The organism is Ancylomarina longa, from assembly GCF_003996985.1.
GTDB lineage: Bacteria > Bacteroidota > Bacteroidia > Bacteroidales > Marinifilaceae > Ancylomarina_A > Ancylomarina_A longa.
In genome coordinates, this window is record NZ_RJJX01000001.1 from 115,344 (window position 1) to 173,014 (window position 57,671).

45 protein-coding genes (2 of these 45 cut by a window edge) are annotated in these 57,671 nt (G+C 33.2%); 10 read left to right on the top strand and 35 right to left on the bottom strand.

Annotated elements, in window-relative coordinates; translation table 11 throughout:
- Positions 1 to 792, bottom strand: the 5' portion of a protein-coding gene (gene hemA / locus DLK05_RS00460; RefSeq protein WP_127342002.1) for a glutamyl-tRNA reductase. Its footprint begins 462 nt before the window's first position; 792 of the gene's 1,254 nt are visible here — the first part of the coding sequence; the start codon lies at positions 790 to 792; its stop codon lies beyond the left edge, outside the window.
- Positions 793 to 1,079: 287 nt separating this feature from the next.
- On the opposite strand from hemA, the gene DLK05_RS00465 reads away from it, so the two are divergent.
- On the top strand, positions 1,080 to 1,919 hold the full coding sequence (locus tag DLK05_RS00465; protein WP_127342003.1) for a Rossmann-fold NAD(P)-binding domain-containing protein: 840 nt from the start codon (positions 1,080 to 1,082) through the stop codon (positions 1,917 to 1,919).
- A gap of 352 nt (positions 1,920 to 2,271) precedes the next feature.
- The gene (locus DLK05_RS00470) at positions 2,272 to 2,547 is read left to right on the top strand and encodes a hypothetical protein (protein WP_127342004.1); all 276 of its coding nucleotides are present in this window, start codon (positions 2,272 to 2,274) and stop codon (positions 2,545 to 2,547) included.
- 1 nt (position 2,548) lies between these two features.
- On the opposite strand, the gene DLK05_RS00475 is transcribed toward DLK05_RS00470, so the two are convergent.
- The 5 genes from DLK05_RS00475 to DLK05_RS00495 all read right to left on the bottom strand — a co-directional run bounded on the left by DLK05_RS00475 (position 2,549) and on the right by DLK05_RS00495 (position 10,666).
- Complete coding sequence (locus tag DLK05_RS00475; protein WP_127342005.1) at positions 2,549 to 3,052, bottom strand: hypothetical protein; 504 nt, start codon at positions 3,050 to 3,052, stop codon at positions 2,549 to 2,551.
- An 8-nt stretch (positions 3,053 to 3,060) separates the two neighbouring features.
- On the bottom strand, positions 3,061 to 4,767 hold the full coding sequence (locus DLK05_RS00480; protein ID WP_127342006.1) for a histidinol-phosphatase HisJ family protein: 1,707 nt from the start codon (positions 4,765 to 4,767) through the stop codon (positions 3,061 to 3,063).
- Between the two features lie 152 nt (positions 4,768 to 4,919).
- Positions 4,920 to 6,179: a TolC family protein gene (locus DLK05_RS00485; RefSeq protein ID WP_127342007.1), complete on the bottom strand. Its 1,260-nt coding sequence runs from the start codon at positions 6,177 to 6,179 to the stop codon at positions 4,920 to 4,922.
- Positions 6,180 to 6,190: 11 nt separating this feature from the next.
- A complete protein-coding gene (locus DLK05_RS00490; protein WP_127342008.1) occupies positions 6,191 to 9,331 on the bottom strand; it encodes an efflux RND transporter permease subunit in 3,141 nt (1,046 codons plus the stop codon).
- A 222-nt stretch (positions 9,332 to 9,553) separates the two neighbouring features.
- Positions 9,554 to 10,666: an efflux RND transporter periplasmic adaptor subunit gene (locus DLK05_RS00495; protein WP_127342009.1), complete on the bottom strand. Its 1,113-nt coding sequence runs from the start codon at positions 10,664 to 10,666 to the stop codon at positions 9,554 to 9,556.
- 224 nt (positions 10,667 to 10,890) lie between these two features.
- Here DLK05_RS00495 and DLK05_RS00500 point away from each other — a divergent pair, with 224 nt between their 5' ends.
- Together DLK05_RS00500 and DLK05_RS00505 are read left to right on the top strand one after the other, a co-directional pair.
- Positions 10,891 to 11,946 (top strand): sensor histidine kinase, encoded by a 1,056-nt coding sequence (locus DLK05_RS00500; protein WP_127342010.1) that lies wholly within the window; start codon positions 10,891 to 10,893, stop codon positions 11,944 to 11,946.
- A complete protein-coding gene (locus DLK05_RS00505) occupies positions 11,943 to 12,671 on the top strand; it encodes a LytR/AlgR family response regulator transcription factor (protein WP_209319627.1) in 729 nt (242 codons plus the stop codon). The genes DLK05_RS00500 and DLK05_RS00505 overlap by 4 nt, the downstream gene beginning before the upstream one ends.
- Positions 12,672 to 12,748: 77 nt before the next feature.
- On the opposite strand, the gene DLK05_RS00510 is transcribed toward DLK05_RS00505, so the two are convergent.
- From DLK05_RS00510 to DLK05_RS00585, 16 genes are all read right to left on the bottom strand, one after another.
- Complete coding sequence (locus DLK05_RS00510; protein WP_127342011.1) at positions 12,749 to 14,593, bottom strand: hypothetical protein; 1,845 nt, start codon at positions 14,591 to 14,593, stop codon at positions 12,749 to 12,751.
- A 785-nt stretch (positions 14,594 to 15,378) separates the two neighbouring features.
- Positions 15,379 to 15,840 carry a 3-oxoacyl-ACP synthase gene (locus tag DLK05_RS00515; RefSeq protein WP_127342012.1) on the bottom strand — a complete coding sequence of 154 codons (462 nt, stop codon included), beginning with the start codon at positions 15,838 to 15,840 and terminating at the stop codon, positions 15,379 to 15,381.
- Positions 15,841 to 16,027: 187 nt separating this feature from the next.
- Entirely contained in the window at positions 16,028 to 18,436 is a 2,409-nt protein-coding gene (locus DLK05_RS00520) for a GumC family protein (protein WP_127342013.1), read from the bottom strand.
- A gap of 98 nt (positions 18,437 to 18,534) precedes the next feature.
- The gene (locus tag DLK05_RS00525; RefSeq protein ID WP_127342014.1) at positions 18,535 to 19,665 is read right to left on the bottom strand and encodes a sugar transferase; all 1,131 of its coding nucleotides are present in this window, start codon (positions 19,663 to 19,665) and stop codon (positions 18,535 to 18,537) included.
- Positions 19,666 to 19,904: 239 nt separating this feature from the next.
- Positions 19,905 to 20,735 carry a hypothetical protein gene (locus DLK05_RS00530; protein WP_127342015.1) on the bottom strand — a complete coding sequence of 277 codons (831 nt, stop codon included), beginning with the start codon at positions 20,733 to 20,735 and terminating at the stop codon, positions 19,905 to 19,907.
- A gap of 55 nt (positions 20,736 to 20,790) precedes the next feature.
- Entirely contained in the window at positions 20,791 to 21,849 is a 1,059-nt protein-coding gene (locus DLK05_RS00535) for a lipid II:glycine glycyltransferase FemX (protein ID WP_127342016.1), read from the bottom strand.
- Positions 21,839 to 22,939, bottom strand: coding sequence for a glycosyltransferase family 4 protein (locus tag DLK05_RS00540; RefSeq protein WP_127342017.1), 1,101 nt, complete (start codon positions 22,937 to 22,939; stop codon positions 21,839 to 21,841). Before DLK05_RS00540 ends, DLK05_RS00535 begins: the two co-directional genes overlap by 11 nt.
- A 26-nt stretch (positions 22,940 to 22,965) precedes the next feature.
- Positions 22,966 to 24,120, bottom strand: a complete 1,155-nt coding sequence (locus DLK05_RS00545; RefSeq protein WP_127342018.1) for a glycosyltransferase family 4 protein — start codon at positions 24,118 to 24,120, stop codon at positions 22,966 to 22,968.
- A 35-nt stretch (positions 24,121 to 24,155) separates the two neighbouring features.
- On the bottom strand, positions 24,156 to 25,373 hold the full coding sequence (locus DLK05_RS00550) for a hypothetical protein (RefSeq protein ID WP_127342019.1): 1,218 nt from the start codon (positions 25,371 to 25,373) through the stop codon (positions 24,156 to 24,158).
- Between the two features lie 55 nt (positions 25,374 to 25,428).
- Positions 25,429 to 26,511, bottom strand: a complete 1,083-nt coding sequence (locus DLK05_RS00555; RefSeq protein WP_127342020.1) for a glycosyltransferase family protein — start codon at positions 26,509 to 26,511, stop codon at positions 25,429 to 25,431.
- Between the two features lie 80 nt (positions 26,512 to 26,591).
- Positions 26,592 to 27,347, bottom strand: coding sequence for a glycosyltransferase family 4 protein (locus DLK05_RS00560; protein ID WP_209319628.1), 756 nt, complete (start codon positions 27,345 to 27,347; stop codon positions 26,592 to 26,594).
- Between the two features lie 361 nt (positions 27,348 to 27,708).
- Positions 27,709 to 29,157, bottom strand: coding sequence for a lipopolysaccharide biosynthesis protein (locus DLK05_RS00565; RefSeq protein ID WP_127342022.1), 1,449 nt, complete (start codon positions 29,155 to 29,157; stop codon positions 27,709 to 27,711).
- Between the two features lie 66 nt (positions 29,158 to 29,223).
- Positions 29,224 to 30,486 (bottom strand): nucleotide sugar dehydrogenase, encoded by a 1,263-nt coding sequence (locus DLK05_RS00570; protein WP_127342023.1) that lies wholly within the window; start codon positions 30,484 to 30,486, stop codon positions 29,224 to 29,226.
- A 61-nt stretch (positions 30,487 to 30,547) separates the two neighbouring features.
- Complete coding sequence (locus tag DLK05_RS00575; protein ID WP_127342024.1) at positions 30,548 to 31,657, bottom strand: Gfo/Idh/MocA family protein; 1,110 nt, start codon at positions 31,655 to 31,657, stop codon at positions 30,548 to 30,550.
- Positions 31,658 to 31,675: 18 nt separating this feature from the next.
- A complete protein-coding gene (locus tag DLK05_RS00580; protein WP_127342025.1) occupies positions 31,676 to 32,251 on the bottom strand; it encodes an acyltransferase in 576 nt (191 codons plus the stop codon).
- A complete protein-coding gene (locus DLK05_RS00585) occupies positions 32,248 to 33,399 on the bottom strand; it encodes a DegT/DnrJ/EryC1/StrS family aminotransferase (protein ID WP_235831934.1) in 1,152 nt (383 codons plus the stop codon). The genes DLK05_RS00580 and DLK05_RS00585 overlap by 4 nt, the downstream gene beginning before the upstream one ends.
- 779 nt (positions 33,400 to 34,178) lie before the next feature.
- On the opposite strand from DLK05_RS00585, the gene DLK05_RS00590 reads away from it, so the two are divergent.
- Positions 34,179 to 35,078 carry a beta-1,6-N-acetylglucosaminyltransferase gene (locus DLK05_RS00590; protein ID WP_127342027.1) on the top strand — a complete coding sequence of 300 codons (900 nt, stop codon included), beginning with the start codon at positions 34,179 to 34,181 and terminating at the stop codon, positions 35,076 to 35,078.
- Positions 35,079 to 35,210: 132 nt separating this feature from the next.
- Here the strand turns inward: DLK05_RS00590 and DLK05_RS00595 are convergent, their stop codons facing one another.
- A complete protein-coding gene (locus DLK05_RS00595) occupies positions 35,211 to 36,347 on the bottom strand; it encodes a right-handed parallel beta-helix repeat-containing protein (RefSeq protein WP_209319629.1) in 1,137 nt (378 codons plus the stop codon).
- A gap of 720 nt (positions 36,348 to 37,067) precedes the next feature.
- Here DLK05_RS00595 and DLK05_RS00600 point away from each other — a divergent pair.
- From DLK05_RS00600 to DLK05_RS00615, 4 genes are all read left to right on the top strand, one after another.
- Positions 37,068 to 38,168 (top strand): helix-turn-helix domain-containing protein, encoded by a 1,101-nt coding sequence (locus tag DLK05_RS00600; RefSeq protein ID WP_127342029.1) that lies wholly within the window; start codon positions 37,068 to 37,070, stop codon positions 38,166 to 38,168.
- 457 nt (positions 38,169 to 38,625) lie between these two features.
- Positions 38,626 to 40,041, top strand: coding sequence for a reductive dehalogenase (locus tag DLK05_RS00605; protein ID WP_127342328.1), 1,416 nt, complete (start codon positions 38,626 to 38,628; stop codon positions 40,039 to 40,041).
- Between the two features lie 18 nt (positions 40,042 to 40,059).
- Positions 40,060 to 40,341, top strand: a complete 282-nt coding sequence (locus DLK05_RS00610; protein ID WP_127342030.1) for a VcrB family reductive dehalogenase putative membrane anchor — start codon at positions 40,060 to 40,062, stop codon at positions 40,339 to 40,341.
- Between the two features lie 3 nt (positions 40,342 to 40,344).
- Positions 40,345 to 41,499, top strand: a complete 1,155-nt coding sequence (locus DLK05_RS00615; RefSeq protein WP_127342031.1) for an FMN-binding protein — start codon at positions 40,345 to 40,347, stop codon at positions 41,497 to 41,499.
- Between the two features lie 205 nt (positions 41,500 to 41,704).
- Here the strand turns inward: DLK05_RS00615 and DLK05_RS00620 are convergent, their stop codons facing one another.
- The 12 genes from DLK05_RS00620 to DLK05_RS00675 all read right to left on the bottom strand — a co-directional run bounded on the left by DLK05_RS00620 (position 41,705) and on the right by DLK05_RS00675 (position 57,037).
- Entirely contained in the window at positions 41,705 to 42,535 is an 831-nt protein-coding gene (locus DLK05_RS00620) for an SEC-C metal-binding domain-containing protein (protein ID WP_127342032.1), read from the bottom strand.
- 494 nt (positions 42,536 to 43,029) lie between these two features.
- Complete coding sequence (locus DLK05_RS00625) at positions 43,030 to 43,314, bottom strand: YgaP family membrane protein (RefSeq protein WP_317126928.1); 285 nt, start codon at positions 43,312 to 43,314, stop codon at positions 43,030 to 43,032.
- Positions 43,232 to 43,549 (bottom strand): hypothetical protein, encoded by a 318-nt coding sequence (locus tag DLK05_RS00630; RefSeq protein WP_127342034.1) that lies wholly within the window; start codon positions 43,547 to 43,549, stop codon positions 43,232 to 43,234. Before DLK05_RS00630 ends, DLK05_RS00625 begins: the two co-directional genes overlap by 83 nt.
- 10 nt (positions 43,550 to 43,559) lie before the next feature.
- Complete coding sequence (locus DLK05_RS00635; RefSeq protein ID WP_127342035.1) at positions 43,560 to 46,760, bottom strand: efflux RND transporter permease subunit; 3,201 nt, start codon at positions 46,758 to 46,760, stop codon at positions 43,560 to 43,562.
- 10 nt (positions 46,761 to 46,770) lie between these two features.
- Positions 46,771 to 47,856, bottom strand: coding sequence for an efflux RND transporter periplasmic adaptor subunit (locus DLK05_RS00640; RefSeq protein WP_127342036.1), 1,086 nt, complete (start codon positions 47,854 to 47,856; stop codon positions 46,771 to 46,773).
- A gap of 20 nt (positions 47,857 to 47,876) precedes the next feature.
- Complete coding sequence (locus DLK05_RS00645; RefSeq protein WP_127342037.1) at positions 47,877 to 49,211, bottom strand: TolC family protein; 1,335 nt, start codon at positions 49,209 to 49,211, stop codon at positions 47,877 to 47,879.
- Positions 49,212 to 49,444: 233 nt separating this feature from the next.
- Positions 49,445 to 50,683 (bottom strand): competence/damage-inducible protein A, encoded by a 1,239-nt coding sequence (locus DLK05_RS00650; protein WP_127342038.1) that lies wholly within the window; start codon positions 50,681 to 50,683, stop codon positions 49,445 to 49,447.
- 81 nt (positions 50,684 to 50,764) lie between these two features.
- On the bottom strand, positions 50,765 to 52,006 hold the full coding sequence (locus tag DLK05_RS00655; RefSeq protein WP_127342039.1) for a M48 family metallopeptidase: 1,242 nt from the start codon (positions 52,004 to 52,006) through the stop codon (positions 50,765 to 50,767).
- A gap of 62 nt (positions 52,007 to 52,068) precedes the next feature.
- Positions 52,069 to 53,142, bottom strand: coding sequence for a DUF6340 family protein (locus DLK05_RS00660; protein WP_127342040.1), 1,074 nt, complete (start codon positions 53,140 to 53,142; stop codon positions 52,069 to 52,071).
- 17 nt (positions 53,143 to 53,159) lie between these two features.
- Positions 53,160 to 55,250, bottom strand: a complete 2,091-nt coding sequence (locus DLK05_RS00665) for a hypothetical protein (protein WP_127342041.1) — start codon at positions 55,248 to 55,250, stop codon at positions 53,160 to 53,162.
- Positions 55,251 to 55,360: 110 nt separating this feature from the next.
- The gene (locus DLK05_RS00670; RefSeq protein ID WP_209319630.1) at positions 55,361 to 55,765 is read right to left on the bottom strand and encodes a YciI family protein; all 405 of its coding nucleotides are present in this window, start codon (positions 55,763 to 55,765) and stop codon (positions 55,361 to 55,363) included.
- Positions 55,766 to 56,254: 489 nt separating this feature from the next.
- Positions 56,255 to 57,037 (bottom strand): hypothetical protein, encoded by a 783-nt coding sequence (locus DLK05_RS00675; RefSeq protein ID WP_127342043.1) that lies wholly within the window; start codon positions 57,035 to 57,037, stop codon positions 56,255 to 56,257.
- A gap of 426 nt (positions 57,038 to 57,463) precedes the next feature.
- Here DLK05_RS00675 and DLK05_RS00680 point away from each other — a divergent pair, with 426 nt between their 5' ends.
- A protein-coding gene (locus DLK05_RS00680) for an aspartate kinase (protein WP_127342044.1) crosses the window boundary here: on the top strand, positions 57,464 to 57,671 show its beginning. It continues 452 nt past the right edge of the window; 208 of the gene's 660 nt are visible here — the first part of the coding sequence; it begins with the start codon at positions 57,464 to 57,466; its stop codon lies beyond the right edge, outside the window.

Sequence of the window (57,671 nt, forward strand, 5' to 3'; positions counted from 1 at the left end):
TAGAAGTAAAGTCGGTTTAGAAGCACCTGTAGCTACAATAATTACTTCGGCCTCTTTCACTTCAGCTTCAAGTTTCGCTTCAGGTTGATAAGTCACATTATACTTATTCGCAAGAGATTCAGCTTTCTCGATTGTTCTGTTTATTAAAGTTAGAGAACGATTGTTCATGTGCTTTAATAAATTACCGCAAGTATCTTTACCTATATCACCAGTACCATAAAGTACAAACTTACAGGTTTCAAGAGTACTAACTTTATCTTTTATATATTGAACAGCAGCATGAGAAACAGAAGCAGCTCCCTTACTTATTTCAGTATCATTTTTTATCTTTTTACTCGCCTGAAAAACAAACGAGAACAGGCGATTTAGAAAGGAATTCATCATTCCATACTTTTCAGATAGCTGACAAGCATTTTTAACTTGTCCTACAATCTGAAAATCACCTATAATTTGAGAATCTAATCCAGCAGTTACCTTATATAAATGATTGATACAATCTTTCCCATAAAGTTTATATCCATTATTGTTGAAATCGTCCCGATCTCCCTTGCAATATTTCAAGAGAAGACTGGTAATTACATCAATATTTGTAGAATGCCCGTAAATTTCAGTTCTATTACAGGTCGATAACACAACCATTCCTGGAATTTCATTCTCTTTAGCCTCTCTTAATAAACTTTCCTGATCGTCTGAAGTAATGGAAAACTTCCCCCTCACATCGAGTGCTGATTTTCTATAACTAATTCCTAAAACGAAGAATTTTTGTAAATTTTCTCGAATTTGTAATGTCATAAAAACGATTTTTTTTTATTGATTTATCGCAAATGATATTAACATCATTAACGTTAACCGGTTTCAAATATAAAGGTAATAATTCAAAAAACCTTGAATTTGCAACATCTATAAAGAATATTACTAAGCACTTTAATTATTATGCTAAGACACAATACCCTAAAAGGATTTTAATATCTTTATTACCTAATTAATTAAAGGCTAATTCATAATTTTAACGAGTTCAATATATTTATTCATTTAAAATTAAGATAGAATTGAATACCGACATTTTTAGATGTAAACACATGAATAAAACGTATTTTAAACGAGAAAACAGCATAAGTATTCTAGGATGCGGTTGGTTGGGACTCCCATTGGCAAGATATTTACTAAAAAAATCGATGGCAATAAAAGGTTCCACTACCAATAGTAAAAAATTAAATGAATTGAAACGGTTTGGAATTGAGCCTTATCAAATATCTTTTGACCCCAATATTAATAAGAACTTCAATCAGGAATTTTTTCATTCTGATATTCTAATTGTAAATTTTCCACCGCAACGTAGACAAGATATTGAAAGTTTTCACCCTTTGCAGTTTAAGTCTCTCCTATCACAGATTAGGAAGAGTACTATCCGTAAAGTGATTTTTATAAGCTCTACTTCTGTCTATGCTAATACAAATGGATTAGTTTATGAAAGCAATAAAATAAATCCAGAAAAAGGTAGTGGCAAAGCTTTACGATTGGTTGAAAGCATGCTTCTTCAGGAGAAAGGGTTTAAAACGAGCATTATTCGATTTGGCGGTTTGATTGGTTATGACAGAAAACCAGGGAGATTCTTTACAGGAAAAAAAGATTTAAAAAACGGAGAAGCTCCGGTAAACCTAATCCATTTAGACGATTGCATTGGAGTAATTAGTCATATTATAGAGAATGAATTATGGGGAGAGATTTATAATGCTTGTTGTCCGGAGCACCCTAACCGTAAAGATTTTTATGAGGCAGCGGCAAAAATTCATCATTTTCAAATCCCTGAATTTAATTCGGGTAAAAGCAATTATAAAATAATTAGTTCAAAGAAATTAATAGAAGAAACACATTATAATTTCCAATTTGAATCTCCGATTGATGCCTTAAAATTTTAATTGTGTAACACTACTTTAGATAACAATCACTTAACTGCTATACAACAACCTTTTACCCTTCTGACAAAACACTAATATTAGCAACAAAAATGACATGCGAACAACATGACTTCATTCAGTTTTCCATCCTATTCGCATCTGGATTTGTTAATAAATCGAGGAAGTAATCATTTTTAAAAAATGTAGGTAGGCTACAATACCCAGGCTGTAAGTTTTTTTCAAATATTTTAGAACAGTAAATATTTGTTTATATTAAAAAAAAACAAAATCATCCTCTATTTTCAGCCCATAATCAATTAATTATAAACTTTTTAAGATTTTTAAGTATTTTGGTAACTAAAATTGCTGAAATATGGTTTATCTACTCGTAAAGCAAACAATTCGAGACTATTATTCCTGGAAGAATGCATTTGATAAGTTTCATGTATATCGAAGAATTGGAGGAGAATTGTCCTGTGAAATTTATCAGACACAAGAAGAAGAAAATCAACTAATCATTCTTTCCGAATGGAGCTGTATTGAAGATGCTAAAGAATTTTTAGAATCTCAAGCTTTTGAAATGATCAAAAAGTTGGAAGAGGAAGAACCTGCTATTATTCAATTCATGCCAGCAAGGGCTGTAAGCTAGATCATAGCAGATTATCAACCCATACCGTTAATTCTGCATTGATATTAGATATTAATTGAGATATAGTTAACCAAAATTGTGACTGGAAGCTATCTTCAAAAACCAATTCTGCTAATTCTTCCAGATTTCCTTTTATTTGCCAAATATCTCTATCCCCTTTATTTAATCCTTGCAATATTTCTATTATCTGAATCTCATTTAAATTAAAATCTTTATTTTCAATTGGTTCTAATCTAATAGGAAAGTCTGGAAATATTTTTTCTATCTCTACTCCAACAAGATTAATGTATGAGTTTAATATATCTATGATAACATTTAAATTATCAGTGGATTGATCATCTTTCAAATCATCTAATTCACCTATAGTATCCTGATAAAATGAGGACATTAATATTAGATATTCCTCAATTTTTTCCAGCTGAAGTTCTTTTACTCCTGGTTGAATTTTATAGAATTCAATAATATTCTGGTTTATGCCAGCTCTATCTTCAATTAATCCACTCAAAATGTATCCTATTCTATTTCGTTCAATAATAAATGACTCGTTTCAAAAAACTGCATTCCCAATTGGGTCAAAATGTTATGAGCCAGAGAAGCATTTCCTTCAATTCCCAAAATAGCATATCCTTTTTGTCCGCGATGTCCTAACCTTAAATCCAGGATATTTATATTTTGTGATGCTAAGGCAGAAAGTAATATAAGCAAGACTCCAGAAGAATTATTGTGCACCGACAAAATCATATGTTGACTTACGGCAATTGGTAAATTCACTCCGTCCACTTCCAGTACATATTTTTTTCCTTTTCTCAATTCAGGTATATCCAGATTATCACCTACCCGGATCTCGATAAAACTATCTCCTCCAGTACCTTTCACAAATTCTACAGCCTCTTTAATTGCATGAATATCACCTGTAAGAGTTAGGAAGGCAGTTGCTGTTCCATCCCTATTTGAGTTTAGGTAAGCTGTTTCCACATTTATTTCTTCAGAAGCCAGCGCATTAAAAATCATAGATAAAACACCAGGTTCATCCTTATGATGTGAAAATAGTCCTTTCACTTTATTGCGAGAGGAGCTTGGTAAAGTATCGCTAATTGTAACAGATTTATTCCCCTTTCTTATGCGAATGGCTTCAAAATCCCCTAAAGTAGTAGAATTTTTGTGATGCTCCAGAAAGGTTCGATAAGATCCACCAAACGAAAATTTAGGAATTCGTCTTTGTTTACGGTCTTCAAATCGTAAATTAAGCAATTCAATTCCCAAATTAAGAACTTTGTATTTCTCCTCCTTAAAACCATTATTGCGCAATGGTCTTTTTTCCGGAATACACTTCGAATAACTCAAATAATGCTGGTATCCTGCTTCATGAGCATATTTAATTCCCCTTTCGTGATGATTACCCAAATTTTGAATAGTGTGGGTATCAGTACCTAGAGAAATAGGAATATCTAATTGTTTTGCTCGCATCAATATCGATATATCTGGATAGATTCCACAGCCTTTATTAATTCCCGCAAGATTTACATCTAAAGTGAGATTAAATTCACTAATCATTTCCAATAAAAAACGCATCCGTCTGGCAAGAAAATGATCAGAATTGTCCAGATCTAATAATGGTTGAGGAATAGGAACAAATAATTTTGGCAAATCTAAATGTCCTACAACCTGAATAATTTCCCACGAAGAATCGACCATTTCTATCAATTCCTCTATGTAACCAGCCCAGTAATTTTCTGCACCACCTCTAATTTTCATCAATTGTTCTGCCTCTTCCAACGAACCATCATAAGGGATTCCTTCTCTGGAAAAATGTAAGGAACCTATGACGAAATCGGCATTTTGGGCCTGGAAAATTTTAGAGCGATTCCATTGCATCCCTAAGTCCGGACCGAGCCATTCTAACTCAATACCATATCGAATACTAATTTGATTTCCATACTTCGATTTTAAACTAGCCATTTGTTTGGGATAGTTAAAATAAGCATGATTTCCACGAATAAACTTCACTCCCAGTCTCCTTTCCGCAGCATATCTGTATCGGGTTAATCTTGGAGTATGAATAATGAATGAAATATTTGGATAGCCTCTTTCAATGGCTAATTCTGTAATTTTTTCCAGTTCGTCAACACCGTGTTTTACATGATCACTACCCGTTCCTGCGTGAATTCCGTGAGTTTCCCAAATAAAATAATCTGGGTTTAGAGTTTTGTTCTGTGGCATTTTTGGTTAATAAGTTTATTAAGACCGTAAATTTAAGGATTTATCAGAATCTGAAAGGATTATCATTAAAAAACCCGCCTTACGATATACGAAAGACGGGCAACCAAAGCACCCACTACAATAACTCTGGTTTCCAAACAAAATTTATGATACTAATTATTAAATGGCTCTAGGAGGCTACCACTCAATTTGAGCATTTTAATTTCTGATAATTTAGCATTATATCTGGCAGCAGCCTTATTATTTTTAGCTTCCATCCAATTTAATTGAGCATCCCGAAAAGTAGTAGCAGAAACTTGCCCCAACTGATAATACGCTTTAGTCTGATCGAAATTAAGGCGTGCTGCGTCCAATGCATCTTCCTCTAAATGAAGTGTTCTAAGATTATATTGATAATCCGTATATGCATTCAGCAGATCCTTTTCCAATTCCAGTAGTTTGTTTTCATATTCAAATGCGGCATTTTGCTTTTCAATTTTGGCATTGACAATATTTCGTTTCTTTTGTTTACCATCAAAAATGGTAAAACTCATATTCAAACCTCCAGTTAATTGCGTGTGCGAATTTGTCCCCATTACTTTCTGATCGGCATAAGAATATGCCGAATTAAAACTAAGTGATGGCAATTGTGCTGATTTGGATTGCCGTAAAACAAACTCATTCTCCTTTAATTCACTTTCCTTTATTAGATATTCAGCATTTTCTTTTAAAGCTTGGCTCTTTAATTTCTCTAAATCCAACAATCTAAAATCGCTTTTATCCGGAATAACTTGAATTTCTGTATCAGCCTTTCTACCCAGTAGAATATTCATTTCCCTGACGGTTTCCTGATAAATTTGTTCGGTCTGTAGATAGTTACTACTGTCTCGATTAAAATCCACCTTGGCATTTAAAACCTCTAATTTATTGATATTACCAAATTCATATTTAGACTGATTTCTATTCAATCGATCTCTTGAAATCTCCATATTTTCTATGGCTACAGATAAATCATCATAGGATTTACTCAATTGATAAAATTCAGATACTACATTTGTTATTATATTTTCAATGCTAAAACGAGCATTTAGTTCTCCTTGTTCTTTTCTAAGATTCAATATTTTGTAATTATATCTTGCCTTTAATCCATTAAATAAGTTGTAGGACACATTTACCGAAGCCGAAGAAGATACCTCGTTGGTACTATGTTCCGAATAATTAGAAGCCCCATTGGCAGATAAAATTGGCAATAAGCCTGCATTTCCTTTTGTTGCATTATTATCAGCAATCTCGGCCTGGTTTTTTGCAATCTTTACATTTAAATTATTCTCTAAAGCAATCGCTATTGACGACTCCAATGTCAGCCCTTGTTGAGCTCTCAATTGAGAAGTTCCACAAAGCAAAATCATTGCAATTATAATTCTATATTTCATTGTACTACCTTCTAATTGTTAATTGTCTGATTTAATTCTCGGATTGCAGGTTCCACTACCTCTCTGCCAGGCATAACACCACTTGTTATCCATTTCATTTTTCTTCGTGCAGAATTCACAACAATGATTAAGACTGGCAATACAATCAGGTTTAGAAAAGTAGCGACCGCTAGTCCGTAAGCCATAGATATTGCTAATGGGATAACCATTCTTGCTTCGGTTTGATTCGAAACAATAATAGGTGCAATTCCTACAATTGTTGTTAATGATGTTAGCACAATTGGTCGAAAACGAGAGGTTGCCGTTTCGTATAAAGCAGACATAAACTCCATTCCCTTGTGCAAATTTTCATTAAAAGTGCTTATTAATAGAATAGAATCATTCACCATTACTCCCATTAAAGCAACCATACCCAAATAGGATGGCATATCTAATGCAACACCATGTATCCAGTGCCCCCAACCAACACCAATAAACCCGAATGGAATTAAAATAAAAATCAGGAAGGTTTGCAGGAAAGATCGAAACGTAAATATTACGATGGAAAACAAAAGAATCAGAATTACTGGTGCGATAACAACTGCTGACTTTTTTGCCTTAGCAAATTCTTCTGCATGTCCACCATATCGAAATCTCAACCCAGGATACTTTGCTTCTAAATCAGGAAGAATATGATTGTCTATTTCATCATTAATTTCAGTCATATTTACCGATTCGCTGGCAGCATCTGCCTCTACAGTTATTTCACGTTGTCCGGCGAGGTGATTGATCTGAACCAGATTACGCTCATAACTAATTTCTGCAATATCCTTTAAAAAGTATTCCCCTCCATCACTTGTTCGAATTCTCATTTTCTCTAGATTCCCAATAGAAGATCGCTCCTCCTTATCATAGCGAACCCAGACTCTCACTTCATCAATTCCTCGCTGAAGTCTTTGAACTTCTTTTCCATAAAATGCAGAACGCACCTGACTACTTACCTCATTTAATGTCAATCCCAACTTATAAGCCTGATCTTTCAAACGTAATCTAATCTCTCGCATGCCTAATCTATCATTATCCAAAACATTGATTAAACCTTCCATTTTAGATAATTTGCTTTTAAATTCTTTCTTTGCTGCATACAAATCGTCCAGATTACTGCTTTGCAGAGAAACTGACACTGACTTTCCAAATCTACTTTGCTGCACATAGTTGAGCCTTTCCGCTTGTGGAATATCCCCTACTTTATCCTTTAATAGCTTTCCAAATTCAGCTGAAACAAAATCCCTATTCCTGCTATTTGTAAAATAAATAGTTAAAGATCCTACGTTTGTTGCAGTTAAATTGAGTGCCGTATTGGTAATGACAGGTTTTCCATTTAAACTCCTTTTCTGAAGTTCCTTTCCTAGATCTTCAGCTGCATCTTCTATTTTATTCAGATAAAACATCGTTGCATTTTCCGGAGTACCAGCGGGCATTTCTAAACTAACATCTATGTAATCGTTGTTATCAACCGAGCTATCTCCTGTTCTGATAATTCCGCCAATTAGCGCCCCTATTGTGATAAAAAGCAGGCCTAAGGTAAAACCGATAGTAACTAACTTATTATTCAAGCAAAATCGTAATAAGGGCTCATAGGTCCATTTTCTTAATTTTAAAATTGCTGTGGTAGATAATTTTTCAAATTTTGATTCCTTTTTATCTCTTATTAAAGCCTTAGAATGAACCACATGAGCCGGCAAAATAAGGAAGGCTTCGATTAAGGAAAATAGAAGTGCAAAAATCACTACAAATGCGAGTTCTCTGAAAAATTCTCCTATTATACCATCAATAAAAAAGAAAGCTACAAAAGCAATCATGGTGGTTAAAACTGCTGAAAATACAGCTGGCATTACTTCTAAAGTTCCATCAATACCTGATTGCAATGCTGACTTTCCATTTTCAAAATGTTGGTAAATATTTTCGCAAATCACAATTCCATCATCAACGAGAATCCCAATCACTAATATCATCCCAAAAAGTGAAATTTTATTTAAAGTTATACCGTACATTCCTGCTACCATAAACATTCCCAAAAAAGAAACTGGGATTCCTAGTGCTACCCAAAACGATAGTCGATGATTTAGAAAAAGGGAAAGAAATAATAAGACTAAAAGAAACCCGATAATACCATTGTTTGCCAATATATCCTGCATAACACTAATCTGAACCGAATTATCGAATAATAAATCCAATTTTACAGTTTGGTGGCTGGCATTAAAAGTCTTTAAATAAGCTTTAATCGTTTCTGATATTTGTAAGATATCTTCTCTCGACGTTTGGGTAATGGCTATCTTTATAGCTGGGTTTCCGTTAATATAGGTGCGATTTGGATCTTCCGACCATTTATCTTTGATGCTAGCCAAATCCGATAGGAGTACTGTCCCTCCATTTTTAGAAGAACGAACTACAATATCTTTAAATCCATCAGCATTATATTGTTTCTCTTTTACCCGAATCCGAAGTTCTTCATCTTCTCCTTTTATCGATCCTCCTGTTTGCTCTATATTTGCTGACTTTACTGCTGCATATATCTCATCAATACTAATTTTATAAGCTTTTAGAGCATCTTCATTAACACCAATTTCAATTTCTTCATCCGGGAAACCGCTTAGGTCGACTTTAGAAATACCACCAATAGCCCGAAGATCATTTTCAATCTCTCTACCATAATTTTTCAGATCTTTCAGATCAACATCACCACTCAATGCCATGGATACTGCTAAAACAGTGAATTCTCTCTTTTTCACGCTAATATTTTCCACACCAACAGGAAAGGAACTAATTCCATCTACAGCATTTTTCACATCTTGCAAAGCCATATTGGAATCATACCCGGTCTCCAGATCCACTGTTACCGTACAAAAATTTTCATCCGAAGTGGAAGTTACTTTTTCAATACCACTTATTCCTTTCAGGTTATCCTCTATTTTAAGCACAACCCCCTTTTCCACTTCTTCCGGTGAAGCACCTGGATAAGCTACCGTTACGATGAGTTTACCAGGATCAATTTGAGGCATCACCGATGAATTAAGGGAATACAAACCAAATAACCCCAGTATTACAAATACTCCTGCCAGTAAATTACCTGCAAATGGATATTTTAAAAAATAACTTATAATTGATTTCATATGCTAATATTTGAATATCGTTGCCACATGAAAGTCGTCGTAATAAGCATCTATTTATAATTAGATAAGCTTAGTGATGGCTTTCATATGATGTTACTTCTTTGCTGTTAATTCAGGAAAATGATTGGCAAACCAGCTTCTGTTAGAGGCTCGTTTATTTTCTCCTATTATCATCTCCCTTTTAAAATAACAACCTGTTTTAATTGATTCCGAAATATTTAACTACTTGTCAAAGACAGCAGAAACATTAATACCCTGATGAATACCAGATGCTTTTAAAGCAAGTAAATCGCCATCCTTCAATCCTTCAACAACCACTGTATTTTCCTTTCGCTGAATCACCTTAACTTTTTGTATTTGAACAACATCTTTTACAACGAGGTAAACACAATCAGATTTCACTAATAATTTTCGGGGGATCTCAACGCCATAAGCCTGACTGTTTAAATGAATATTTGCATTTAAGTACATCCCATCCTTAAGACCTTGCCCGGAAACAGTAATATATACATTAACCATCTGTGTCTTTTCATCAATTTTACTGCTAATGCGTCGCACTACTCCGTTCCATTTTCCACTTATATTCTGAGAAACAACATCTACTTTATTGCCAACAGCGACACCATTCAAATCATTCAAATCCACTCCCACTAACAAATCGTAAAGCTTCGTGCTTACAAATTCACCTAATTTTTGACCGGAACGAACCAGGGTTCCAGGTTTGATATCCGATTCTATCACTTCACCGGTAAAAGGAGCTATTAGCCTGTATTTTTCTAATTCTTTCTCCTGACTTTTTATATTGTAATAGTTGGTATAAATATTTTTACCTGCCAAAAAATATTTTTCTTTTTCATTTTTAGGTTGTGGTAAGGGAGCAAGCTCTTTTTCTATGTCGAAATTGCTCAAGTATTTTTCCCAGGCAGTATAACTTTCAGGATAGTCGAATTTCAGATCAGGCAGTACGCTTGCAATGGCATTCATAAAACTGCTGCGATTGGAATATACTTCTGCTTTATATTTGTCGTTTTTCACCAATAATAGTGTACTTCCTTTCTCAAATCTTACTCCTTCTAAAAATGACTTATTAGCTGCTTTTAAAATACCAGTCACTTCGCTATATACATCCACTTTTTTCTGCGCTTCGAGATTACCAACTGCTGTTAGTTGAAGATTTATTGTCTTGTTTTTTAAAATCTGCACGGGGACTTTAATGATCCTTGATATGCTTTCTTTTTCCTTTGGTGGCTCCTTCATGCTAATCAAAACAGATGTAATAATTACACTTAGCAGGATTACCAATAGACCAAGGAGGATACTTTTTCTTTTCATCATGACAACAATAATTTTTAAAATCTCCACAATAATAGGCTGTCCAGAAACGAAAAGTAAATTATATCGATATATGCCAGTTGACTATCTGTAAAGCATAGCATTTAGTAGCTGTATCCTATTAAATTGAAATAGAGACTTGTTTACAGACGGTTTTCCCTTGTTCATCGATAAATGATGGATCGGATTACTTATTTTTGTTCTTTAGCCAAATAAAATATGCAGATATGAATTTCAAAGAAAAACTCTACAATTTTTTTACGATTAGATGGGTGCAACACCTCTCCTTTTGGTCGGTATTCCTTTTACTGGAACTAGGTCGGTTTATTGATATGGACCCAAAGAGATTTGCCAACGAATTGTTCTTTGAAGGAATTCAAATCGGTGCTGTTATACTATTGGTTTATTTTAACTTGCGGGTATTGATACCGAAATATTGGAATACAGGTAACTATCTCAAATACATATTTCAAATTATTAAATGGGAAGCAATTACCATCAGCATCTTAAGTATTATTCTTTACAATTTTCCTGAGATAGAATTCAGAAAATTCGCCATGCAAAGTCCATGGAAGATGGTTATAATGAATTCTTTTAGAACGAACATATTTATCTTATCCAGTTCCTTATTCCACTTTGTAAAAGAATGGATAAAACTAAAAGATGAGAATCTGAAATTTACCGAAAAGGCTCAAGAACAGCTGGAAGCTGAATTAAACGTACTCAAAGCACAGGTTAATCCACACTTTCTTTTTAACACCCTCAATAACATTTATTCCATGAGCTTGTACGATTCGGCAAAAACCCCGGATATGATTCTTAAATTGAGCCAGCTAATTAGTTATATGCTGTATGAATGTAAAGATGAAGAAGTAAGCCTGGAAAAAGAAATACAATTCATCAAAAATTATATTGAACTGGAATCGGTACGAGTAGAAGATGTGGCGCAAATAAACTTGCAGATTGATGGTGAAAATCAGGAATATCAAATTCCTCCCTTGCTTTTTATTCCCTTAATTGAAAACGCCTTTAAACACGGCATTAATTCCGTGCACGATTCATCTGAAATAAACATTCAAATCAGTATTTCTGATTCCTCCATTAATTTGGATATTGAAAATCCTTACGAACAAATGAAGGAAGTAGAAGCAGCAACAAATCATAAGGGATTGGGTATTCAGAATGTTAAGAAACGATTGGAATTGCTTTATCCCAAACGGCATATTTTCACTACATCCATAGACAATAATTTGTATAAAACACATTTAAGCTTATCACTATGACCATCAGATGTATTATTGTAGATGACGAAATACATGCCCGGAAGGTCTTGGAAAAATACATTCAGGATATTCCACATTTAGAATTGGTTCACTCCTGTAAAAATGCACTGGAAGCGATGGATGTTTTAAGAAATAAGCAAGTAGATGCTATGTTCTTAGATATTAACATGCCTAAACTTACCGGACTAAGCTTTCTGGAAAGTCTGTCACATCCTCCTTTGGTAGTTATCACCACAGCCTATCGCGAATATGCATTAGATGCTTTTGAGTTAGATGTGATTGATTATTTGCATAAACCCATTCCCTTCCCCCGGTTTGTTAAAGCTATTGCAAAAGTGATAGAAAAACTGAGTTTCCAGGATAGATCTACAAATAAAATAGTGGAAAGTACAGTCTCAAAAACAGAGAATTTTATTTTTGTAAAAGCGGATAAAAAAACTATCAAACTAAATTTTGAAGACATTATATATATCGAAGGACTGGGCGATTACATTAAAATACATACCAAAACAAAGACTATCGTAAGTAAACTAACCATTAAAAAACTGGAAGATTTACTACCTACAAATCAATTTCCACGGGTGCATAAATCCTACATCGTTTCACTACAACTTATCGAATCTATTGAGGGGAATCAAATTGAAATTGATCAACAAAAAATCCCCATCGGGCAAAGCTACCGACAAGGTTTTATGGAGATTATTAACTCCCATCTTAAAAAATAATTTCACTATCAGACTTTGAACACACAATAAGCAGACTTTTCATAACTCACTTGAGTTTAATTTTGAGTTAATTCAATTTAATTGCTATAAATTCGTTCCATAAAACTTATAAAACCAAAAAGACTTCTTCTTGCTGACCTGTAAATTGGTTTCACCAAATCAATGACAGGAGTAAGAGTAATCATCTTCTTTTTAATCTTGATTGTATTAACACGTTTTGATAAGCTAATTAAATCTTGCGCAAGTTTTTTGTAACATTGCCGTTTATATCTATTAATGCCATATGTAACATGATCCTTTGAGTTAACATACTTTCGAATATCAACTAGGTAACAATTAGGAGTTTGCTCTATAAATTGATCCAAGGCCACATTCATTTCTTTACTTCTTTTCACTTCATAACTTTCCCAATCCGCAGTGAATTCAACTTCTGATCCATTCATAAAAATAATTGGAATATGTGATGGAATCCCACTTCGAATTTGGGAAAGATTTTTTTTAAAATCCTCACTCGAGATTTTGCCTTTGTGTATAAATTCCTCAGAAAAGAATCGTAGAAATTCCGAATTCATACCTTCACAATTCCTCTCTTCGTATTTTTTTTTGATTTTAGACCATTCTTTTTGATTTGTGAGATTATCGTTGTTTCCTCCAAAAGGAATTTTTATACCAAGTTTTTTGTGTTCATAAACTTCCTGCGTAAAATCCATTACGAGACTGTAAACAAAAACGTCATATGCTTCTGAAAAAGCTCTAGAACGATAAGTTTTCTTATCTATAAATGGTAGATTTTCAATCAAATAATCAATATGGTTTTTTGGCATTTTAATGCTATCAATTAGCATTTGGGTATGCTCTTTATTTATAACAAAATTATTCTTCCCATTATAGTTAGATTCTTTAATTACTGTGCATTTATAGTCACTCAAATAATAAAGCATTTGGAATAGATCACACTCCCCTTTAAACAAAATTTTACAATCTGATTTTTCATGCTTATCTTCCGATAGATCTGATTTTAAATTGGATTTATCAAAAACAGAAATCCAATCCGGTTTTGTCGAATTTAATGTAATAGCTATATCCGGTACAATGTCAATTTCGGGGAAATTCAATCTGGCATAAATAAATTGCTCAATCCCCAGATTAATGATTCTACAAGAAAAAACAAAATGTTCTAACCGATTCTTCGATAGATCCACGGCATAGAATCCTACAATTCCATAATCGCCATATTTATCGGCAACCTTTATTAATTTTTTATCCAAGTTAGGATTTTCAATTAAGCCTACAATCTGAGTTTTATCCAGTCGTTTCTTAGTATAATTCAGCTGATTGGTTCTGTTTATGATTTCGTGAAGCCTTTCAATATGAGGTTTCAAATCTTGAATGTATTGAATTTTAATATTGGATGCTTTAAGAAATTCTGCATTATCGTGCATCTCAACTTTGTCAACAAACTTTTTTTCCAAAATTTTATAATGCTTCAATCTGTTATGAGAAAAATCATCTTTACCCTTAAAAGCTGAATGATTTTTTATCCTATCTATAAATGAAGGCAATTCTGAATGCAATCCATTATTATAAAATTTAGCCTCTTCCAAATTCATATGATTATCATCCAAAAATAGGACATTAACCGGTCTTAGCTGACACTTTTCAATTACGCTTTGAACCAATTTCCCCTTACTCTCCCATGCAATTGTGGGGAATACAAAATAATCCCATACCCCTATTTCCTGAAGTTTAATTTTAGCCTCTTCATAATTGTTTTTGGATACGATACTATTCATTATCCCCCTGTCTGTCAACCACTTCACCAACTCAACATTCTCAGGTACACCACAGACTCCTTCTTCGGAAAGAGTTCCTTTCCAAAAAGTTTCATCAAGATCCCATATTACCAATTTAATACTTTCCATTATAAATGATTTGAAAAGCGAAATACCTTCTATAAAGACAAAGGAGAATATATACTTTCGATTATCCGAGTATAACATTCGTCACACACAACGTTACATATTGTTATCTAATAATTTACAAAAAAAATCTGTATCAATCAAACCCACCCCCCTACACCTTTCATTCATAATACATACACAGACAATCACTTAACTTTCCTATCGATCTAACATTCAATTCCCACACTATATCTATAATTATTTTTGTATAATTTAATAAAATCAATTTGAAAGAAATTTCAGCCTGCTAATTCAATGATGAATTGTATTTTATTCCTGATAAAAGAATAGTTTTAGAAAACAAGAATCAAAATTCAATTAGAATTAGACTTTTGTGCTTATAAGGAATCTGTCCTCAACTTAATATTTAATCAGACAAAAAGGTCTTTTTATGTACATCCAAGGATATAGTATAAACCAAAAACTCCTATTTTACTATCCTTTGGAAAAATCAATTTTTTTCAAAAAAAAAATCGAATGAAAATTCATATTTTTTCATGTATTATACGGCAACACCAATTTGTTCAGTATTTGCGGTCTCAACGAACAAATATTTCATCAATATCAATTTATCTATCTTTTAAAGCATTCTCCTTTTCAATCAGTATTGCCATTCCAGAAGCAGTATATTTTCAACAAATCTTCGGACAAAAAAAATCCCAATCGGACAAATCTTCCGACAAGGATTTATAGTTAATACACATTAAAGGAATAGAAGTAAATAGCCGAATGCATCAATTAATGACTTACACAATTGCAATTATTTTATATTCCTGTCCATTAAAATTTACCAATTCATCTACTCTTTTCCCAATAAATTTCCGGATTATTGGCGATGATAGTGAAAGTAAATAATAGTCTTGTCCGGAAAAGGAGATTTTACCCAATGCAATTGAAACAAAAATCCGAAGTTTATCTGTAATCACCAAGGCTCCCAATTCCACCTTATCATGCAAAACACTTGGATCTATATAAGATACTAATTGCTGTAATTTTATATTCACTCCCAATTGTTTTGCCGTCTTCTCCTGCTCCAGATGTATCATTGCACGACCAGTTTCGTGTTTATCTCCGGCACTACTTTTTGCTTCACTTCCAGCAGAGTCTCTTAATTCATTCAAATTATTTTGGCTACACTCTATCTTGTTACCAACAAGTTTGAGTACTTCATGATAAAGTTTTGCTTTCATATTGAGATACAATTCCATATTGTTGGATAAATTTGGGCTAATTTAATTAATAAACCGTTTTGCTCTCAAATATATCTCAATAAAATTTATTCGAATTTTGGTTTACTAAAGATAAAAATAGCAATCGGGATTCCTACTCAAGTAGAAGTCCCGATTCTATACTAAATAACACAAATAATCTTACACCTGTAATACTAGTCAATACTTATTTTATCATTACTCCATTGGCTATATAATCATCTTGATAATATCCTTTCCGGTATCCTATTCTTTCAAAGTCAAACTCGTTAAATTTGAAATCATTCAATACTAAGGAAACATTTTTCAATGTTCCCTTATCTGCCAATTTATTAATATAGCTAACCTGCCCTTTTCTGCTAAACCGATGCCTCAAGACAATTAAATTTATATCAGCATATTTCCCTGTCAATAATCCATCCGTCACCACCGAAATTGGCGCACTATCCATAATTACAAAATTATAGCGTCGCTTCAGGGTATCAATGAATTTATTGAACTTACCGTTTGATAATAACTCGGCAGGATTTACAGATATGGGACCAGCAGGAATAAAACTCAAATTATCAATTTGAGTTGGACAAACAATATCATTAAAATTCTCTTCTTCATTCAAATAATTACTTAGTCCGCTATTACCGTCGCATCCAAACATTTTACTCAACTTGGGTTTTCTCATGTCTGTTTCGACCAAAAGTACTTTTCTGTGGTTAAGCGCCAAAATTGCCGCAAGATTTGCACTTATGAATGATTTACCCTCTCCCGGCATAACAGATTGTACAGATATGATCATCTGTTGATTCTCTACTGACAAATTTTCCAAATCGGTCCTAAGACTCCGAAATGATTCTGTTATTGCTGAACGAGGCCGATTACAAACCAAAACCTCTTTACGATTCTTATTGTGGGCAATCACGCCTAAAACAGGAAGAGAAGTCTCTTTTTCCAGCTCATAAATGCTACCAATTGTATTGTTGAAATAATCTCTTGTTTTTATAAAAATAAAAGGCAAAGAAATTCCAATAAGGAATCCAATTATAAGATTTATAATGATTTTTGGTCCTACTTGTCTGGTTGATATTAAGCTTGCCCTATCTAAAATTTGTGAATTAGACACATTTGAAGCAATGGTGATTTCAGCCTCAGCCCTCTTTTTAAGAAGAAAAGTATATAAATCATTATTCAGATCGTATCTTCTTTTGAAATTAATAAATTTTTGCTCCATTCCGGGCAATTTAACCAATTGACTTTTTACATCACTCATACGTCTTGTGATGCTATTTAAATCTTTTTCTGTATTAACTAATAAATTTTTAAGGTTTTCTTCTAAACTATGTTTTGTATGTCTGATTTCCTTTTCTAATACTAACATATTCGGATCATTTTGCTTTACACTATATGATAAAATCTCCTTCTTATTGTAAAGTTCTCCCAATTTCAAGACCAGGTTGTTCAAAACCGGATCGGTAATATCTACGACAGATGGTGATAAAGTAGATTTATTTCCAAAATCTTTCCCAAAGTCTTGCTGAAGATTACTTTCCACTTTAGAGAAATGAGAATTATTATTTAGATATGAAAATAAATTCCTTATGTGATTTAACTTCCTTTCGGACAAAGAATATTCCTCTTCGAGCCTTTTTAAATCCGCTATTGCCAAATCGGCTTCCCTTGCAAGATTTAAACTTTGATTTTTAGATTGAAAATCACTGAAAAGATGGCCTGACTGCTTAAGTGAGTCGACAACACCTTCCAGCTGCATATCGATAAAACGGACAGTATTTTCAGAAATTCTGTTCTTCTCAGACAAACAGAACTCGATGTATTGCCTACTCAATTCATTTAAAAAATCTATAACTCTTTGTGCATTTGCTCCTTTAAGTGTTAGAGCTATTAAATTGCCTTTTAAATCTTCATGGGTAACCTCTAGTTTATTTACATATTGTAAACCAATACTTTCGAAGTCATGAAAAACAAAAAAATACTCCTCTCCAATGGGGACTATTACGTTCGGATTTTTCTCTAGCACAAAACTAAAGAATTCATTTTCGAAAGGAACTCCCAACTTTCCCTTTGATTCAAAATCAGACACTTCTTGATTCTCAAAAGATAAATTATCTATTCTCACCACATATTCTTCATCTGATATCATTCTTATATAAAGAGGTATCTCTTTAGGATTTACGTACATACCAGTTTCGTAAACCAAGAAAGGTTCCTGATCATACATATCCATATCAAAGAACAGCATCTTCTGAAACCACGATGTTTCCCACTTTAATTTACCAATTACCTGTTTTGCTAATGAAGAAGATTTTAAAACACCTATATGATCCTGAATGTTAATTCCTCTACCACCTTCATCCTCAAAAAACTCCTTACCCCGTAAAGATTTGGACTCATTTTGAACCAATATAGTACTCTTTGCTTGGTATGTGGGTGGTGAATAATAACTGTAAGCAAAACCAACAGCCAACCCAAGAATTCCAAATAGTAAGAACCAATACCAATTAGACACTAACTTATATTGAAAGGCTTTGATTTGCTTTTTTTCTTCTCTCACCAAATTTTCGAGAAATTCATTTGAACTTGTCATACGATAAAATTCTTTAAAGTAATGAATTCACTGCATGTTGCATATCAAAAGAGAAATAGACAAACTGTCATTCAAAAATGATAAAACAGTGTTTATAACTATGTGCTACAGATTCTTTTAAATAGAATATTTTTAAAAGCGGTAATAAAATATTTAATATCAGTACGTAATGGATTTTTAAGATAGGATTCAATATATTTTTTTTCTGATTTTTGAATTTCTTCCAGAGTCTCAGGCAGATCTACATAAAAAGGAGGTATTATTCCTGGTTTTACCTCCATTCTTAACTTCTGCAAATCAGACTCATATAAGCTAAGATATTGACGACTAATAGGACGAACACCAACTAATTTCATTTCTCCTCTAAGAAGATTTACAAAATTTGGAATTTCATCAATCCAAAATTTTCTTAGAATTCTACCTATTGGTGTAATTCTGCTATCATTACAGATTTTTCCACCTTTTGTTAAATGATTTTTTTTAATGAATTCTTCTTGCAAATATTCTGAAAAAGGAACCATGGTTCTAAGTTTGTAAACCAATATCTCCTTACCTCCTTTTCCGATTCTTTTCATTTTGAAAAGGAAGCCATAGGAAGAATATTTATCGAAAAAAGGAGCTTTTTGTTTTTTTGCTACCAAATAGATATACTTACCTGATTCATACTCATTCACGACACCATAACCACAAGCATATAATCGCCCAATCATTTCTAATTTCCGAATAGATCTATCTTTTCCTTTAGTAAGTAGAAAATAAAGATTACGAGTCAAGCTTAATTTCGGAAATACCCGATGAAAGATAAAGTGTGTAAAGTAAACGAAGTGATTAACAGGAAAAGGATTAGTTTTAAGTATCTTTTCTTCTATTTTATACTGTGGAGTAAAGCGACAAATAAGGATTCCATTATTAGTCAACTTGTTGCTGACAGCTTCAAAAAATTCATTGATACTGATCAAGTTATTGATTGGCTCAAGACTTATCACTAATTGATATTCCTTGCCTGATAATCGTTTTATATCCTCTGCACTCTTCGAACTGACAAATACATGTCTTGAGTTATAACGGCTAAAATACCTACTAATGAACTCGAATCCATTCTTTCCCAGTCGATTAGTAAGATCTGAAAAATCATTAAGAAAAATGACAAAACCAGGCAGTCTCTTAAATGGAATTTCGCTCCCCCTTGCCTTTTTCAACCTCTCAATTACTTCATGTTCTTTCTTCATCACAAGACATTTTATTCACCATAAGAACAATGCAACACAATATTTAACATAACAACTTTAACGATACTGTTGATTCTTTGAAAATCTACCTCTTCACCATTGATTTCCTTTTCTTGCCATAAATATCAATGAATATTAGTCGAATAAGCACAAGCTTATGAAGTATTTTCAATAGTAAGTTATTCAGTCTATTATGTGAAAAATTAATATTGAACCAAGTTTAATAATATTTAATAAAGCTAAGCAATAAGCCAATTTAGGTCTCTGAAATGAATCAATAACTTCTTAACAGGATTTTTAATATTTTGCAAAATTAATTCCTTACACCAAATTGAATTTAATTGATTCCAACGTTGCGGATGAAAAGTCATCATAATTTTGGATGGTAACAAATCATTATCTATAGCATTAATAATATCAAATGAAGTTTTAAAAACCATGCCATTTTTTTCCCAAATCATTTGCTGTCCATTAATCTTGTCTCTTACACTCACATTAAAACCATCCCATCGTCTACCGGTATCCGTTAAATATAAAACCTCATTAAAATCAATATCGATATAGGACTCCCCTATAATTCCAAAATCTGTGTAATCAAATTTCTTCCACAAATCCTTGTTATTGAATTTAGAAATTGGACTCCCGTGCATACAAATGGTTTCTATTGGTGCTAGTTCACGGAGCCGTTTCAGTTGAGTTTGAAAATCCAAGATACCCATGTCTAGAAGATGATTTTTATTCTTTACAGATCTAAAACCTTTGGCTACAGTATCTAAATTTTCATAATGATAACCAATTTCGTGCCCCATACCGGCGATTTCTTTGATAATATCTTCATTCATACTGGTTTCAACTGTCCTAAAATAGTAGCTTCCCATAATTTCAAATGATTTCTGAATGGAAGCTAGAATTAAGGCATTTTCAGGCATTCTGTCAACATCATTACGCAATAAAATTACTTTCTCTTTTGGTTTGGTAAGATATTCTGAGAATGTCTGAAATTCGTATCCTTTCGTCTTAAAACAGAGAAGTATTTTTTTGTATATATCTAACGTAAAATCAAACTGCAAAACAAAATTTTAAATTTGTGATAACTTGAATCAGAGACTTTAAGAAAAATAATTCCTAAGCTTTAAACCTCTGCCATAAATAGAAAGCTCTCTTTGCAATATGAAATAGAATAGGGTGATGAACTTTTTCAAATCGACCGGGATTAGTCACCTCGCCGCCAAATTTCATCTTGTAGCTTCTAACACTATAAGGAATATTAGGATTCCCAGCACCTGCAAAATCAAAAACAGTATAGCCGTTATTTTTTCCCCAAAGAATTAATTCCCAATTAATCAAATCATTGGCACATCTATTGTTATACTTCTGATAAGAACCAGCATAAAATACATACAATGTTTTTTTAAAAGTCAAAACAAATCTGGTGGCTATTATTCTCCCTTCTGCGATGACTGAAAAAGTTAATAGATTGACCTGATCAGACAATTTTTCACGTAAATTCTCAAAGAATTCTATTTTAGGATACGGAAGTTTAATTCTATGATAAACTTCTTTTAAAATATTATATGCTTCTGCTAAATCAGATTTTTGACTGTCCTGTCTAAACTCAAGATATTCTCTATATGCCTTTCTAATTCGATTCCTCTTTTTTTTGTTTATATTTTGCCAGAGATTTTTCTCAGGTTTCGTGAGGTCAATTAATACATTCAAATGATCGATAAATCGGAAACCGTATTTTTGAAATACCATCCTATTAATAGATGAATCAGTCCAATTTCTAATCTGTGAATACAAAATCCTATTCTTTACAATGCTATTATATTTCTGTAATATTAAATTTAAAACACCCTCATCATCTTCAGCTATCAGCGGTCCTCCTCTTATAATAGACCTTTTAGCAAAATTTCCGACAACTCCTTTTGCTTCCTTTTGAATAACTGCAAGCATTATTCCTTTAATTCTATGATCTTGTAGCACGGCAATAAGAATAGGTTTAAACCCTTCCGTTCCATTGAACACTTCATACATTTCAGGGGTTTGGAAAATATTTCCTTGTGGATGATGGTAAACAAAATTACTCCAAAGTTTTCTTTCTAAACAGGAAGAATTGAGCACAATCTCAAGATCCGTACTCCTGCCAACGTGTTTTGTATGTATAGCAGTATTATTTGCCATTTATAAATTTTTCGAATACGCATTTATATTCTTCTGCAATTTTCGACCATAGATAACTAGTTTGTAATCGCTGATAAGCATTCATCGCAAAAACTTTCATTTTTCCAGGATGTTCAGAAGCATATCTAATCTTTTCAGAAAGATCCTTCACATTATTCACCTTGAAAAATAGCACCTCTTCATCTCCGAAAACATCCCTGTTCTCAGGAATATCAGAACAAATTATCGGAACCTTTAAAGCTGCCACTTCTAATAACATCATAGACATGGATTCATTTACGGAAGGAAAGACAAAGAATTTACTACTAAAAATGATTTCGAAAAGTTTTCTCTTGTCTTTAATTAAACCAATAAAACGTACACCTCCCACTTTCTCTTTCAATCGTAACAGCTCTTTTTTATAAATTAAATTTTGTTTTAAATCTCCCATTATAACCGCATTTTCTCTTCTCTCTAGTAAATCCAAAGCTTCTAAAAATGTATGACAACCTTTATCCGGTAACATTCTACCTGCTGCAAAAGAGATATAATCCTTCTTTTCTGTTTCTATTTTGATATTTGTATTAACTCCGTTGGGAATGTATTTTAATTTCTCTTTCGGTAACAATTTACCGACAATCCGTTGATCTTTAAGAGAAACTGTTGTTATAAAATTAGCATGCTTAAGAAAATAACGATCTTCAAACTCAAATAAGAATTTATATCGTACCCATTTCGACGTAAGTACCATTCCGTGAGTTGTTACTATTATAGGATAGCGCAATTTGAGAAGAGGAATTACAAAGCTGGCATCGCGATGGTGTAAGTGAATCAGATCATATTTACGAAATAAAAGGGCATCTAAAGCTGATCGTAAATAATAAAAAATAGCATTGATCTTTTCAAAAGGTAATTTTCTAAACACTATTTGAAAACTATTTCTAAAATAGCCAGATTTTAAATTGGTGTGAGAACTAACGGCATAAATCGTAAAATCAAACTCATTTGCGAGATTGGCAATAATGTTTTCTCCTACTGCAGCAGCACCTCCATAAGCCGGAAGTCCCTTTAAGCCAATCACACCGATTTTGGATTTATCAACCTCCTTCATATGATAACAACTTTTAATAAAAAAAATTAATTTTTGAGTATTTCTTTGTAAAATTCTATAGTTTGAGCAGCCACATTACGCGGATGGAACTTTTTCAGGGCCTCTTCTCTAGCATTCGTCGCAAAATCCGAATAAGAAACATCACCTTTACAAAATCTCAATAAGTAGTTTCCCAACTCAATTGAGTTATTTGTCCGAAATACAAAACCTGATTCTTCATGAGTAATCATTTCTGTAACACCTCCAACATCTGTTGCAATTACAGGACGACCGGCAGCCATTGCTTCTGCTATACTAACCGGTAATGATTCTTGTAGCGAAGGCAAAACAAAAAGATCGGCCTCCCCATATAATTCAAGTACTTCAGATTGACTTTTCCACCCTAAAATCCTTATATCATCCTGTAAGTTATTGTCCGTGATAAATTGTAATATCTTATTTTTATAGGCTTCGTCTTTAAAACCACCTATCACATCAAGTTTTAATCCGTTTATCTGTCCTTTAATTCTTTGCATTTCTTTTAAAAGACATAGGAGGTTTTTTCGTGGATTAATAACTCCAACATAAACTATTCTCTTACCAAAAGTGCGATGGATTTTCAAGTCAAAGAATACTGGATTAACAGGATTGTAAATTAGTTTACCTTTATACTGGTCATTCCCTTTTAATTCTTCTAAAAATCTTCGATTGTAATTTGAGATGAATGTGTAATTTCTAAACTTTGGAAAATAATAGCGTTCAACCAATTTTTTAAATCCAAATTTCAACTTGTCAAATTTGGTATTTTGATAATTGATTTCCTCAGCCATTATGCCATGTTGAGTAATCACCAAATTTCTCTTGCAGAGTCCTCTTAAACAAAACAAAATAGGAGATGCCCCCTGCACATGCACAATATCGGCTTTAAACTCTAATATAATTTTCTGAATTGCTTTTCTAGCATCAAAAAGATAATAAAACAGAATTCCTCCTACTGGTCTTTTCTTTCGCAAATATTGAATCTTAATATTATGGGCATATTTCACAGTACTTTCATGATCTGATTTTCCAAGAGAAAGAATAAGAAAACTTATCTCCGGGAATAATTCAAAACCTTTCATTAGATTTATTATAACAGCATCTACACCACTTTTCACAAAATCAAGATTCTGAGGAAGAGAACTTATTATTAAAACTTTCATCCTAATATAATTTTCTTTTAGATTTTCCTGGAATTTTAAAAATGGACAAGTTTTGAGAAATAGTTCGTATTGTATTTTTGATCAAGTAAGATAAGGCCTAGTAAGACAAAATAAAGTCCTTTAAGGTATTCATATCTTAAGAAAACATTCGAATAAATTATGGTGTCGATAAAAAATACAATGGTGAGAACCAAAAATGATAAATAGACCGGATTACTTTTGTATTTTTTTAAAACAAGGGAGAACAACCTAATGTAAAAGAACATATAGATAAGTGTTCCTAATACTCCAACTTGCAGAAGCAACCAGATCAAAGCCATTCTACCACCATACCTCACTCCATATTCATTTTTCATTGTTCCCTCTCGGGCATTATATTTTGACTCTATTAACTTGCCTGCCCCATCGCCAAATAGCATTTCTTCCTTGTTTTCTTTCAAAGTATAATTGATGAAATATATCAAACCGTCTTTTCTTCTCATTTGATACTTATCATTTGAACCTGAATTAGTGTAATTGTCTACATAGCTTACGATATAATTCAAATCAAAACTTCCCCAAATACGATGTTCCGGATTAAGCGTTTTATTTGTTCTTGCCGTTAAATAAAATACACCAACCCCCATTACGCAAACCAATGCTATTTTATTTATCAGACCTTGGAAATATCTTCTTCTTTCCAACTTTACAAATAAGAGACCGCAAATGAAAAGAACTATTGGTATAAATATCAAAATTGCTCTTTTATTACCAACTATTCCGAAAAGACTAAAACAAAGTATATAAAACAGGTATTTACTTTTATTTTCAAACAGATACAAACAAAATAAAATTGTGATTAGGAAGAGTGGGAAAATTGTAGATACACTACCTGCATTGATAGATAAAGTTCCGATCCCACCATGTTCTGTTTGACCAATCAGTAAGAATTTGATAAATATTGCCGGAATTTGAATAAGGATGAGAATTTTGATGAAGGAAACAATTCTTGAAATCAATAATGGACTTGTTTCATTCACCAATACAATAAAGTAAGAATAAGATAATACCGTATAGATAAGAAAATAAAGCAATGAAAAAGTATCAATTTGATTTAAAAATGAACTAATTACTGCCACTCCTACAAATCCAATAATCCACCATACAAAAGGATATTTTAATTGATTTCCTTTTGCAATAAAGGTGTATGTAAATAAGATTCCGCTAACTAATGGAATTCCTATTTTGTAAATAGCGGAATTTAAGTCTAACAATTGAAAAATTCCAGTGCAGAAAATCAACCCCCAATACAAATAATGAAGAACCAACCTAAGCATCAGAAATTAGCATATTTAAATACGGTTTCAAGTTTGTGTTAATAATTCTGTCCCATGTGTAATTTGCTAATGAATTTACAACGGAAGAATATGTGTAATTATTTCTGTTGTGATAGTATTTTACTAATGCATTGCAAAAAGAACTGGATGAGTCGTTACATAAGATTCCATTCTCCTCAGTTAGTAAGTTTGAATTCTCAAAAGTTGCAGTTCCAATACAAACCATACCGGCAAGAATGTATTCAAAAGTTTTGGTTGGTGGTTGAAAATCAAAATAAGGTGTAATTGGTATATAACAAATTCCAATATTAGATTCTCTGTAATAGTCATGAATTTCATGTAAATTTTTTCGTCCGTGAAATTTCACTATTGCATTCAAGTTTAAATCATTAATAGTTTCTCTAAGCAAGTTTTCTTCAATTTCAGATCCAAAGCCGAATATATTGTAAGTACATGCAATATCGACACCGTATTTCTTATGAAACATTGAAAATCCCAGTACTGTTTCATGCAGTTTTCTATGATTTAAGGTGCCAACATATAATAATTTCATACTGTTATAACCGCAATTACTATTATTTAATTTTTCGGCACCTAAAGGTAACCAATGGCATTTTTTAGGATTTAGATTTAAATGCTTAATTAAGCCCCTAGAAATAATGGTGATATGATCAAAAAAATAACTTTCGAAACGAAGTTGCCAATTCTGAAACCAATTAATTAAAGGATTCTCCTTAACAGAACCAGTTCGAACATCTAAAACTATTTGCTTTTTGGCAGATAATAATTTGAGTAGAAAACAAAACTTAAAACTGTATGAGAAGACAATATCATAATTAGATTGGGATATTTCCAGATACACATATTTCAACCATCTGAGATATCTTGTAATCCTGTTTCCTGCTAAAGGCACATATTTAATTTGAACATCGCAAAGGCTCACTTTTTTTAATCCCTCATCGAAACAAAGAACCGTTATTAAATATTCTTCCTTTAGATATTTACAGTAATAGTAATAATCGGTTAGATAGCCAAATTGGCTGGGAGAAATGAGAAGTAGCTTCTTTTTCTGCATTTGGTACAGATTTTGCGAAATTATAATCTAATAAATCTTGTGAAATTTAAAATACTTTCAAAACAATGTGACTTAACATTTCAACTTGTACAATTCTCAAGATATGGTTCAAGCTTATTCACAATTATATTTTCCCAAGAATACTTTTCTACAGTTTTCTTAATATCTTCAGAATTAAAGTTTTTTATTGATTTAATTAGAGTTGTTAATCCATTTGCAAAAGCTTCCGATGTATCATCAATCAAAATTCCATTTTTTTCATTGACTATTTGTTTCATTTCAAAAGTTTTTGTAGCAATAACTGGCATGCCGTTAATTAGATACTCGAGAGTTTTTAAAGCAGGCTGACATTCGTAACATTTAATTATGGGAATATAAGCAACACCAATATTGGCTTTATAAAAAAATTCCGACAATTCTTCAATTGTTTTTCTACCATGAAAAAAAACAATATCTCTTAGTTGAAGTTCTTCAATCTTCTTTTTTATCTTTTCAACAATTTCCCGACTTCCAAAACCGACAATATCGTACCTCAAACTATCAACGAATGTATTTTGGTCTATAAATAATTTTAGTCCTTCCAGAGTTTCCTCTATTCTTCTTTTATCCAATGTTCCTATATAAAGAAGATTAATTTTATCAAATACTTTAGGAGATTTAATCCTATTTACAGCTCCAATTGGAAGACAATCATAATTTCTGATATTAAGTTCTTTGGCTAAACTATGAGTATTAATTAACCGATTTTTAAAGAATAAAGATTCGAGTCGAAGTATAGAGTTCGATTTAGTAACCTTTTTCCCTGTAAGCCCAATAGAACCAGTTCTTATATCCAAAACTAACTTCTTAAATGGCAATATCAATCTCAACAAAAAACAAAATCGAAAATAACTTATTAACATTATATTAATCTTGTTTGACATGCACATATGAATTACTCTAAAATAAAAAAGGAACAAAGTCAAATAGCGATTCTTATAAGGCTTATAATAAATAACCTTCACCCCATTCATTTTAATTTTATCCAAACCCAAATCATAGCACAGCACCTTTACATTGTTATTCGTTTTTAAGTATCGACTATAATAATAATGTTCGGTTATATATCCAAACTGGCTTCCCATAGTAACAATAAGAATATCCATCATTCTAATTTTTCCACTAGTTAATTACTACACTATTCATTATATATTCGCATTACAGAGTAGTCAATAACGAATTGCTTAATGTTTTAATACGCTTGTTTAAACTATCATTTCTAAACAAATAAAACATCCCAAGAAGGCCAATCAAGAACAAGAATAATAAGATCTTGGAAAAGAGATCAATATTAAAGCTTAATATGCCATTATTTAAAATAAAACTTGCAGGTACTAAAACACACAAGGCTATAGAAGTTCTGCTAAATTTGAAATAATCAACAAATATATTCTTAACTAAGAATGCAGTAATGCTATATTTCACAAACTCTCCTATCAACTCACCGATAACAATCCCTAACAATCCTAATTTCATAGAAAGATAGTACATAAAAAAACAGCCTAAGCTCGTTCCAATAACTGATGAATAGGTTAAAACAATATTTCTTTTCTTTATTAAAATGCCTGTTGATATAAGATCAGACATACCGGAAAACATATAAGTAATCGCCAAAATACCAATTAAATAGCCACTATCAGCAAATTTTTCGGATGCAAAAAGGATTAACAGTTCCTTACCGAACAAAATCAAAACAATCACAATTAGAGAAGCTACAAAGGAAAAAATATTATAAAAATCATTAAACAATTCCTTGCTTCCTTCTTTTTCGAAGTTGTCAAAAGTATAAGGATGCCAGGCCATTTTCAGGCTCTGAGTTAACAAAAGAAGTGGTAGTACAACTTTTGCTGCAATAGCATAAACTCCAATTTGTCCAAGAGAAAAGAGAACAATTATAAATACCCTTGAGATATATTTTTGCCCCCATTGAACAATTACAACAGGTAGTAATGGGATACTATAACCAAGCATTTCTTTTAATACAGATCCCGATAACTTAAAGGAGAGATACTTTTTTACTTTTAAAAGGGCAATGAAAGAAAATACTATACTTATAAAGCATCTGCTAATCAATAATCCTAAGAGACCAAATTGTAGAATAGCTACAAACAAAATACCAGAAAAGGCATTAAAAAATACATAGATCAAATTAAAGGAGGTGTATCCTTTTCTATTGAATTCAACTCTAAAAACAATAACAGAGTACTCTAAAACATTTTTAAACAGTAATTCACATATTGCAATTACAAATAATAATTGATATTCAACTGATTTCAGCATCAACACCGATAATGATCTGTTAAATGCAATAAGTATGGATGATAATAAAATACTTCCGAGAATAATGATCCATAATCCAGTTGAAAAGAGCTTTTTTTTGCTCTCCAACGATTTCTTCTCAAAAAACAACCTTAAAAAACTACTCTCAAGTTGAAATGTAGACAGAAAGGCCAACAGAACCATGAGGACTGAAATAATTTCCAATATTCCAAAATCTGCTTTTGACAAAAATCGCGTATAAATCGGAATCGTAAATAATCCAACGAATTTTGCCAAAACACCAACAGTTCCATAGGAGAAAAAATCTTTTAATAAATCACTTTTCATTCATCTGCTTATTGTTTTCACAAAACTACCATCACGAATTTTATAGTTAATATTTTCGGAATTAAGCTACAATCGACCATCGACTAATTCGCGTGGATAAATGGCCTTTACATCGTAAATTACCGTATCATGTCCATTCTTTAATGTTTTGATATCAACTTTTTTTATCTCATCATGTGCAACTGCAGCTACAACGGCATCATAACGGTTACCGTTCAGGTAAGGAATAATTTTCAAATTGTATTTGTCTCTAACCTCTAATGGATCAGCCCAGGGATCGTAAACATCCACATGACAACCGAAATCTTCCAGTTCTCTAATCAATCCAAATACTTTTGAATTTCGGATATCAGGACAATTTTCCTTAAAAGTGATCCCCATAACCAAGACTTCGGATCCGGGTATTCTGAAACCCTTTTTCACCATTTCCTTGATTACATTATAAGCTATAAAAGAACCCATATTATCATTTAAACGACGACCGGCAAGAATAATTTGCGGATTATAACCCACCTCAAGAGCCTTATGTACAAGATAGTACGGATCAACGCCAATGCAATGACCTCCCACCAATCCAGGTTTAAACGGCAAGAAATTCCATTTGGTTGATGCTGCTTCCAATACCTCATTCGTATCGATTCCCAACTTGTTAAAGATTACCGCCAATTCATTTACAAAAGCAATGTTAATATCACGTTGCGCATTTTCGATAACTTTTGCTGCCTCTCCAACTCTAATTGAAGAGACTTTAAATGTTCCTGCAGGAATAATAGATTTATATAAATCATCAATAAAATCGCTTATTTGGGGTGTTGAACCCGAAGTAATTTTCTTTATTGTAGTAAGTGTGTGCACTTTGTCTCCAGGATTTATTCGTTCCGGAGAATATCCACAATAAAAATCTTTATTAAAAATCAATCCACTGTATCGTTCCAATATTGGAACACACTCCTCCTCAGTTGCCCCGGGATAAACTGTAGATTCATAAATAACAACATCTCCTTTATTAAGAACCTTTGCGATACTTATTGAAGCATTCAACAAAGGAGATAAATCAGGATGTTTGTTTTTATTTAAGGGTGTAGGAACAGCTACTATAAACACATTATAATCTTCTAAATCATTTGGATTATCCGACAATTTAAGTTTTTTGGAGGTTTTTAGTTTTTCTATACCTAAATCTTTCCGCCAGTCTTTCCCTGATTTTAATTCAAGAATTCTTTTTGAATTGATATCAAAACCCAATGTAGAATATTTCTTCCCGAACTCAACGGCCAAAGGCAAACCAACATATCCTAAACCAACAATAGCAATCTTAATCGGTTTCATTTCATCAACAAGTTTCTAATTTAAAAATTCACAGGTAATATATTAATCACATAAAGTAACCTTAGGACTTTAAGTTTTCTTTTTGCCCTCCAATATGCACATGATTCAAGTAATATTGTAAAGTGTCAGGTTTGGGATGTTTTATTTCCATTAAATCTCGTAATTGATATATTTTTTCTATAATATCTACAACCTTTAAACCCTCCAGTGCATTGGTGGCAATCGATCCGTTATTCTGCAACTTATCAACCACATTTGCAATCACATAATGATGATTTTGAGCTGATCCTTTATATGCACCATAATCAATCGGAGGATTAGATGGTTTTAATACCGGCATTTTGTAATTTTCTATATCACAATAAACAACCTCATTCATATATTGACCGGCTACTTTTATAGTCCCCTTTTCTCCAATAATAATTACTGAACTTTCCAAATTCTTATTATGAACTGCAGTCGAATAATTTAAGCAACCAATTCCTCCATTCACAAATTCAAAACTAACAAGACCAGAATCTTCAAAATCAGTTAGGTCGGAATGATTAAAGTCCTTAAATATTCCTTTAACATTCTTTATATCTCCAAATAACCAATACATGATATCAATAAAATGTGAAAATTGAGTAAATAAGGTTCCTCCGTCTTCAATCTGACTCCCTCTCCATGAATTGGGCTGATAGTATCGTTTATCACGATTCCAAAAACAATTCATTTGAACCATATAAATCTCACCTAATAATTTTTTATTTATTACTTCCTTTAGCCATAAAGAGGGCGGAGAATATCTATTTTGCTTAACAACAAATATATGACGAGACACTTCCAATGATTTATACAACATTTGTTCTGCTTCGGATTTACTTAATGCCATTGGCTTTTCGCACACAACATGAAATCCTTTATCCAGTGCACTCAGTGTAAATTCAGCATGAAGACCATTGGGCACACAAATATTCATAACATCAATTTCAGGATGGTTTGCTAATAATTCCTCATAATCCTGATAAAAAGAGATTCCCGGAATGTACAAACCCAAATCTCCAGGGGGTAGTAAATCACAACAAGCAACAACTTCAGTATCCTGGTTGCACCGGATCATTTCCAAATGTCGTTTGCCTATGTGCCCTAACCCGACAATCCCAAAACGAATTTTTCTATTTATATTCATTACCAAAAAACAATTAAATCAAAGCTTTAATCTATACACTTTATCATTCTTCAAGAGATATTGTTGCCCACTTTCCGGACAAATTGCTTCATCAGTTCCGTTGAAATTCAACTTATGACCATATTCACTCACCCAACCTACCTGTTTAGATGGATTTCCGATAACTAATGCATAATCCTTTACCGGTTTAGTAACCACTGCCCCTGCACCGACTAAAGCATATTTTCCAATTTCATTTCCACAAATAATAGTCGCATTAGCACCAATACTAGCACCTTTGCGTACAACAGTTTTTTGATATTTCCCTTTTCTTATTATTGCTGATCGGGGATTAATCACATTAGTAAATACCATAGAAGGTCCAAGAAATACATCATCCTCACAAATCACTCCTGTATAAATTGATACATTATTTTGCACTTTTACATTCTCTCCAAGTACAACACCAGAAGCAATCATTACATTTTGTCCAATATTACACATCTTGCCAATTGTGCAACTGCTCATGATATGACTAAAATGCCAAATTTTAGTATCTGAGCCAATATAACTCCCGCAGTCTATTACAGCAGATTCGTGTGCAAAATATTTCATTGAGAATAATGTAATTTCTTTTGAAAGGCAGACAAACTTGTTTCAAAAGCCACATAAAATGCTTTTGTTATTGTAATCATCGACTCACGACTCATCTCGGTGTGAATTGGAATTGATAATACTGATTTTGAAAGGTACTCTGATACTGGCAAACTATTTTTAGGAAAATCAGATGAAAAATAAGCCTCTTGCAGATGAAGTGGTCTTGGATAATATACCATACTTGGAACACCGAGTTTTCTTAATTCCCTCCTCAGATGATCTCTAAAAGATTCTTTATTTACACCAACCATATCATCAATAGTAATTGTATATTGATTAAATACGTGGGATGAATAGGAAGCACGTATAGGCAACCTAACTCCTGAAAGATTATTCAGGAGCTCATCATAGAATCCAGCCCCCCACTGTCTTGCCTTAGTATAATCATTCAAATATTTCAATTTAACACTTAAAATTGCTGCCTGAATGCTGTCTAGCCTTGAATTACATCCTACGATTTCGTGATGGTATTTTTGTTTCTGTCCATGATTAGCAATCATTTTGGCCCTCTCAGCCAAAGTATCATCATTAGTGAACAATGCACCGCCATCACCAAAACATGCAAGATTTTTTGAGGGAAAAAAAGATGTTGTTCCAAAATCACCTATTGTTCCTGCTTTTGAATGACTATCATTCGAAAAATAATATTCTGCTCCAATTGCTTGAGCAGTATCCTCAATTATTTTGAAACCAAATTCTTGTGCAATTGATCGTATTTTTTCCATATCTGCACATTGTCCAAAAAGATGTACAGGAATAACCAATTTTGTTTTGGGAGTTATTTTCTTCTTTAGATCCTCTATATCCAGAGTGAATGTATGTTCATCAACGTCGACAAAAACAGGTTTTAATCCAAGTAAAGAAATGACTTCAACGGTTGCAACATAGGTATAAGCGGGTACAATTACTTCATCTCCGGGAAATAATTGAAGTGCCATAATGGCTATCTGTAATGCATCGGTTCCGTTTCCACAAGGAATTACATGTTTTACTTTTAGAAAATCTGCCAATCCTTTTGAAAATTTATCAACATGCGAACCATTCACAAATTCAAAGGATTGAATTACATTTTCGATAGCGGAATCAATTTCTAATTTAATCCGCATATACTGAGTTTTTAGATCTAGCATAACAATAGGATCTCTCACAAGAAAAGTATAAGGCACAACATAACGCATCATTTAATTAATAATGTTCGGTAAAGATTATAAATTTCAGAGTAAATTAAGGAAGAAATATTTCAGCAGGAATATCTCTTAAAGGAAGCAATAATTGGGCACAACTTCGTCTCCTTAGTCCCATTTTTTATTAAACAGAACAATGCGATTTTAACAAGAAGAAGGTTACGGAATAATTAAGAACAAATAATGAATCGCACTTAATAAACTTAAAAATAATTTGTTTCAAAATTTGATCTAATATTAATACTATAACCATTGAATCAACATTTAAATAAATTCACTTACTTTTAAAGAAAGTATTATAAGTTCCTACCATTTTAGTTAATAATCAAGCCTAAAAATGTTAAATTTATTAGTTGGACAGAATTCTTTTACAAACCATCGTTTTTTCTATATAAAATCACACATAGAATCCATAAGAAAACTTAAACAGAACATATTATATAGCCTTAAATACTAGTAATTGAGTTGCAAAATCTCCTAATAATTTTTGATCTCTAATACACATATGTCTAATCTCTTTGTTAAACATCAACATTATAAGTGAAATCTCATTAGAATTCATTTGAGATCTTTGATAAAACAGTCGCATCATTAGTTTTAAAATTATCAATGGAGTATCAAATCAATTAAATTTTTAAATAATTAAAATTTCTCATAAATTCAATGAATAGTTAAACAGATCTTCTTTAAATATTTTTACAATGAATCATGGTTTTTTGATAACAGCTTACAAAGATACACCGCAATTATATAAGCTTGTTCAACATTTAGACAGTAAGAATTCATATTTTTATATTCATATTGACAAGAAAAGTAATATTTCTGATCAAGCCTTAATCCAACAATTAAAAATTAAGCCAAATGTGAATATACTTGAGAATGCTATACCTGTAAATTGGGGAGGATTTTCACATTTAAAAGCAATATTATTACTTATTAAAATAGCTTTAAATAATGGAGAAATATCTTATTTTCACACATTAAGCGGACAATGTTTCCCTATAAAACCAATAAATGAAATAATGAATTTCTTTGAAAAGAATAAAAATCTTGAATTTATTGATTTCTTCAAAATGCCAACCACCAAATTATTTGAGGGAGGACTAAATAGACTTCAGTTATTTCGTCCGAATGATATTTTCAATGAGAAGGGAAATTTTTTTGAAAGAAAAACATATTCATTGATTATCAAACTGCAAAAATTAGTCCACATAAAACGCTCATATCCTAAAAATTTCCCACAACTTTATTGGGGAAGTACTTGGTGGTCGTTAAGCCGTGATTGTCTAGAATATGTAATTCAATATATCAAACACAATCCTGATTTTATACAACGATTTAAACATACTTTTTGTGCCGAAGAGATGCTTTTTCAAACTATAATCGTGAACTCAATATTCAAACGTAATATTATCAATGAAAATCTCCGTTATATTGATTGGACAGAAAAAAATGGCAATAGTCCGTCTATTTTAGACGAAACAGATTATAACTTAATTTTGAATAGTAAAAAGCTTTTTGCTCGAAAATTTGACTCCCAAATTAGTTCAGATCTTCTTCAAAAGATAATCTCTAATCATCAATTACAAAACACTCCTTAAATTATAATTCACAACTTTAGTACAAGTTATTATAATTCTAAGCAAAAAGTAAAAGGCCTCCCCATATAAACTACGGAAGAGGTCTTTGCTATTCACTACTATTATTTATAGTAGTGATATTTTTAATTGGTATTATATTTCATCAGCACCGGCATCTTGAGATACCTGTTCTCTTAAATCACTTCCATCAAAATCATATTCTGGATAATCAGTTGCACCATCCACATAGTTAACAGCATCTGAAGTAGAAGTAATATGCAAATTGCGCCCTTCAAAATCAACAAATCCCATATCTTTAGTTCCTGTAAGATTATATCCTTCAAAATCTAAAGCGTGTTGAGGAGAAACAAATAGATAGTTTTCTGCTCCACTTGTGTTTATTAAGATATTACCATACACTTCAAAGGTGGCATCCATATAATAACCGGAATCAACCCAAACTGCCATTTCATCATTGTTACTTAAAACAGTATTAAATCTAATTATTGCTGAACCAATTTTCGAATCTGCAGGCCCTCCCATTAGATGAATTCCTTTTCTGTCATTATCATATATGATATTATTCTCTATTAAAAGTTTTCCTCCATAACCGGGATGATCGCTAGAGTAATCAATTCCAGAACCTGTAACATTGTATATCTTATTCCTTGATATCTTACCATAAGTTCTTGTTGTTATACCAGCTGCAGGCCCACTACCAACATCATGAATTGTATTTCCTTCTACAAGAAAATCTTTTCCGATAAGGTATATGCCATGAGGTCCTTTTTCGGCATTCAAGGCAACTCTATAAATTCGATTATTTAAAATATTCACATGAACATGGCCTTCTTGAGTTAGAATACCACAATTGTCAATATCGTAGATTTCATTATTTTCAATCCTTATATTATTAGAGGTTCTGGTGGTCGCAAAACGTACCGCATTTCCTGTAATATTCCTAAAGGTACAATCCTCAACAATTACCTCATCAACATCACCAAGTATCAGACCTTCACCATTAATATTTTCAAAAGTACAATTACGAATCACTAAACTATCATTCTCATGACCGTAAAAGGTAGCCGTTTCTGTAAACACCTGGTTTTCTATAATAGGTCTATTCTCATTCTTCGTATTACCATCGTTACCACTATTACCTACACTATCTACAGGTGTAACAACCTCAGGTGAAGCTGTATCTTCCGTTAACTCGCTATCACAACTAGCGAAGGAAAACCACATTGTCAATATCATCATTACCGCAATCACTTTTCTCTCTGTTCTCATTGATATTATTATTAAATATAGTTTATTTCTTTTTAAAATTTTTACAAAAAAAACCCATTTCCAAACCATTAGTTCAGATTAACAATCTATTATTGCACACAATAACTGATTAATTACAGCGCAAAATTTGGGATTTATTACAATGGGGTTTACTCGGGGATAAAAAAAGAGGTATTTTCATCAAATTAAAACCATTCTTTTTACTGCTTGGTTCGATTGGAATAGTTTTCTTTTGAAAACTATTAATAGGGAATCCATTATATGAATATCCTCTCTGCTTTAATTTTGTCATTCTTGTTCTATTAGACATTTTTCAACTTCACAACTCATATAGGGAATTCCATGCCAAAAATATCTTGCACGGGGAACCTTCTTTAATGTCTCTTTTAACGTGCGCTAAACCTGAATGTTACAAAATTTTAAGAATTCTTAATCGGATTTATTAAAAATAGCAAGCTTTTTTGATTGTAGAAATCATCCACAAAGTGTTGAGGTATTCCTCCTCAATCAAGTGATAGATTTTCAAAATGTTAGTGATGCACTTAATCTTTTTAAAATCTCTAGCAGTCGTCTGCCTTTTGTCGGATATTCAATTTATAATTACAACTTGATGTGTATCCAAAATAAGCTATCTTTAAATCCATTAAAAAACTATTTGTTTTAACGTTCCTATTGTAATACACTACGAGAATACGAGCAAACTTACACCTGTGAATATCAATGAATATAACAGAAATCATATTTCTATGCGCCATTCAAACCGTTGGATTGATGGTTATTTTATCTCAAAAGAAATTTAGAACTCCGGCTAACATCTTTCTAAATTTCATTCTTTTCACCTTATTGATACATTATGCCTTCTATTATTTCACCTACAGTAATAAGGCATATCAGATCTATACCCCCTATTTTCTTAGTTTCACTTTTATATCACCACCAGCTATTTATTTTTATTGCCAAACTGTAATAATTGGTAAATTACCTTCAACCAGGAAACTTGTCCCTCACCTATTATTACCAATTGGAATGGCTGCTTTGGTATATATCACAAAGGGCACTGAGAACGAAGAAGTCCAACGTTACACAATAAATAGCATTCAATTTTTATTAGCTTCCATGCTTATCTTATATCCCCTTTTGGTGATTCATAAACTTGCAAAAATTTATCAATTAGAACGCTTTCAGATATTTCAAGTTTTCAAATATAATAAGGAGAAAACAGTTATGATCAGACTATTAGTTAGTATGATGCTTTTTCATTCCTTGTTATTAATGACCCGGGCAATATTCTTCTGCTTTAAAGAACAGTATTTAGATTTTATAGAACTATTGAATATTATTTTCTTACTGGTTTTGAGCTATGTAATAGCTTACCATGTAATTACTCGCCCGAATATAATACATCACAAAAAAAAGCAACAATCGCTTATCAGTTTCAAGCAATATTCAAAATCCGGTTTAAGTGAGGAAAAGGCAAGAATAATAGCTGCTCGTATCAATTCCTATTATCAGGAGGAGAAAGTATATTTGGATCCAAATATTTCCTTAAAAATAGTCAGCAAGAGATTGAATATTCCAGCCCATCACATCACCGAAACGCTAAATAGATTACTGGGGCAAAGCTTTAATGACTTCACCAACAATTACCGGGTTGAAGCCTTCAAAACATTATTACAAGAGAAGAAATATCAAAATTACTCCATCCTGGCTTTAGCTTTTGAGGTTGGTTTTAAATCTAAAGCAACCTTCAACCTTGCTTTTAAAAAATTCACAAAGCAGACACCCTCGGAATATCGAAAGACCCTTCTACAAAATGATTAAAAGCCTATCTTGCAACTATGTGATTAGCCTTCTTTCTAGTTGAATGATTTACCAGAAAAAAATAGTTGGCTGATTTTCCACCATCTATTTAAACTTATTACTCCTGCTCCTACCGAATCGAAGCACTCCGTAAAATTTCTAATACTTAGGAATCCAAAACGAAGGTGCTATTAATGACATTATCTGTTACAGATAGGTCGTATTTGTAATTTCTCTCACTATATATCTCTTTTCTCACCATAAGACAGGTGCAAAAAAATCTATCTCTACTAAAACGATACAAATGTCTCCATATTTGCTACTTACAAGTATTTGCCAGAGTAATAAGACGTCTTAATTTCTTAGGCTTGTCGATTTTAAAACCTTTGCGGGTTAGGTTTGTTTCCAAAATCAACAAAACGTAGCTACGAAACCTTTCCTATCCATTCTAACTTGAAACGAGATTAATAAAAAAGGTATGACAAACAAGAAAACAGACAATTCCAATGCCATCAACAGAAGAAATTTCCTCAAGCTTGGTGCGGCCGGAGCTGCAATTGGAGCGGTAACACTTCCGGCAAAAGCTAAAGAAAGTGTTGTAAAAAAAATAGATGAAAAAACAGCCGGTAATTTTATTAAGACACATGATGACTTTCCCCATGAGGTTCGCGATGATTATAAACCTCACAGCAATAAAGATATCATGTTTACCGCAGGATGGTGGGGCACTCACCCTGAAGCAACGGATGTTCATGAATCTGCAAAAAAATTCGCAGAAAAAACATTCATGCATTTCGAAGAAAAGAAAGGTTTTGATCAACTTTCAAAATCTTTAAATGCAGGAGCTTGGGCTCTACATAATAAAGTATCTCCAATGTCATCACAAGCCATATCCGGTGAAGGGATTTTAAAATGGGATCAATACAAAAAGAAAGAGGGAGAATTCTTACCTCACCACGACTGGGTAAATAGCCACCAATATAAATTTAGTAGTAAAAAGACAGCTTCAGATACCATAAAAAGAGCTGCAAGACTATATGGTGCCAGTTTGGTAGGAATTACCAAGCGAGACAAACGCTGGGATTATGCCGATTTTGTTGATCCGCATGCCATAATGGAAGGTCGGCCGGAAGATGCAATATATGGATGGGAACGATTTCCTTTTGAACCCAAATCGGTTATTGTAATGGCTTTTGAAATGGACTATGAAGCTATTGCAACTGCTCCAAGCGATGTGGAGGGTGCAGGTGCTGGAACCAAGTATTCTGAAATGACCAAAGTTGCTTACCAGTTAGCCATATTTTTAAAACAATTAGGCTATCAGGCAGTACCTTGTGGTAATGATACCGGACTCAGCATTCCATATGCTATTGCAGCCGGACTCGGCGAAGGATCGAGAATGGGAAATTTGATTACCTATAAATATGGCCCTCGTGTTCGATTGGCAAAAGTATATACCGATTTTGATTTTGTGGAGTACGACAAGCCGATTGAATTTGGAGCAATGGATTTCTGTAAAAATTGCATGCGCTGTGCAGATGCCTGTCCGGGAAAAGCAATCTCCTTTGAAAAAGAACCGACTTTTGAACCAGCTTACGATGGAGCATGGTATAATGCCAAAGGCGTAAAAAAATACTATATGGATGCAAAGAAATGTTTCCATACCTGGAGTGAATTCGGTACAGATTGCGGTTCCTGCATGGCTTCCTGCCCTTATAACAAACCCGATTTCTGGCATCACCGTTTGGTGGATAAAATAACTGCTGCCATGCCAGGCCCTGTTCATAACTTCATGCGTGAGATGGATATTCTATTTGGATATGGAGACGTTGGTAATCCGGAAAAGATAGATGTTTTCTATAATCCGGAAGGAAGAAGTTATAATGGTCATTAATCTTTTAAACTAAAAATCATGGTTTTTTCAGGAACAGAAACATTATTCTACCTATTGGGGATATTAACTACCCTAATTATTATGGTGCTGATAAAATATAATAAGCAATTTAAATTTTCGGCTCTAAGCTGGTCATTACTAGGATTAGGTAGTTTCTTACTACTCTTTTGTATTGCATGGTCGGTAAGTTCAGTATTGGAAGGCGTGCCACGAGCTTCGAGTATGGGCTTGGTGGTATTCGGAATACCATCCATTCTATTGCTCCTATTCGGACGTAAAATAGCTTTAAAAAAGAAATAAATAATGCCACTCAATAAGTTTAAAAAATCACTAATCAACGGGTTTGCACTTGCAAGCCTGTTGGTTGCATTTTATATTGGTCAATCCAGCCAGAAAGAAACAGATGAATTCTCGAAATCGCAGGTATTCCGGGAAAGACAAATTGATAAGGTTTGTAAAAAAAACGGCAATATTGCTGCTTATAGTCAAAACCATTTGATTGGCTATGTTTCCATAGGTAATTCACAAGGCTATGGTGGACCGATGAAGGTATTATTATTATCCGATACCATAGGCAATACGATGGATATCGAATTAATACAGAATTCGGAAACACATGCCTATATCGAAAAATTAAAGAACAAACGATACTTTGAGCAATATCCTAACAAAAAGGTAAACGACAAATATTTGATTCGATCTGATATTTCGGTAGTTTCCGGTGCAACAGTAAGTTCCAATGCTATAGCACTTGCCAGTAGAGAAGCAGCGTGGAATATTGCCAAAAATAAATTTTCATTACCGCTTCCGGATGTTGGGATAAGATGGGAAATTGGCAAATATGAATTAATAGTGGTGCTAATCTTTATTCTTGCTTTAATTGCCACTCAATTGAAGTACAAAAAACTAAGGTATATAGTCCTTTTCAGTTCCTGCCTGGTGATTGGTTTTTTGCTTAATGCTTCCATTTCCCTTTCGCACATCGGACGGTTATGTTTGGCTTATATCCCGGATATCAGGCATCATTTTGTGTGGTGGATACTGGTATTTGGTAATCTTCTTGCCATAGCTGTTATGGGTAAAAATGTGTATTGTAATTCCATCTGCCCTTTTCATGCCGGGCAAATTTTCCTGAATAAAATATCAGGAGTTAATTTTAAGATACACCCCGGATTAAGCAAGCATTTGATTCAGACTCCCAAGTATTTGTTATGGTTGTCCTTAATATTGATCTTGATTTCAAAGAATCCCACCATTTCATCCTACGAACCATTTGCTATGTTTTTCTCTTTAGAAGGAATGGGGATTCAATGGTACATTCTGCCGGCAGCATTAATTGGCTCCCTTTTTATCTCCGACTTTTTCTGTCACTATTTTTGCCCTGTTGGAGCAAGCTTTAGATTTTTGATAGAGAAACGAAACAAATTAAAGCACCTTATAAGGAAACATCATGAATAAAAAGAAACAAACACAAATAGCAGCTCTGTTTTTTTATGGAATTATGCTGCTTTCCGTACTGGCTTTTTTGGCCACAAATTTAGACTTGTAGTTGGCGCTAGAGTTGAATGTTCGGTTTTAATGGCACTTTAGAAGTGCTATTAAAACCGTTTTTTTTATCCGTAAAGCAGTGTTTTAATTTTCGTGCGGTAATAAATCAATAGATTTAATTCACTTTGGTGAAGCAACAATGCTTGTATTTTTTACCTGATCCGCAAGGACAGGAATCGTTCCTGTTTATTTTTTCTCCTTGCTCAACTGGAGAATTGCTGGAGGCAAATATATATTCCAAATGCTGATAATGGTTTTTCCATTCGGGATCTCGCATTTCGCAGAAAGCTACTCCTTTTTTAAAATCAGTAATTTTGCCATCCATCGCATCGATATAGTATTGCAGTTCGATAGCCGTGTGTTTGCCCTCGAATTTTGGCAAGATTTCTTTGAATTTTTGCAAAGTATCTTCGCGCATCAAATCGCCAAGCACGCGAATGTAATGATCCAACCAATGAAAATTCTCTTTGTCCAGGATGGAGTGAATTCGGCCAAATTGTTCGTTGTTGGCGTAATACAAGGCTTCGAAGCAATAGATGTACGGCTTTTTATTGTCTTCTTTTATATTCTCCTCGATAAAATCCAACACCTTATTCACAAACTGATTTGGAAATTTCCGGGCAAGCAAACCCACCAAATAAACGGCTTGTTCATTCATTAAGTCCCAATCTTCTTCCACCGTAAACATATCCAGTAATGGCTGAAACAGCTCTTCGCTGAGATGTTTTTCGGCTACGATGGCATACCATAAAGGTGCAGGCAGCATTATTCGAAGTTCATCAGAATAGTATGCTTTACCACTGTATGCGTTTTTTAAAGCATAAACCAATTTCTGATTAATGGCCTCGTTGGCATCCTGATTTCTAAGAAAATCAATAGCCTCGTAAGGAATTCCTTTTGCCTGGGTATCTAATACGTCGAAAGCTTGTTGTATTGTACGGATCATATCTCAAAATTTTGAGGCAAAGATATAGAAAAAAGGTAGTGTTAACGGATATTCTTACCTGCTTTAGAATCTCCTTCCTAAAAAAGCACAAAACAAGCTAGTCGGCATCTTAGTTATGGTTTTTTGTACAAAAAGGGACAACTTTTCATCCTAGTAGCTATTTTTTGCACAAAAAGTCATCACTTTTCATCCTAGCAGCTATTTTTTGTACAAAAAATCATCACTTTTCATCCTAGTAGTCATTTTTTGCGCAAAAAGGGACAACTTTTCATCCTAGTAGCCATTTTTTGTACAAAAAATCATCAGTTTTCATCCTAGTAGTCGTTTTTTGTACAAAAAGAGGTTAGTCGTCATGCAAGTTGTCATTTTTGCACTGTATCGCTTCTGATTTTTTATTTTCTAAATGTGCGGCCCAATATATAGAAGGCTAAATAATAAAAATCCCGGAGTAAAAACTCCGGGAGTACAAATCAATAAACTAAAACTAAGTGGATTTAATTATCCACTTTAAAAACTTTTCTCAATATATCCTCCATCAGACACCACTTGGTAATGGAGGATTGTAATAAATTCAATCCAACAAATGCAGTTAAAAACAACCAATTGATGTTTACATAGAATGCCAGCAAAACACTTACTAAAATTAGGCAACCTGCGATGGCTCTTATTAATCTTTCTCTCATATTACTGTTTTTTTTACAGATTGTGAATAAACTTTTCAACATCAATTCTGTAGGCATGTATTGGACTACAGCAATCCATATTTTCATTAAATTCATTAATATGCTCGAACAAAGTATCACAAAGATCTTCCTTCATAAATGCAAATGTTGCGATAGAATCGTAATAATCCTTACTGGATGCAAACCAATTTAAGGATTCAGAATTATCAGTTTTCATTTTGTTAAAACCTTTCACATCAAATTCATTAAAAGTTTCAACCCCTGTATTGTTGTAGATCTTTAATAAATCGTCGTAGAATGCTCTCACACAAAAAATAATTACTCCTTTCATAGATATTGTTTTATTTGTTTTCAGGATATTTCTTTTTCTCAGTCATAAAATAAATAAGAGGAACCATAACCAATGTTAGGAATGTGGAGGCAATAGAACCACCCATCAACGAAATCGCCAGTCCCTGAAAGATAGGATCAAACAATATAATGACAGCTCCAATCACCACAGTACCTGCAGTCAGCAAAATAGGAGTTGTACGAACCGCACCAGCTTCAATTACTGCTCTTTTTAATGGAATTCCTTCGGCCAACCGTAAATTAATAAAGTCGATGAGCAGTATGGAATTCCGGACCATTATTCCGGCAAGAGCGATTAAACCAATCATGGATGTAGCTGTAAAGAAGGCACCCATTATCCAGTGTCCAACAAGGATACCAACTAAGGAAAGCGGAATCGAAAGCATCATTACAAATGGTACTTTAAAATTCTGAAACCATCCGATAATCAGCAAATAAATCACTAAAATCGCTACAGCAAAAGCAGTTCCCAAGTCTCTGAAAACCTCATAAGTAATCTGCCATTCCCCGTCCCATTTCAAGCTATAATCATCCTCTAAAAATGGTTGGTGTGTATATTCCTCTTTCAATTGATAACCTTTAGGCATCTTGATCTTATTCAAATTATCGGATAAATTCATGATCGCATAAACCGGACTTTCCAAATCTCCTGCAACATCAGCAGTAACATAAACTACTCTTTTCTGATTTTTGCGATAGATGCTCTTATCCTTAATTTTCTCTTTGATTTGAACCAAATCACCAAGAGCGACAAGCTTACCGGAACGACTAAGAATATTAATTTGCTTCAAATCGTTGATGCTACTTCTATCCTTTTCTTTAAGTCGTAAATTTATTCCAACCTGGTCGTGATCGTGTTCCTGATACAATTCACTAACATCCCGACCGCTAAGAGCCATATTCAATGTTTGAACCACTTGTTGTGTAGAAACGCCAGCTAACATCGCCTTCTCCTTATCCACATTAAACTGGAACTCGGTTTGATCATCTTCCACCAACCAGTCCACGTCAACAACGTCCTCTGTCTTATGAAATAAACCTTTCAATTGTTTGGCAATATTAGTTTGCTCCTTTAAATCAGGACCGTAAACCTCACCTACAATGGTTGACATTACTGGTGGTCCGGGTGGAACTTCCACTACCTTAACATTGGCATTAAATTTTTCACCAATTTCCTGCAGTTTTGCTCTCATGACTTTAGCAATAGCATGACTTTGAATACTTCGTTTATCCTTATGAGTAAGGTTCACCTGAATATCCGCCACATTAGAACCTCTTCTTAAATCGTAATGACGTACCAAACCGTTAAAGTTGATGGGAGCAGATATTCCAACATAGGTCTCGTAATCCACTACATTATCCTGTTGAGATATATAAGCGGCCAATTCCTTAGTAACTGCATTTGTCCGCTCTAAAGTGGTGCCTTCCGGCATATCAACCACTACCTGAAATTCATTTTTATTATCAAAAGGAAGCATTTTTACTGCTACCAGTTTAAAATACACCAAACTCATCGATGCAAATAATAGCAGCGTCACAAAACCGATAAAGCTCCATCTTTTCCATGACGATTCCAACATCGGACTAATAGTCGCAGCATAAAACTTATATACTTTTGATTCCTCTAAAACAAATGCTTTCTCTTTGGATTGATCTTTCTTCTTCTCAATTAATAAACGAAAAGCCAAATAAGGTGTTATTGTTAATGCCACCAATAAGGAAATGATCATGGCAATAGCAGCACCAATAGGCATTGGGCTCATATAAGGTCCCATTAATCCGGACACGAAAGCCATAGGAAGCACCGCAGCAATCACAGTAAATGTTGCCAGAATGGTAGGATTCCCTACTTCGTCGATAGAACGAATTGCTGCCTGTAAAAATGGCAATTGATTCAGTTTAAAATGCCGGTGCATGTTTTCGGCTATAATGATAGAATCATCCACCACGATCCCCGTGACAAAAACCAGAGCGAACAAGGTGATTCTATTCAAGGTATAATCCAGGAAGTAATAGCTAAACAGAGTCAATGCGAAGGTTATTGGTACAGATAGCAACACAACCAGTCCACCTCGCCATCCCATGGCAATCATCACCACAAAGGTTACTGCAATAATGGCAAGCAGTAGGTGTAATATCAATTCAGCCACCTTATCCGAAGCTGTTTCACCATAGTTTCTGGTAACATCAACATGAACATCTTCAGGTATTAATTCCTTATCCAAATGTTTGATTTTACCCAAAATATGCTGTGCTACCTTCATCGCATCAGCGCCTCTGCGTTTAGCAATAGAGATGGTAACTGCAGGATAATCACCTTTAAAATTTTCTTTTTGGGGATTTATCTTACCATATCCAAAGCTCACATATTGAGATGGAATTTCCGGTCCGTCAACCACATTGGCTACTTGCTTTAAGTAAATCGGACTGTTATTATAAACGCCCACCACAAGATTTTCAACATCTTCGGCATTCTCTAAAAAACGACCCGTTTCCACCAAATATTCCTGATCGTGTTTGTTAAAGCTTCCCGATCCCACTTGCTGGTTGGCAATTTGAATTTGCTGTGCAATACTAAGGGCATCCAAATGATATCCTGCCATTTGTTCTGGATTTAAGATTACTCTCACTTTACGGGAACGGCCTCCAATCACCTTCGTTTCTGAAACATCAGCAACCTTTTCAATTTCATTATTGACTTCCTCGGCAATCCTTCGAAGCTGAAAATCGCTGTAATTCTTACTCCAAAAAGTAAGTCCTAATACTGGTACATCATCTATCGCTCGTGTTTTAATTAATGGCAATGAAGTTCCCTTTGGCATTTCATCCATGTGCTTCATTATCTCATTGTACATCTTCACCAGAGATCTTTCAATATCTTCTCCAACATAAAACTGTACTATAAGCATTGCCTGTCCGGGCATAGAGGTAGAGTAAACATACTCTACTCCCGATATATTTGCTACGACCTTCTCCAGGGGTTGCATTACATGCGATTCGACCTCTGTTGGACTTGCACCGGGAAATCTTAAAAATATATCGGCAATAGGAACATCGATTTGCGGTTCCTCCTCCCTTGGTGTTAGATAAGCACTATACAAACCAATCACCATAAAGGCAACCATTAACAAAGGAGTTAATTTAGAATTTATAAATAAATTGGCCAGTCTGCCTGAAAATCCTGTCTTCATAACTCTACGATTATTGTATGTTTAGTTGAACACCATCCCAGATTTTACCTTCATAGGATAGAATATATTTTTCCCCATCATTTAAACCCGATAGGATCTCTACCTTATCACCCATCGTTTTTCCGGTTCTTACCCATCGTAGAATGGCTGTATTCATCTGGCTAACCGTATATACACCGGTTAATTGTCCCTTTTGAAACAAAGCCTTTTTAGGAAGTAAGATTCTAGGGCTTCCTCCTTTTTCCAATAATATTTTTGCGTACATACCACTGTAAAGGTTCTCCTTCTGAATCGCATCAGCATTCAGCATCACTTTAGCTTCAAACTGATTACCGGTATATAAAGCAGATGGATTCACTTCGGTAACCACACCATCCAAATCTTTGTTTCCTATAGCGCGTATCTGAACTTTTACTAAATCGTTCTTCTTAATTTTTGCGATATCAGTTTCCGGAATACGGGCAATTACTTTGAACTGCTTGGCTTGTTCAATTGCAAGCAAAGGCATACCTGGTGATGCCAGATCCCCTTCATTCATATATTTACGGGTAATTGTACCACTATAGGGAGCTCTGATACTTGCATATCGAAGCATTTCATCTACCCCAAGTACCATTTGTTTTACGGCCGCCACTCTCGCTTTTGCCATATTATAATGCGTGGTGATATCATCCAACTCTTTTTGAGAAGCACTTTTCTGTTCAAATAAAGTCGTATAACGATGAAAATCCTTTTCTGCACTTTTGAATGCAGCTTCTGCCTCCAGCAAGTTTGCCTTTATCTGAGCTTTCTTTGCTAATATGTCTTTATCGTGAATCTGTAGTAAAAGCTGATCTTTATTCACTTTCTGTCCAATTTCCACATAATACTTAGCAATCTGTCCCATTAAGCGGGTACTCAAATTAGAATGTGTTGCAGCTTCTAATTTTCCAGAGAAACTCAATATTTCGGGTTGGTTTTCGATTTTCACAGTACCAAGTTTAACATTCAACTTAGTAGCTTGTGACTTATTTGTTGCAGTATCTTTACCACATGATTGTAATCCAATAAAACTCACAATCATAAGTCCTATCATCAATAATTTTTTCGATTGCATATTATCTATGTTGATTTTAGTTATTGTAAGTCTTTTTCCAGTAATAATTCCAACTGGAAAACTGCGACATGATATTTGTATAAAGCATTAATATAATCCAAACTACGAGCTAATGATACTGATTCAGAATAGAGCAGATCGGTTGTTTTCTCCAGACCTTGTTTGTATCTGTTTTCTCTTATTCTAAGGGCTTCTAGCGATTGTTCCTTCGCTAATTTTGTCAACTCAATTCTGTCAAAGGCCAATTTCAAATTCCTTTTAGCACCTTGAATCTCCATATTATTTCTGGATTCATATTCGGATAAATTTAATTCGGCAATTTTCAGTTCTGCTTTTGCCTTTTGAACCTTTCCAACGTTCTTGTAACCGCTGAATAAGTTCCAGGATAAGCTAGCTCCTATCATATAATTATTTGCTGATGTTCCAAATAAATGATCATCGTTCCATTCATAAGCACCAAATGCATTTAAACGTGGCAGGAATTGCATTTTTTGAGATTTTAGCATGTTTTTTCTAGCCTCAATACCTTTCTTATAGGCCATCAAATCCGATCGAAAACCAGTATCTTCCACCTGAACCAATCCGCTAAGAAGACTCGGTTGTTTCTCCAAATGATCACTGGTGCTTATCTGCGTATTAATATCCATTCCAAGCAGATAAGCTAAATATTCATTGGCTTGTTTTTTATTGTTTTTAGCATCCAATAACTGAGTATTTAGTTCCAGAACCCTAACTTTTGCAGCTAATAAATCTGCATCTTTCACATATCCTTGCTTTAAATTATTCGCTGTTAGTTCCTCTGCCGACTTTGCTACCTCAATCGATTTATCTAAAACTACAACTGCTTGTTTCGCTAATTCGAGCTGATAATAGGCTTTCTTTACTTCAAACTTAGTATAGTTAATTGTTCTCTCAGTAGTATAATCCACCGCTTGAAGTTTTGCACTTGCCGCCTTTCTGCCATATAAACCATCTAAATTGATAATCGGTTGTTGTACCTCAATTTTGCTTGCAAAATTTTCAATATGCTTAGGATCATTCAACAATATTGGATTAAAATCCTCTTGCTTCGTTATCTCCTGTTTTAATTTAAAACCGAAAGCGGAAAGAGGATCATTTGTGGTAACTACAGTATGGGATACATTTAAATTTGGAAGAAAAATGGAATTAGTTTCCCTAAATTCAGCTTTTGCAGCCTTTCCCTGTTCCTTGGCTTTATTTATTTGCCAATTATTTTCCGCCGCTTTTGCCAAGGCATCCTGCAAACTTAATACCACCTCTGAATTTTGTGCACTTACAGGAAAAGGATTCCAAAGACACAAAGTACAGATAACTAAGTAGATGAAATTTCGCATGTTTTATTTATTGATTTAGTTAAATTTCAGGTCAAAACTATGCAGTATTATATATATATCCAAATATCTACATGTGTGTGATGTAATTAAAAATCTATAAGCACTTTGATTTTCTTTATATAAACTGAAATTTAAGACTTTAAATCACATTAGGCAATAGTGAAATCTAACGTAGATAAAAAAAGCCTTCTAATAAATAGAAGGCTTTTGGGGTTATATTTTTAGATAATAACTCACTTCAGAAGTTGAATTCGCAAAAGGTTTAGTGCCTTTAAGCTAGCCGCCCGAATATTTCGCTCTCGGATTTTATAAAGTTGAAGTTTTTCTGAAACTATTCCTTTTTCACTAGCTACTGCAATCCAAATAGTACCAACTGGCTTTTCATCACTCCCACCATCCGGACCGGCAATTCCTGATGTAGCAATTGCATAATCCACATTTAGAATCTGTCTTGCCCCTTCTGCCATTTGCTCTACAACTGCCTTGCTTACCGCACCATGCTTTAATAAATCAGATTCTTTAACATGCAATATGTTTTGCTTGGCCTCATTGGAATAGGAAACTACACCCCCCATAAAATAATCAGAACTTCCGGCGTGAGAAGTGAATAAATGAGCAATATATCCTCCAGTGCAACTTTCAGCAGCACCAACTGAACAGTTTTTTTTCATTAGGAGATCTGCCACTACCAATTCCATTGGCAAATCTTCCAGACTAAATATGTTATTCGGAATAATTTCTTGTAGTGCCGCAACCTGCTTTTCAATTTCTAATTCCAAAATTTGTTTATTCTCCCCTCGTGTACTTAAACGCAAACGAACCAGTCCCGGAGAAGGTAGATATGCAAGTTTTATACTTTGTGGCAAATTAGCCTCCCATTCACTCAGCATTTCCGCAAGCACTGATTCTCCAATTCCCTGAACCATTATGGTTTTGTGAAATATAGATAAAGAATTATATTTTGCTTTAATTGCAGGAATCACTTCATTTATCATTATTCCCTTCATTTCGAAAGGCACACCGGGCATGGAGATAGCTACTTTTCCATCTTTCTCGAACCACATACATGGTGCCGTTCCAAAATTATTGAGCAATATTCTAGCTTTATCTGGTATTAATGCTTGCTCCCTGTTAAATCGATTCATCGGGATACCATACTTTTCTAATCGTAATTTAATTTTCTCATAAAGTGCATCATCCTGAATCAAAGACATGCCATAGTAATCCGATAAGGTTTTTTTGGTAATATCATCATTTGTGGGACCCAAACCTCCCGTAATAAATACCAAAGGAACTCTCTCCAGTGAATCCTGAAGTGCGGCCACAATTTCTGATTGCTGATCTGAAATACTAGCGATTTTTGCAATACTAATACCATTTTTATTCAATTCCTTAGCCATCCATGCTGAATTGGAATCCACAATTTGACCAATAAGGATTTCATCTCCTATGGTTATAATTTCTGCTTGCATAAAATTTCGTATATAATTTGATCTAAATGATTTTTTGAGGATCTGTTCAGAAAATAGAATTACTGAGTATACTTCTTTTAATTACTTAGCATCAGACCTTATGGCTTTCAATCTTTGTAGAAGAGTTGGATGCGAATAATAAAAGAAAACGTAGGCTTTATGGGGCGTTAAATTACTTAAAGAACTTACAGAAAGTTTAATCAAAGCATCGCCTAAAGCTTTTCCATTATAATTATTGTTGGCAAATTCATCTGCCTGATATTCGTTTTTCCTTGACCATACATTCATGATCAAACCAATAAGCGTAGAAATTGGTGAATAGAGAATTCCAAATACTATTAAACCAAGATGAAATCCATGATGCTGTGCTCCTAGTGCTTCCGATAATGCAGGATTATCAATAATAAGAGAAAAAATATAAAGCATTAAACCAGTTTGTAATAAGGAGATAATTATTCCGCTTAAAGTATGCTTCTTTTTATAATGTCCTATCTCATGAGCCAGTACTGCCACAATTTCGGAAGTGCTTAATTCGCTTATTAATGTATCGAATAAAACGATTCTCTTCTTACTTCCCAATCCGCTAAAATAGGCATTCCCTTTTGATGATCTTTTAGAACCATCCATCACATATACATTATCTAGTTTAAACCCTACTTTATTTGAAAGCTGCTCTATTTCTTCTTTTAATTCACCATCTTCCAATGGTTTTTGTTTATTGAAGAGAGGAACAATTAAGCTGGAATAGAACATGGTCATGAAGATCATAAATCCAGAAATCACAGCCCAGGCCATCCACCAAAAGTTATCTGTTGTTTGCAAATAGATCCATATTAGCAATGCCAGAAATCCTCCTCCAATGATCACTCCCAATACGCCACCTTTTAATTTATCCAAAATGAATGTTTTTAGGCTGGTTCGATTAAAACCATACTTCTCCTCTATCACAAATGTAGAATAATATTGAAATGGCAATCCGATAAGACTAGATGCCAGCATAATGACTCCAAAGAAAAGAAGAGCCAAGCCAATAGGATTTTCGGTATAATTTCTCAACATCTCATCCAACCAGGCAAATCCACCGAAAATAATCATCGAAAGTGTAAGTAAAAAGCTAATGGTAGATGATAGAAGGGAAATTGAAAATTTATCTTTCTGATAATTTTGCGACTGGAGATATTTATCTTCCTCATATATTCCCAATAGTTCTTTTGGAACATTTGGGGTCCAATTTCTCAGATTTAATATATCCAAAACTCGCTCAAGGATGAAATCGACAAGAAGGATTCCTATAATAATATAAAACAGATTCGTTGAAGTCATTATACATATTTTTTAAAAACAGATCAAAATTAATAATCTAAACTGATTTGAAGCTTACAGTCCTAGTTTTTCTGTTCTTTGCCAAAAAATAAATCTAACTTCTCATTGTTTTCGGTTCTTTTACTTAATGAAATTGCATAGGCTTTCACCAATTCAAATTCACCAGGCAGGGAGGATAATTTTTTATAATTTGAAATAGATTTTGCCAACCATTCTTCAGCCACTTTGTAATCATCTTTCTGTTCATAGGCTATTGCTAAATTATAGCAAGCCCGGGCAGCTATTTTAGGATCAGATTCATTAGTAACTTGCTTGTAAACATCAATAGATTTATCCCAATCTCCTACTTCCATATAATACTCTGCCACTGCAAATCGCTTGTCTCCCGCCACAAAATATTCACGGCTCATATTAATCCATTCCGGCGACAAAAGTTTCGCATAATTATTCCCAATATCATAGGATACATCCCGCATGATATCATTTCTTTTAGGGAGTAATTCCTCCACAATAGTTCGGTAGGAATAGGACTCCACATCGGTATAAAGACTATCTACAATCGCTCGTTCATCAATATATTTCTCGTATAGAGGATCATAAATACGCCAAACAGCAAAATAATTTATATCTGTTATTCCATAGGAAGTCTCCCCGCTAACAACCGAATACCTATTGAATATTTGTAAATCTTCCAAACTAATTAAAATATCCGAACCTGTTTTTTCACAAATGCTATCAACCACTTCCCATTTTAAAGGATCGTAAGTTCGTTCTCCTGTAAATTGTCTTTTAGGTAATCGCACTTTATTAACCGAATCGATAGCAATCAATTCCGACAAATTTTCTTCTAAACCTAAATAACAATTATCAGCCATTATAGTATCGTAATCGCTGGTATCCCTTAATACCAAATCATTTAAACGATAGTACCCAGAGATGGTATCGATATTAAAATTCATATTTCGATCAACAAAACCGATCGTTTTAACATCTGAAGGTAGAAGGATGGATGGAGCTTCAAGTCCTTGAAAATTGAAGGAGGAAGTTGTTTTACAACTAGAAAGGATAATCACTATAACCACACAATAACATACATGCTGAATTATTTTTCCAAATGGAATACAAGATTTGTTCATTTTAATTAAAGGTTAATTTAGAATCCCAACCAATACTTTTTCAAAAACCATTCCAATATCATCAATATGATAATAAAAATCAATATAAATAATAAATCTATTATTTTCCCTAACGAGATTTTCTCCGAAAGAATAGGTTTTGGATTTTCAATTTTCATAAAAAAATCAAAAACTTTATCCAATTCATTCCCTTCGAAATACTTTCCATTAGTGCCTTTTGAAATTTGTTGAAGCAAAGCTTTATCCACCTGAAGATTCTTTGATTCGGTGTTATTGTTTCTTACAATAAACTCTCCTTGTTGCTTCAAATTGCTCTCATCATCCGCTAAAACCTGATATTTATATCTTCCGGCATCAAGAAATGGTATGGATAATTTATAAGCTAAATGACTCTTTTGAAATTGATATTGAAAAGTTTTATCATCCTTATTTTTTAAAACAAGCACAAGATTGCTTTTGTTGTTGAGTTGATAACTTTTGTTATAAAGTTCAGCTTCTATATTAATATCTTCTCCTTCAAAATAATCATTTGAATGCCTTATTATCAGTCTATCTCTATTTGAGTCAATTGCCAGATATTGAACTATTTTATTTATTAAACTATTAAAATAGTCATGTGAATAATTTAAACGATAGGAATAAAGTTTCCATCGCCAAAATCCTTCTCCAAAAATCCAAGCTATTTTTTCATTTCCAGAATTGGTAAAAGCAATTAAAGGAATTTTAGTTTGAATATTTTTGATTTTTTGATAGGCAAGAATATGGTATTCTGATTGAAATTGATAATCAGCCATCGGTGATAATAAAGGCGGCAAACTCTCAAAGCTTTTCACCTGAGCATCCCCCAATTCAAATAAGGAAAATTTTTCATTTTGCAGATATAAGGATTGCTGAAAATTTCTCTTATAATCAATCAGATGAACGCCTAATTTAGCTTGATTCAAATAACTAATATCTGATTTAACACCGATAATAAAGAGACAAGGAATGTTTTTAAGCAACAGTTTTTGTATTAAATTTTTGTCTGAATTATTCAATGATGGAATCTGATAGAATACCAATAGATTTACATCCTTCAATACAGGTGTTTCTTTAGAAACATCAACCAATTGGGTAGAAAAATTTTTATTTTCTTCTATCGCAGATCGCAGAGCAGCTAAATCAGGGTGATATTGGTCATAGCAAATGGCGATATTTCGTTTTGTGTCCAGGACATCAACCACAAAATCAGCTTTATTATTTTTTAATGAATACTCCTTTACCTTGGATTGAATAAGAACATTAAATTGTTGTAAGCCTTTTTTATCAGACTTAACTAAATATTCTTTTTCTAAATAGAATGTATTCTGATCTGTCCTTACTTCATCTCGTATTAAAACTTTACCCCTATTCTTGATCGTAATGGAAAATTTTTCACCTTTAAGATTCAATGCTTTGATACCAACTCTAACCGCTTGGTTCGTATTTACAAATCCAATCTGGTTGCTCTTAATCGAAGAGATCAAAACATCAACCATTCTGGAAGTATCACCAAGTTGAATCGTATGTATAGGAAAATCTAGGTCTGCTAATTGATATCTGGGATTTCCTCCTGAATTATAAATTCCATCACTTGCCAACAAAACCTGAACATCAGGTAAACTAGAATAATTATCCTTTAAAAACTCAATTAGTTGAGAATAATTCGTGGTTGTTGCATTATAATTCAACTTCGACCACGGCTGCACACGACTTCCAAATTCAATTTTATGAATCTCATATCTAGAATTCATTTCCTGCAATAAGGAATCAATCCTGTGTGGATAAACATTCTTATAAAAGGAAGTATCGCGATGATATAATATCGATTTTGAATTATCCTGAGCAAATATTAAAATTGGCTTATGGGAAATATAGCTCTTGTGCTTTATTACTGGTTGTAGTAGAAGCAGAAACATTAATAAAATTGCTAAGAATCGCAGTCCTGCCAACACTAATAGTTGCAGTTTTGACAATTCATTTTTTAATCTGTTTTTAAAGAAATATTGCCAATACACTATTCCAAAAGCTATTAGAATAAAAAGCAATATCCACCAGTAAGAGTGTCCGGAAACAAAGGAAATATTCAATTCTTAGTAATTTTTAATACATACAAATTTAGAAAAACAAAAAAGCTTATTCCATTATAACAAATAGTATTTTGAAAAGAAAAAATCGCAAAACACCTAAATAATTGAAATTACAAGGTGATATCCCCTTTGGAAATACTTTCATGAAGATCGCTCAATTGTTTTAAAGCGGCAGAACCATACCATGAATGAAGTTCCACTACCAATCTACCTGCTTTTACTACAGGATCGCTTTCTGTCAAAGTTTTTGCCTCTTCTATGGTTTCTACATTAAAAATGTAAACGCCTCGAATTTCATCATCATCGAGAAATGGTACGGCCAATACAAACTTACTTTTCTTTAAAAGGCGACCAATATTCTCCAAATGAGCTTTTTGAAGTTTTTCAGCACTTTGCGAATCATGGTTTCTTTTGGAACTTTTTTTCAAAAGAGCTATTATATATTTACTCATCCCATATTGATCTGCTTGAAGTTCTTTTGCAAGCTTCGCATTAAATTTTGTAATATTCTTCATTAATTGGATTTTCATTTCACAAACTGGTATCAAACCAACATCCTATTAAATTGTTGAAATATAGCATAAGCAACAGCATATAATTCAAATTTAGACGACCTATATTATTAACATATAAACAGTTTTAATTTACAATTTCAATTCGATAAAGGGATATAGCTAAAAATAGAAAAAACAAGATATAAAACTTTTAATCTTCTTTAACACTTATTTGCACCAATTAACCTGAATGCTTCTTATTTTTGTAACATACAAAGGAGAAAAGTAGTTTTTTCATTTAGTAGTAAATAGGGTTAAAAAAGTGAATAGTAAAAAAGTCGGGGTGGTTCCCGACTTTTTTGTTTTTATATATTTTACTCTTTTCAAATTTTACTGCTGTATTTTAAACCGGGAGAGCTCATCATCTTTCCCAAAACAACCCCCTCTTCCAGACATAAAATTTCTGCGATTCTTTTAAATTCTTTAGAAGACTTACTCACGATTAATGAATTAAATATCAAATCCAGGACGAATAAAATCACGCGCCTCTGGAAAAATTTTCTCGACTAATGTTTTTAGGCCTGACAATAAAAGTAATATAGGCAACATACTATCTTCTGATTCAGGGAATCTTTGTAGAAAGCAACTCCATGCATCAATTGATCTGTCAATGGAAACCAGAGCAACTTTTGCGGATGCAACACTATCATGTTGATAAAATTCATTTCCTGATTCCTCTGTATTCACCTTACTCCGTAGAGATCTAAAAAGTTTACTTGGAATAATAAATTGATACCAACGAATTATCTCATAAACATCAAAGATTTTTTGCTCCTCCTCTAACATATCTTCTTCATTGGTGAAATCAAAAATTTCTTTGAGGGTATTCACGCCAACATACAATAAGGATTCAAAATCTAAAAACCAGGCATCCACAAGTTCAGAATATTTATCCGCCTGCAACATTATCTGGCTCTTAAAAATTAATTCATCTTTTCTTTCTTCAACATCAGAATCAAAATCTATTGTTTCTTTTGGAAGTTCCATTCCCAAATCCTTTGCTGCCTGATGTAATAGTTCCATGCTTAATTGAAACATTTCATCTAAATTTTCCATTGCAGATGAAGCTTCTGATTCAGCATCTTCTAAATCTGGAACACCCTCCTCCATCATTTTGAAGTTAAGGCAATTACGAGTGAACTCACAACGCTCACACCAACCGTCGCAGTAGTTGTAAATTCCAGGTATTAAATTTGGATTTTGAATTAATGCGAAGAGTAAATCTTTATTCATTTATCGTAGTGGTCTTAATTTTATTCTTTACTAAAAAGATTTGCAATTAAATTCACAAAGTTTTTCATTACAAAACCTTTCTCTTTCCTTTTAACATCTAACAATTACATATACTGTTAGAGCTAGACTATTGTACTAGATATTGTTCATTTAGTTTCATTTATTCGGCATGATTTTTTAATTTAAATTAATTGATGAAAAGATATCCTGCAATGCAATATATAGAATTATATGTGAAAATAATTATCGATAAAAAAAGTAATAGGTAATTCAGATCAATTACAAAATGCTAATCTATTATTTAAGTAATACAATTTTTTGAACTTAAGTGAAAGCCAATGAATAAGCCATAAATATGAATAAAAGCATTGAATTGTGTTGTTTTTTTAACATCTTTGTAATGATTCTAAACATACATCCTGTAACATGATAACAATTCCACAAGTTGTAGAAAAAATAATAAGCGCACAGCCTTTTTTAACAGAAGCCTTGGTTGAAGGTTTAATAAACATTTCTTCCCTTGCACGCAAAATTCAAAGCCAGGTAGAACAAAGTGTACAAAAACCTGTTAAAATCGGTGCAATAATAATGGCACTCAACAGATTAGCCCCTAGTCTGGAAGTAAAAATAAATC

Coding starts and splice junctions, on each gene's coding strand:
- DLK05_RS00620 (WP_127342032.1), bottom strand. CDS start 42,535: ATGATCCGTACAATACAACAAGCTTTCGACGTATTAGATACCCAGGCA.
- DLK05_RS00675 (WP_127342043.1), bottom strand. CDS start 57,037: ATGAATAAAGATTTACTCTTCGCATTAATTCAAAATCCAAATTTAATA.
- DLK05_RS00525 (WP_127342014.1), bottom strand. CDS start 19,665: ATGAAGAAAGAACATGAAGTAATTGAGAGGTTGAAAAAGGCAAGGGGG.
- DLK05_RS00635 (WP_127342035.1), bottom strand. CDS start 46,760: ATGAAGACAGGATTTTCAGGCAGACTGGCCAATTTATTTATAAATTCT.
- DLK05_RS00670 (WP_209319630.1), bottom strand. CDS start 55,765: ATGAAGAATATTACAAAATTTAATGCGAAGCTTGCAAAAGAACTTCAA.
- DLK05_RS00605 (WP_127342328.1), top strand. CDS start 38,626: ATGACAAACAAGAAAACAGACAATTCCAATGCCATCAACAGAAGAAAT.
- DLK05_RS00555 (WP_127342020.1), bottom strand. CDS start 26,511: ATGCAGAAAAAGAAGCTACTTCTCATTTCTCCCAGCCAATTTGGCTAT.
- DLK05_RS00570 (WP_127342023.1), bottom strand. CDS start 30,486: ATGAAACCGATTAAGATTGCTATTGTTGGTTTAGGATATGTTGGTTTG.
- DLK05_RS00505 (WP_209319627.1), top strand. CDS start 11,943: ATGACCATCAGATGTATTATTGTAGATGACGAAATACATGCCCGGAAG.
- DLK05_RS00595 (WP_209319629.1), bottom strand. CDS start 36,347: ATGAGAACAGAGAGAAAAGTGATTGCGGTAATGATGATATTGACAATG.
- DLK05_RS00480 (WP_127342006.1), bottom strand. CDS start 4,767: ATGCCACAGAACAAAACTCTAAACCCAGATTATTTTATTTGGGAAACT.
- DLK05_RS00540 (WP_127342017.1), bottom strand. CDS start 22,939: ATGAAGGAGGTTGATAAATCCAAAATCGGTGTGATTGGCTTAAAGGGA.
- DLK05_RS00645 (WP_127342037.1), bottom strand. CDS start 49,211: ATGCGAAATTTCATCTACTTAGTTATCTGTACTTTGTGTCTTTGGAAT.
- DLK05_RS00495 (WP_127342009.1), bottom strand. CDS start 10,666: ATGATGAAAAGAAAAAGTATCCTCCTTGGTCTATTGGTAATCCTGCTA.
- DLK05_RS00590 (WP_127342027.1), top strand. CDS start 34,179: ATGAATCATGGTTTTTTGATAACAGCTTACAAAGATACACCGCAATTA.
- DLK05_RS00610 (WP_127342030.1), top strand. CDS start 40,060: ATGGTTTTTTCAGGAACAGAAACATTATTCTACCTATTGGGGATATTA.
- DLK05_RS00545 (WP_127342018.1), bottom strand. CDS start 24,120: ATGAAAGTTTTAATAATAAGTTCTCTTCCTCAGAATCTTGATTTTGTG.
- DLK05_RS00510 (WP_127342011.1), bottom strand. CDS start 14,593: ATGGAAAGTATTAAATTGGTAATATGGGATCTTGATGAAACTTTTTGG.
- DLK05_RS00600 (WP_127342029.1), top strand. CDS start 37,068: ATGAATATAACAGAAATCATATTTCTATGCGCCATTCAAACCGTTGGA.
- DLK05_RS00575 (WP_127342024.1), bottom strand. CDS start 31,657: ATGAATATAAATAGAAAAATTCGTTTTGGGATTGTCGGGTTAGGGCAC.
- DLK05_RS00485 (WP_127342007.1), bottom strand. CDS start 6,179: ATGAAATATAGAATTATAATTGCAATGATTTTGCTTTGTGGAACTTCT.
- DLK05_RS00565 (WP_127342022.1), bottom strand. CDS start 29,157: ATGAAAAGTGATTTATTAAAAGATTTTTTCTCCTATGGAACTGTTGGT.
- DLK05_RS00660 (WP_127342040.1), bottom strand. CDS start 53,142: ATGAACAAATCTTGTATTCCATTTGGAAAAATAATTCAGCATGTATGT.
- DLK05_RS00615 (WP_127342031.1), top strand. CDS start 40,345: ATGCCACTCAATAAGTTTAAAAAATCACTAATCAACGGGTTTGCACTT.
- DLK05_RS00580 (WP_127342025.1), bottom strand. CDS start 32,251: ATGAAATATTTTGCACACGAATCTGCTGTAATAGACTGCGGGAGTTAT.
- DLK05_RS00490 (WP_127342008.1), bottom strand. CDS start 9,331: ATGAAATCAATTATAAGTTATTTTTTAAAATATCCATTTGCAGGTAAT.
- DLK05_RS00500 (WP_127342010.1), top strand. CDS start 10,891: ATGAATTTCAAAGAAAAACTCTACAATTTTTTTACGATTAGATGGGTG.
- DLK05_RS00585 (WP_235831934.1), bottom strand. CDS start 33,399: ATGCGGATTAAATTAGAAATTGATTCCGCTATCGAAAATGTAATTCAA.
- DLK05_RS00535 (WP_127342016.1), bottom strand. CDS start 21,849: ATGGCAAATAATACTGCTATACATACAAAACACGTTGGCAGGAGTACG.
- DLK05_RS00630 (WP_127342034.1), bottom strand. CDS start 43,549: ATGAAAGGAGTAATTATTTTTTGTGTGAGAGCATTCTACGACGATTTA.
- DLK05_RS00515 (WP_127342012.1), bottom strand. CDS start 15,840: ATGGAATTGTATCTCAATATGAAAGCAAAACTTTATCATGAAGTACTC.
- DLK05_RS00520 (WP_127342013.1), bottom strand. CDS start 18,436: ATGACAAGTTCAAATGAATTTCTCGAAAATTTGGTGAGAGAAGAAAAA.
- DLK05_RS00655 (WP_127342039.1), bottom strand. CDS start 52,006: ATGACTTCAACGAATCTGTTTTATATTATTATAGGAATCCTTCTTGTC.
- DLK05_RS00465 (WP_127342003.1), top strand. CDS start 1,080: ATGAATAAAACGTATTTTAAACGAGAAAACAGCATAAGTATTCTAGGA.
- DLK05_RS00470 (WP_127342004.1), top strand. CDS start 2,272: ATGGTTTATCTACTCGTAAAGCAAACAATTCGAGACTATTATTCCTGG.
- DLK05_RS00640 (WP_127342036.1), bottom strand. CDS start 47,856: ATGCAATCGAAAAAATTATTGATGATAGGACTTATGATTGTGAGTTTT.
- DLK05_RS00625 (WP_317126928.1), bottom strand. CDS start 43,314: ATGAATTTAATGAAAATATGGATTGCTGTAGTCCAATACATGCCTACA.
- DLK05_RS00650 (WP_127342038.1), bottom strand. CDS start 50,683: ATGCAAGCAGAAATTATAACCATAGGAGATGAAATCCTTATTGGTCAA.